The following is a 54518-nucleotide window of genomic DNA, read 5'->3' on the forward strand; positions in this document are numbered from 1 at the left end:
ACCAGGGTCTTCATCAATAACTCCATTTATCGAGATTTGGGGAAAGAGGCCGGGACAGCGGTGACCTTTTCGCGGGCAAGCCCGCTCCTACAGGTACTCCACAGTCTTCCGAGCCGCAGGGCCTGTAGGAGCGGGCTTGCCCGCGAAAAGGTCACCGCTGTCCCGGCCTCTTTCCCCAAATCTCGATAAATGGAGTTATTGATGAAGACCCTGGTAATCGGCGCCAGCAAAGGGCTGGGCAAGGCCCTGATGCAAGGCCTGGGCAACCCCGGTGACACCCTGATCGGCGTCGCCCGCGCCATCCCCCCGCATGTCCCCGTCATCGCTGGTATCGACACCCGCTGGATCGAAGCCGACCTCACTCAACCCGCAACTGCCGTCGCCACCATCACCAAGGCTGTGGCCGATCAAGGCATCGACACCCTGATCTACAACCTGGGCATCTGGGAGCCCCTGGCGTTCCACCCCGCCTACGATTTTCTCGACGATCAGGACGCCCAGATTGAAACCATGGTCGGTTGCAACATCACGGCGACCATCCTGCTGATCAAGCGTCTGCTGCCCCTGTTGCTGCAAAGCCAGCACCCACGCATCCTGCTGACCGGCTCAACCTCGGGCCTGCCGCGCAGCGGGCGCCCTGAGGTGACCTTCGGTGCCAGCAAGTTCGCCCTGCAAGGCATCGCCGACGCCCTGCGCGAGGGCTACCGCGATCGGCGTCTTGGCGTGACCTGCCTGAACCTTGGCTATCTCAATACCGAGGACGGCCTGGAGGTGCCGGTTGCTGAGGCTGCGCGGCGTGGGGAAGGGCAACTGATACCGGTGCACGATGTGGTGCAGGTGGTCAGGATGATCCTGTCACTGTCGCCGGCCAGCTTTGTCAGGGAGCTGAGCTTGCCGGCGATCCTGGATGAAAGATTCTGAGATTAGCGGTGAGTGCTTCGCGGGCTCGCCTGCGCAGCACTCACCCCAGACTCATCGCTCGATCGTCAACGCGACACCCTGGCCACCACCGATGCACAACGTCGCCAGGCCTTTCTTCGCATCACGCTTGATCATCTCGTGCAACAAGGTCACCAGCACCCGGCAACCCGAGGCGCCAATCGGGTGGCCCAGGGCGATGGCACCGCCGTTGACGTTGACCTTCGCCGCATCCCAGGCCAGCTCCTTGCCCACTGCCAGGGCCTGGGCCGCGAAGGCTTCGTTGGCCTCGATCAGGTCCAGGTCGGACAACTGCCAGCCCGCCTTCTGCAGGCAGCGCTGGGTCGCCGAGACCGGGCCGATGCCCATGATCGCCGGGTCTACACCGGCACTGGCGTAGCCGGTGATCCTGGCCAGCACCGGCAGGCCCAGGGCCTTGGCCTTGTCGACGCTCATCAGCAGCACGGCAGCGGCGCCATCGTTGAGGCTCGAGGCGTTGCCAGCGGTGACGCTGCCGTCTTTCTTGAAGGCTGCACGCAGCTTGCCCAGCGATTCGGCGCTGGTGCCTGGGCGAGGTTGTTCGTCGGTGTCGAACACCAGCGCATCGCCTTTTTTCTGCGGGATGTGGATGGGGGTGATCTCGTCCTTGAAACGACCGCCTTCGATAGCCGCCACGGCCTTGCGCTGAGACTCGGCGGCAAAGGCGTCCTGCTGTTCGCGGGAGATGGCGTACTTGTCCACCAGGTTCTCGGCGGTGATGCCCATGTGGTAGTCGTTGAAGGCGTCCCACAGGCCATCGGTGATCATGGTATCGACCAGTTGGCCATGGCCCATGCGCTGGCCGGTGCGGGCCGAGGGCAGCACGTACGGCGCCAGGCTCATGTTCTCCTGGCCGCCGGCGATCACCACCTCGGCGTCGCCGCAGCGGATCGCCTGGGCCGCCAGATGCAGGGCCTTGAGGCCCGAACCGCAGACCTTGTTCAGGGTCAGCGCCGGCACCGCGTGGGGCAGGCCGGCCTTGACCGCGGCCTGGCGGGCGGGGTTCTGGCCGGCGCCTGCGGTCAGCACCTGGCCGAGGATCACCTCGTCGACTTGCGCGGGGTCAAGGCCGGTCTGCTCCAACAGGCGCTTGATCACCGCAGCACCGAGGTCGATGGCCGAGACATTGGCCAGGGTGCCCTGGAAACTGCCGATGGCAGTACGGGTGGCGGCGACGATGGCGACTTCGTTCATTGTTGTTCTCCGGGAGGCGAAGTGGATCGCGACAGCATCACTGCCCGGGGCTCATTTGAGAAGTTTGTTTTTCTTTGTGATTGATCGGGTTTGCAAATGAATAGGGTGTCTGTGCCGGCCCTATCGCGGGGCAAGCCCGCTCCCACAGAACCTGAATGCATCGGGGTCTGTGGGATCGGGCTTGCCCCGCGATAGGGCCGGTACTCACACCGCTGGACAATGGCTGGTCACACAATGGATGCCGCCACCTCCCGCCGCGATGGCATCGATATCCAACTGCACCACGTCCCGATCCGGATACAACTCGGCCAACAACGCCCGGGCCTTTTCATCGGCCTCGCGGTCGCCGAACTGCGGGGCGATGACCGCACCGTTTATCACGAAATAATTGATATACCCCGCCGCGAAATCCGGGTTGCCCTTGTTGAATGCACTCTTGCGTGGTTTCAGCGGCGGCGACACGGTGTGCACCTGCAACGCCCGACCCTCGGCATCGGTGGCCTGCTTGAGTATCTCCAGATGCCGCAGCGTCACTGCGTGGTCATAGGAATCGGGGTCGGTGTCGAGGTTGGCCAGCACCACGCCGGGGCGCACGAAGCGCGCATAGAAGTCCACATGCGCGTCAGTGATGTCCTTGCCCTTGATGCCCGGCAGCCAGATGATCTTGCGCAGGCCCAGGCGCGCCTTGAGCTCCTGCTCGACTTCGGCCTTGCTCCAGCCGGGGTTGCGGTTGCCGTTGATCCAGCTGCTCTCGGTCATGATTCCGGTGCCATGGCCATCGACCTCGATACCGCCGCCTTCGCCGACCAGTTCGCTGCGCTGGTAGGCAGCGTTCGCCCGCGTGGCCACCTGCTTGGCCAGCTTCGCGTCGAAGCGGTGCCGTTGCTTGCCGCCCCAGCCGTTGAAGTTGAAATCCACCGCGCCCAGCTCGCCATCGTCGTCGACCACGAAGTTGGCGCCGATGTCGCGCATCCAGATGTCGTCCAGCTCAGTGATCACGAACGTGGTGTTGTGGCTGGCGCAGTGTTCCTCGGCCAGGTCGCGCTCGTCCTCGCGGCAGAACACCGTCACTGGCTGGTAGTTGGCGATGGCGCGGGCGATGCGGCCCAGCGCCGCCTGCACGTCTTCGGTGAAGTCTTCCCAGATCGCGTCCTGGGCGCCGAAGGCGAGGTAGGCGCACCGCTGCGGCTCGCCCTCGTCGGGCATGAACCAGCGGCCCGCCTCGCTGGCGCGGGCGCTGCCCAGCGGCAGGCCGATGCTTGCGGCGGCGCCGAGGCCGGCGGCGATCGACAGGTGCTGGAGGAAGGTACGACGGGTTGGCATGGGTCAGTCCTGGGCAGTCTTGAAACGGGTCCAGACGCGCATGCGCGCACGCATGTCGGCCTGGGGAATATCCTTGCCCGGAATCAGCCGGGCATAGGTGGCGGCATCGAGGTAGATGTCGGGGTTGTCGCGCATGCGCGCGTCCACCAGCGGACGGGCCTTGGCGCTGGCCGTGGGGTAGCCGGTGAAGTTGCTGATCGCGGCCATGTTTTCCGGGCGCATCACGAAGTTGATGAAACGATAGGCGTACTCCGGATGGCGTGCATCGGCGGGGATCGCCATGGTGTCCATCCATACCGTGGTGCCTTCGCGCGGCACGCGGTATTGGAAGTCGATGACCTTGCCTGCGGCCTCGGCAGTGCGCTGGGCCTGGATCACGTCGCCGCTGTAGCCCAGCGACAGGCAAGTGTTCTCGTTGACCAGCTCGGTCACCGGCTGCGACTGCAACTTGCGCACGTAGGGCCGGATCGACTTGAGCAGCTCGCTGGCGGCAGCCAGGTCTTCGCGCCTGGCGCTGCGGGGTTCACGCCCCAGATAGTGGAGCACCACGGCGAGCACTTCGTCGGGCGAGTCGATCATCGAGATGCCGCAATCGGCGAACCTGGCGGCCAGCTCCGGTTTGAACAGCAGGTCGAGGCTGTCCAGCGGTGCGTCGGGCATGCGCTCGCGGATCTTGGCGGCATTGAAGGTCAGGCCGATGGTGCCCCAGGTGTAGGGCACTGTCGCCTCGCTGGCCTTGGGATAGCGTGCGTGCAGGGCGCGCAGGCCGGGGTCGATGTCGTCCAGCGCGGTCAGTTGCTGGCGGTCGAGCGGCTGCAGGCTGCCGGCGCGCATCAGGCGCTCGGCCACGGTGTCGCCGGGAAACACCAGGTCGTAGCCGCTGGGCCCGGACATCAGCTTGGCCTCGAGCACTTCACTGCCGTCCATGACGTCGTAGATCACCGGGATGCCGGTTTCGGCGGTGAAGCGCTTGAGGGTGTCCTCGGCAAAGTAGTCGGCCCAGTTGTACAGGCGCAGGGCTTCCTGCTGTGCCTGGGCGACGGACGCGCAGCAGGCCAGGGCGAGGGCGGCGAACAGTTGTGATGGACGGCGTGGCATGGCTCAGGCCCTCGTCGGTTGTGGGGTGCGGCCGTCGAGGGTCATCAACGGTGCGTACAGCTCGGGACGGCGGTCGCGGTAGACGCCCCAGCTCAGGCGGTCTTCACGCATGCGCGCCAGATCCAGGTCGTGCAGCCATACGCCGCTGCTGTCGCGATCGGCTTCGGCGAGCATCGCGCCCTTGTGGTCGCAGATGAACGAGGAACCATAGAAACGCATCGACAGGTGCTCGTCGCTGCGCGCCACTTCCTGGCCGACGCGGTTGGCGGCCACCACCGGCAGCAGGTTGGCTGCGGCATGGCCACGCATCGCCATCTGCCAGTGGTCGCGTGAGTCCAGTTCGGCGGCACCGGGCTCCGAGCCGATGGCCGTCGGGAACAGCAGCACCTCGGCGCCGAGCAGCGCCAGGCAGCGCGCGGTTTCCGGGAACCATTGGTCCCAGCAGATGCCGATGCCCAGGCGGCCGAAGGCGGTGTCCCAGACCTTGAAACCGGTATCGCCGGGGCTGAAGTATTCCTTTTCCTGGTAGCCGATGGCGTTGGGGATGTGGGTCTTGCGGTAGATCCCCAGCAGGCGACCGTCGGCGTCGGCCACGGTCAGCGAATTGAAGAAGGCGTTGCCGGCGCGCTCGTACCAGCTCAGTGGCAGCACCACCCCCAGCTCTTTGGCCAGCGCGGCGAAGCGGCGCAGCAGGGGGCTGTCCTGATAGTCCTGGGCCAGCGCCTGGTGGCTGTGGCACTGCTCGATGCAGAAATACGGCGTAGCGAACAGCTCCTGCAACAGGATTACCTGTGCACCCCGGGCGGCGGCCTGGCGCACCACTTGCTCGGCGCGGTCGAGGTTGGCCGCAAGGTTCCAGTCGCAACTCATCTGCGTGGTGGCGATGCGCAGCAGGCTCATGGGCGGTCCTCCGTCACAGGCCAGGCCGGTTGTTGCTGGGTGATGCAGTGGATACCGCCGCCGCCGTGGGCGATGTGGTCGATACGCACCGGCACGATCTCGCGGTCGGGGAAGGCCAGGGCCAACTGACGGGCGGCGGCCTGGTCGGCGTCGATGCCATAGGCCGGCATGATCACTGCGCCGTTGGCCAGGTAGAAGTTGGTGTAGGAGGCGCAGAACACTTCGGCGTCCTTGTCCACTGCGGCGCTGGCCTCAAACAGGTCGAGCAGCTCGAAGCGCCGGCCCTGGGCGTCGCGAGCCAGCTCCAGGGCGCGGCGGTTTTCCCGGGCGACGTCGGCGTAGACCGAGCCTTGCTCGTGGGTGGCATCGACCAGCAGCACGCCGGGCCGGGCGAAGGCGCAGACCCCGTCGACGTGGCCATCGGTCATGTCGCCGGTGACATACTGCGGATCGCCGGGCAGCCAGATGGTCTTGCGGATGCCCAGCAGACGGGCGAAGCACTCCTCGAAGTCCGCCTTGCTCAGGCCGGGGTTGCGGTTGGGGTTGAGCAGCACCGACTCGGTGGTGATCAGGGTGCCTTCGCCGTCTACATGAATGGCGCCGCCTTCGTTGCACAGTGGCGTGCTGAAGCCTTCCAGGCCCAGGTGTTCGAGGATGCGCCGACCGAGGCTGCGGTCCAGGCCGTGCTCGGACTTGCCTCCCCAGGCGTTGAAGCGCCAGCTCAGGCCGGCCAGGCCGTGTTGCGGGTGAGCGATGAAGGTCGGCCCGCTGTCGCGGCACCAACTGTCGTCCACGGCCAGTTCGATCAGCTCGATACCGGCGCCGCACAGGGCGCGGGCGCTGGCCATGGCGGACGGCGCGACGACCATCTTCACCGGCTCGAAACGGGCGATGGCGCTGGCGACCCGGGCGTAGTCGCGCTGTACGTCGGCCAGGGTCACGCGCCAACCGGACTCCCACAAGGCTTGGTTGTGCGGCCAGATCATCCAGGTGGCGGCGTGGCGGGCCCATTCGGCGGGCATGCGCCAGCCGCTGGCGATGGACAGGTCCATGGTTAGCTCCAATGTATTAGTGATTTTTATCAACGAAGCCCGCCGTTGCGGGTGTTGGTGCCCATGATATGGCTATGAATGGGCGTGGACTAACGATAGATTTAGCGTATTTCTGATTAGAAAGGCTTATCGATCATGCTCAAGCACTGGCCGCCCCTGAATGCCCTGCGTGGCTTTGAAGCCGCTGCCCGCCTGGGCAGTTTTCACAAGGCCGCCGAGGCGCTGAACCTCACCCAGTCGGCGATCAGCCAGCAGATCCGCAGCCTGGAAAGCTACCTGGAGCAACCGTTGTTCCACCGGACCGGGCGCAGTGTCAGCCTCACCGACGCGGGCCATGACCTGCTCAGCACTACGCAGGTCATGCTGCAACAATTGGCGGTGGGCATCCGTCGGCTGGACCAGTACCGCAAGCCCAACCAACTGGTGGTCAACACCACCCCGGCCTTTGCCCGGCACTGGTTGTTGCCGCGCCTGGCGGACTTTCATGCGCGCTGCCCGGAGGTGGACCTGTGGCTGTTCACCAGTTTCGAGGTGCCGGACATGAGCAGCCAGACCATCGACCTGGCGATCCGCGATGATCTTGGCCCGCAGGCCGAGTGCAGTTTCAGCGTGTTGCACCAGGACCGCCTGTACCCCGCCTGCCATCCCGCCTTGCCCGAAACCGGGCGCACCACCTTGCACGGCGAACGGGAGATGGACTGGAGCCACTGGCAACTGGAGGGCGGCGAAGCGGTGGGGCAGCAGGGCAAGGGGCTGAATTTCTCCGACCCGGGGCTGCTCCTGGACGCGGCGGGAGAGGGCCTGGGGATTGCGCTGGTCAGCCAGTTGCTGGCCCAGCGGTTGGTGGACGACGGGCGTTTGCAGGCGTTGTCGGCGCAGCGGGTGCGAGGCCCGGCCTGGAGTTGCCTGGTGCACCGCGACAGCCAGGACGATCCGCTGGCGCGGCAGTTCCTGGCGTGGTTGCGCGCGGCTTTGGATTCCCACTGAGTAGCCAGTAGGAGCGGGCTTGTTGTGGGAGCGGGCTTGCCCGCGAAAAGCACACCGCGGTGCCTGGCACGGGCTACGCCCTTGTTCGCGGGCAAGTCGGGGCGCCGAACCGCCGCTCCCACAGGGATTGGGCTGGCCTTTAGATTTTGAACAAGACAGTTGCTCCTACAAGAAGCGAGTCGCTTTCGGATTCGGGTTTTGCTCGGGCCATTGACCCCGTAATATGTGTCGGATGACTTGCGGGGGTAGTCTCACCCTCTGATCAATCGGAATCGCCCCTGCGGCGCTTCCCCAGCATAAACCTGACGAGGTACAGACATTGGCCATCATTCATCCCAAGGTACGCGGATTCATCTGCACCACGACTCACCCCAAGGGCTGCGAGCTCAACGTCCGTGACCAGATCGAAGCCACCCGCAAACTGGGCGTGCGCGAAGATGGTCCGAAGAAAGTCCTGGTGATCGGCGCCTCCAGCGGCTACGGCCTGGCAGCACGCATCACCGCCGCCTTCGGCTTCAAGGCCGACACCCTGGGCGTGTTCTTCGAGAAGCCGGGCACCGAGACCAAGGCCGGCACCGCAGGCTGGTACAACGCCGCCGCCTTCGACAAGTTCGCCAAGGCCGAGGGTCTGTACAGCAAGTCGATCAACGGTGACGCCTTCTCCGACGAAGCTCGCGCCAAGGTCATCGAGCTGATCAAGAACGAGATGGGTGGCAAGGTCGACCTGGTCATCTACTCCCTGGCCTCGCCCGTGCGCAAGCTGCCGCAGACCGGCGAGCTGATCCGCTCGGCGCTCAAGCCGATCGGCCAGCCGTACAAGTCGACCGCCATCGACACCAACAAGGACACCATCATCGAGGCCAGCATCGAGCCGGCCACCGAGCAGGAAATCGCCGACACCGTCACCGTCATGGGTGGTCAGGACTGGCAGCTGTGGATCGACGCCCTGGCCGGCGCTGACGTGCTCGCCGAAGGCGCGCGCACCGTGGCCTTCAGCTACATCGGCACCGAAATCACCTGGCCGATCTACTGGCACGGCGCCCTGGGCCAGGCCAAGCAGGACCTGGACGAAACCGCCCTGCGCCTGGACAAGAAGCTGGCCGGTGAAGTGAAGGGCGGCGCCAACGTTGCCGTGCTCAAGTCGGTGGTCACCCAGGCCAGCTCGGCCATTCCGGTGATGCCGCTGTACCTGTCGATGGTCTTCAAGATCATGCAGGAGAAGGGCGTTCACGAAGGCACCCAGGACCAGCTGGACCGCATGTTCCGCGACCGCATGTACCGCGCCGACGGTGCTCCGGCCGAGGTGGACGAAAAGGCCCGCCTGCGCCTGGACGACTGGGAACTGCGCGACGACGTGCAGGACGCCTGCAAGGCCATGTGGCCGCAGGTCACCACCGAAAACCTGTTCGAGCTGACCGACTACGCCGGTTACAAGAAACAGTTCCTCAACCTGTTCGGTTTCGAGCGCGCTGACGTCAACTACGACGAAGACGTGGCCACCGACGTACGGTTCGACTGCATCGAGCTGTAAGCAAGCCCTTGACCGCGCAGCCGTTTGTTTCGGCTGCGCGGTTCCCTCCGGGGCCTTGTTAACATTCTGCAACAAATCCTCCGCTGGCCCTTTGCCATGGCCGCTTTCTCCCTGATCTATACAGCAGCTATTGGTCCGGCAATTTCGCCTGGGCCGGGGAGGCAGCATGCGCGTATTGCAAAAAATACAAGAACGGATCCGCCAGAAGGGGCTCAAGCGTACCTTCAAGACCCTTGTCGAACGCTACGTATTCTTCCACTGGGAATTGCTGTGGATGGAGCGCGACCTGGTCACCCCCGTGCCGCCCCACAAACTCAAGGAACATCCGCCGGTGACCCTGGTGGATATCACCACCGCCAATGCCGACGCCTTTGCGCGCTATTTCGGCGACCGTGTCGAAACCATGCGCGAACTCGCTGCCGAAGGCCATACCGGGCACATGTACCTGGATGAGCACGGCGATGCGGTGGCCTTCATCTGGGCGAGCGTGGTCGACTACCATGACAAGCACTATTACGGCTGTACCTTCCCGGTGAAGCCCGGCGAGTTCTTCGAGTTTGGCGGCGAGATGACCCGGCGCTACTTTGGCAGCGAGCTGTCGGTCACCGCTCAGGTCGAGTTGTGGAACACCATGCATGCCAAGGGCTGCCGCAAGGTGGTGGATGTGGTGGAGACGCATAACGTGCCGGCCATGAAGCTGCACCTGCGCATGGGCTATCACGAGCAAGGGCGGGTGATGCATGTGTATGGCCTGTTCGGGCGCTGGAAGTTGTTCCGCGAAACGCGTTATCACGGTTCGCGCCTGGAGGTGCTGCGCAAGCCTGGCGTGGCGCGGGCGTTGTCGACCACCTGAGGCAGGTACAGCCAGCGAAAAATTTGCTAGCGTGGGCGGATGACAAAAAACGCCGCCCGCCTCCCGGCGCGACGGCGCAGGGAGCCCGCCATGAGCAGCCTGACCCAACCTGCGACTGCCTTTCGCCATCAAGCCGCCGACGGCTACAGCCTCGGCGGTTTCCAGTGGCGCCACGCCGAACCCGACCCCCAGCGCCCGCTGGTGATCATCAATGCGGCCACCTCGGTGCGCTGCCGCTATTACGCTCGCTTTGCCGATTACCTGTTCGCCCACGGCTTCGACGTGCTGAGCTACGACTACCGTGGCATCGGCGAGTCTCGCCCGGCATCGTTGCGCGGTTTCCAGGCGTCGTGGAGCGACTGGGGCTGCCTGGACTTCGAAGCTATCCTGCAACGCGCCGCCAGCGAATTCCCCGGGCAGCCGGTGAATGTGGTGGGGCACAGCTTCGGTGGCTGGGCAACCGGCCTGGCGCCGTCGGCCGGGCAGGTGCGGCGGCTGGTGATGGTCGGCGCACAGTTTGCCTACTGGCGTGACTATGCGGCCGAAGGCCGCTGGCGGATGGTGGGCAAGTGGCATGTGGTGATGCCATTGCTGACCCGGCTACTGGGCTATTTCCCCGGCAAGCGCCTGGGCTGGATGGAGGACACGCCGGCCGGGGTGGTGCGTGACTGGAGCACGCCGGCGCCGCGCTACGAGCAGCGTCCCAGTGGACGGCTGCTGCAGGCGCGTCCTTTCGCCCAGGTCCAGGCTGCGGCCCTGGCGGTGAGCCTGAGCGACGATCCTTTCGGCACTGTGGCGGCGACGGATCGCTTGCTGGGCTACCTGGAGCACGCCCAACCTCGCCACCTGCGCGTGGCACCTGTGGATATCGGTGAGCAGGAGGTCGGACATTTCGCGTTCTTCCATGATCGCTTTCGGGCAAGCCTGTGGCCGATTGCGTTGGAGTGGTTGCGCGAGGGTGTGCTGTCGGAGCGGATACCGGGGCAGCGCATGAGGTGATGGGGGCTGTGTCGACCTCTCAGAGCACATGCCCATACAACACCACCAGTAATCCCGCCAGGGCGCAGGCGATCAACACTTCCAGCACACTGCGACGCAACACCAGCAGCCCCGCCGCCGCCAGCAGCGCGATCCCCAGTGCCAGCCCGTCGATCCCTTCGGCGAATCCGTGCGGCCAGAACACGTGATAGGCGAAGAACAACGCCAGATTCAGGATCACCCCCACCACTGCGGCGCTGATTGCCGTCAGCGGAGCGGTGAAGCGCAGTTGCCTGCGTGTGCGCTCCACCAAGGGCGCGCCGATCAGGATGAACAGGAACGATGGCAGGAAGGTGAACCAGGTGACCAGGCATGCCGCCAGGGCGCCAGCCACGAACGCCTGGTCGGCACCGAACTGGGCCTGCACATAGCCGCCGACGAAGCCGACGAACGCCACCAGCATGATCAGCGGCCCGGGTGTGCTTTCGCCCAATGCCAGGCCGTCGATCATCTGCGTGGGCGTCAGCCAGCCGTAATGATCGACAGCCCCCTGATACACGTAGGGCAGCACTGCGTAGGCACCGCCGAACGTGAGCAGCGCGGCTTTGGTGAAGAACCATGCCATCTGGGTGAAGGTGCCTTGCCAGCCGAACAGCAGCGTCAGTGCGGCCATCGGCAGACACCACAGCGCTGCACCGCCGGCCAGCAGGCCGAACAGGCGCGGCCAGTGCAGGCGGGTATGGGCGGCCTGGGCCAGGGGGGCTTCGGCGATGGAGTCTTCAGTGTTGGCGCGACCGGTCTGGAACAACTGCGGCCGCCGGCGCCCGCCCAAATAGCCGACCAGCCCCGCGCCCAGCACGATCAGCGGAAACGGCAGCCCCAGCCCGAACAGGGCGACGAAGGCTGCCAGAGCGATGCCCCACAATGCAGCGTTGTGCAGCACCCGGGAGCCGATGCGCCAGGTCGCCTGCACGACGATGGCGGTGATCGCAGGCTTGAGGCCGTAGAACAGGCCGGCGACCAGAGGTTGCTGCCCCTGGGTGATATAGACCCAGGACAGTCCGATCAGAATGAACAACGAGGGCAGGATGAACAGTGTCCCGGCGATGATCCCGCCCCAGGTGCGGTGCATCAGCCAGCCGAGGTAGGTGGCCAGTTGCTGGGCCTCGGGCCCAGGCAGCAACATGCAGTAGTTCAAGGCGTGGAGAAACCGCGACTCGCTGAGCCAGCGGCGGCGTTCGACGATTTCCCGGTGCATCAGGGCGATCTGCCCGGCCGGGCCGCCGAATCCGATGAAACCGAGCTTGAGCCAGAACAGCATGGCCTGACGGAAAGGGATACTGGGTTCTGGAGGCATTCGGGCGAGTCCTTCTGGCAGGAAAAGGGCAGTCGGCGACATCATGTCGGGCGCCGCTTTGCGGCCCATCGCGACACAAGGCCGCGCCTGCACCGAATACCTGCAGGAGCGGCCTTGGTGCCGCGAACAGCCTTGCCTCAGGCGTTGCGGGTCAGCGGCTGCTCGGCAAACTTCACGCCGGCCAGGCCGTGCTTGATCAGCGCGCGGATATTGCCATGGTCGCTGCCCTCGGGGGTGGCGAGCACGCTGCGGTAGTGTTCGCCAAAGGCCAGCAGCGCTTCCTGATCGCTCAGCCCTTCCAGCAGGGCCAGGCCCAGGGTCTTGCACGACCCCTCGTTCTGCCCGGCAGCGTTTTCCACGCCGCCGTTGTTGAAGGCCTGGGGCTGGTAGCTGTAGTTGGCGGCAATGAAGCCCAGGGTGTCGGCAAACACGTGTTCGCCGCTGGCGAGGCTGCTGCGCAGGGTGTTCAGGTCAGTCACGGGGTTTTCCTTGTTCGAACGCCGCTTGCTGTTCGGCGCTGGCTTCTTTCTGGTATTGGGCTTTCCACTCGGCGTAGGGCATGCCGTACACCGCTTCGCGGGCATCGTCCAGGCTCAGCTCGACCTGGCGCTCGTCGGCGGCGGCCTTGTACCACTTGGACAGGCAGTTGCGGCAGAAGCCGGAGAGGTTCATCAGGTCGATGTTCTGCACGTCGGTACGCTTTTGCAGGTGTTCGACCAGGCGCCGGAACGCGGCGGCTTCGAGTTCGAGCTGTTGTTGCTCAGTCATGGGCTTACCTCAGGTCATGCGGTTCTTCAGATGGCGGCCACCGTTGATGACCACCTGGCTGCCGGTGCTGTACTGGCTTTGCAGCAGGAACATCACCGCCTCGATCAGCGGCTGTGCACCCGGTTCGAATTCCAGCAGGGCCTTTTTCAGTGTCTGCCGGCGGTACTGTTCGTCGCCGCCTTCCTTAAGGATCAGCAGGCCCGGCAGGATACCGTTGACACGCACCTTGGGCGCGTATTTTTCGGCGAAAGACAGCACCATGTTCTGCAGCGCGGCCTTGGTTGCGGCGTAGCCGATATGGCTCTTGCTGCCGCGCGAGGAGGTTTCGTCGCAGATGTGGATGATGTCGGCCTTCTCGACCTTGGCCAGGTGCTCGCCCAGCGCCAGGTTGAGGTGGTAGGGCGCCTCGACGTGCAGGCGGAACATGGTGTCGAGGCTCTGCAGGTCGTCGTCCAGCCACAGCGAGGCGTTGTGGATGATTGCGCGCAGGCCGTCGTAGTTGTGCTGCAGGTGTTCGATCAGCGCCAGGCGGTCGGCCTCGCGGGTGAGGTCGGCCTGGAACTGGATGATGTTCGGGTGTGCGGCCTGCGCATGAAGGCTGCGGCTGGCGCTGACCACCTGATGGCCGGCCTTGGCCAGCGCCAGGGCCAGGGCCAGCCCGACGCGCTGGCTGGCTCCGGTGATGAGGATGGGGCTGTTCATGTTCGGGGCAGTCTGTTCGTCTGTTCGTTCGTGCCCCAGCATACCCGAACTGCGCAGGCTTGCGTGCCCGCTCCTCAGCGGCTGCGCAACCCTTCGCGGCGCTGTGACGCCGTGCGTGCCGAGGGATTGAGCCAGCCGGCCAGCAGGCGGGTGGACAACGGAATGAACAGGTAGACCATCAGCGGCGTCAGCACCAGGGTGCTCAGCAGTACCCGGGGCAGCAGGTCCAGCGGTGCCAGCCAGTGGCCGAACAACAGGTTGAACAGCAGCGACACCGGGAAGAACGCCAGCCAGATGGCGGTAGCCTGCTTCCAGCGCGGCGGTTTATGCACCGTTTCGGTGCCGAACCAGGCGTCGATGCCGCTGATGCGCCGCTCTTCGGGGCGCTCGAACAGGCCGTCGCCACGCTGCAACCAGGCGCGTCGCGAGGCTGAATGTTCCCAGGCGTGCAGGGTCGGTTCGTCGTTGAAACGGAAGATGATCTGGAAGGCGTCGCTGTCGGCCGGCGGCGCGAGGATGCCCGAGCCCAGGTAGCCGGGGAAGTCGGTGGCCAACTGCTCGCCTTCATGGAGCCAGGCCAGCAGGTCCTGGTAGCGTCCATTGGCGGCGCGGCGCGACACCATCAGGGTGACGGGTGCGGTAGACATCGTGTATCTCCTTACGACGGGGCTGGCGGGTAGCCGGCCCCTTGGCCTGTGCCCGGGGTGATGGGCGACGCAGGCGTGGATGCAAGAATCGGGCACGGATTATCGCGTAAAATTCGTGACCGGTCAGTGTCGTGATCGAGCCGTTGCGCTGACCCCTGGCCGATCCCGGCGTAGAATGGCCACCACGAATCTACGAGACAGAGTTGCCACTCTCATGAAAGAGCCACAAGCGAGTGCCCTGATCGAACATGGGCTGGTGCATCAGGAGCTGTTTCCGATCCGCGAAGTGTCGCGCCTGACTGGCGTCAATCCGGTGACCCTGCGCGCCTGGGAGCGCCGCTACGGGCTGATTCAGCCGACCCGCACCGAGAGTGGCCATCGTCTCTATTCGCAGGCCGACATCGACGCCATCGAGAGCATCCTGGGTTGGCTGCGCCGTGGTGTCGCGGTGAGCAAGGTCGGCAGTATCCTGGCGCGTAGCCAGGTGCCGGCGGAGGGGGCCTGGGCCGGAAGCACGGTTGGCGACCGCTCACGCTGGCAGGCCCAGGTGCGCGAGGCCGTGCGCCAGTTCGATGCTGCGCAGTTGGGGCGGTTGTTCGAACAGGTGTTTGCCAGCCATGCCCTGGAGCAGGTCTTCGGCGAGGTGTTCATGCCGGTATGGCAGGCCCTGCGCGCCGGCCAGGCGGGGTATGGGCAGGCCAGCGAGTGGCTGTTCCTCGATCAGTTCCTGCGCGCGCGGGTGCTGTTGCGCCTGCAACTGGCGCGCGAGCCCAAGAGCCGTCGGATCCTGCTGTCACCGTTGTCGGCACAGGGCCAGGAGCTCGAATTGCTGGTGGCGGGGCTGCTGCTGGGCAGTGACGAGGTAGCGGTCACGGTGCTGGCGCCAGGGCAGCCTGTCGAAGAGCTGGCGTTGGTCTGCGAGCGGTTGGCGCCGGATGCGCTGGTGCTGTACGACAACCATCGCCCGGCCAGCGACCTGGACAAGCGCCTGGCGCGTCTGGCGCAGCGGGTGAACTGCCCGCTGCTGCTGGCGGGCGAGGCTGCCGAAATGGCCCAGGACAGTCTCGAGGGCGGGCCGGTGGGCTGCCTGGGCGCCCAGGCCTTTTTGATGAAGCAGCGGTTGCGCCAGTTCCTCGCCGGTCAGATCGAGACCTGAGCGTGCAACTCTGGGTGCGCCTGGCGGTGGGCCTGGAGAATGTACTCACGCAGCCGGTCGATTTCCTCGTCCGGGCTGTGGCTGAGGTCGTAGGCCGCCAGGTCCGGGCCGATGCGGCGGCGCAGCGTGCCGTGCAGTTCGATCGGCTCGATGCCCGGTGGAGCGAAGAACAGCTCGAAGTGGCTGGGTGCCTGGTCCTGGCCGTTCACTTGCAGCAGTACCCCTTTGAACGAGATATCGCGCACCCACAGCTCGCTCTGCGTGCCGCGGGCGTCGACCAGTGCTGCCGGCTGGTCCAGCGACAGGCGCCAGGGCCGCAGCATCGGGCCGTCTTCGTAGATTTCCGGTGAACCCAGTTGCAGGTGCAGGGCGTGAAACTCGTCTTCGACCAGTTGCAGGGGAATGCTGATCTGCTGGTTGTTGAATTGCGCCTGCAGCGTGACCTGCTCGTTGGCCACCAGGCGGGTGAGCAATTGCTGCAGACGACGATCGCCATTGACCAGCAGGCTCGAGGTGGGATCGGCCAGGTTCAATTGGGGCGTATGCTGCATGTCCTGAATGAAATCCAGCTCATCCTGAGTAAGGAGGGCGTCTGCTTGCATGATCGGACTCGGGTCGGGCGTCGTCGGTTGGTTCTTCATTGCCATGGACTGTGCCCGGGGCGTTTGGTTCAGGTCATTGGACGGATGGTTGCCCGCCCAGTCGGGTGTGTGCGTCGGCCAGCTCGCGTTCGAGTTCGACCTGACGGCTGACATCCTTCTGGATGCCGATGAAATAGGTGCGTTGATCAGCCTCGTTGTACACCGGGGTGATCGACAGTTCGTTCCAGAACCCACTGCCGTCCTTGCGGTAGTTGCGCAGTACCTCGCGACACGGCCGACCTTCGGCCAGGGCCTTGCGGATACGGGCGCGACCCAACTGGTCGCGATCGTCGCCCTGGAGGAAGCGGCAGTCCTGGTAGAGGATCTCGTCGCGCGCGTAGCCGGTGAGGCGTTCGAAGGCCGCGTTCACGTAGATCAGGATGGTGTCGTCACCTTCCTGTTCGGCGACCACGATGCCGTCGTTCGACGCGTCGATCATGGCGTGCAGCAGTTGCGCGTTGATCATGTTCCTGGCCATGGGAGTCAAGTGGAGCGGCCTTTTGCCACTGTCGAATGGTAGTATCCTACGTTTTCACTCAGTTTCGGAATCCTCTCCTGATGAAAGTCGCCATTATTTCAGGCTCGGTCTATGGCACCGCCGAAGAAGTCGCCCGCCATGCCGAATCCTTGCTCAAGGCTGCCGGGTTCGAAGCCTGGCATGCGGCGCGTGCCACCCTCGACGATCTGCGCGGTTTTGCCCCCCAGGCGCTGCTGGCGGTGACCTCGACCACCGGGATGGGTGAGCTGCCCGACAACCTTATGCCGCTGTACAGCACGATTCGCGATACGCTGCCGGGCGAGTGGCGCGGTTTGCCGGGCGCGGTGCTGGCCCTGGGCGATTCGAGCTATGGCGACACCTACTGCGGCGGGGGCGAGCAGATGCGCGAGCTGTTTGCCGAACTGGGCGTGCAGGAAGTGCAGCCGATGCTGCGACTGGATGCCAGCGAGACCGTCACCCCGGAAACGGACGCCGAGCCCTGGCTGGCAGAGCTGGTGCAACGGCTCAAGGGGTAAGCCTCGGGTTCTGCGCGATCGTTTCGTGAGCGGCGATTCGCCGCTCACTCTCCCTTTCGCTCCCGCACCAACGCCAGCCACGCCTGTGCCGCTCGCGACAGGTACGCACCGCGCCGCCAGATGAAGGCGATGTCCCAGCGTAGATGATCCGGCTCCACCAGCGGCACCCTCACCACACCATCACGCTCCAGCCCACGTGCCACCACGCTGGGCAGCAGCACCACGCCCTGTCCGGCGGCCACCAGCGCGGTGAGGAAATCCGCCTGGCCGCTGCGCCCTCCTTCCTTCGGGGTGAAGCCGGCCTGTTCGCAGGCGCTGAGCAGTTTGTCGTTGAGCATGAAGCTGCGGTGATACAGCAGGAACGGCGTATCGGCCAGTTGGCGCAGGCGCACGCCGTCGCGTTCGGCCAACGGATGATTGTCTGGAAGCAACGCATCGAGCGGTTCGTTGCAGAACGGTTGGTAGTCGAAGGCCGGGTCGCTCGGGGTGACACTGCCACCAAGTTCGAGTTCGCCACTTCTGACGCCCTGTTCGACGATCCGGCTGCCGCCTTCAACCAGGTGAACGCTGATGTTCGGATAGCGCTGCCGATATTCGGCGAACAGGCTAGCGAACAGGGCCTCCCCGCCGACCACCGGCAAACCCAGGCGCAGTTCGCCACGGGCCATCTGGCTCAGGTCGTCGAGCTCGGCCAGCAACTCATGGCGCTGGCGCAGCAAGGCTTCGCCGCGTTCGAGCACGATGCGTCCGGCAGCAGTGAGGTGTAATTGCGAGCTCTGGCGCTCGAGCAGGAGCTGGCCGAGGTCTTCCTCGAGCTGGGCCACCTGCTTGCTTACCGCCGACTGGCTGATGTGCAGCGTCTGTGCGGCCTGGGTGAAACCGCCCCGGTGAACCACTTCGATAAAGCTGCGCAGCTGCTTGAATTCCATTGCGTGAATTCCAGATTGGAATGGATCACAGTCTAACAATTCGCTTTTGGCCTTGGCAGCGGCTTTTTAAAATGGGGCATCCCGAGGAAACCCATCATGAAAGCCACCGTATCGAATGCGTTGCCCCGCCTGCTCGCCGAGCTGTGCGCGCTGTTTGTCCTGTACTTCGTGGGCGGTCAACTCGTCGCCTGGCTGGGCTGGCCGATCCCGGCCGGAGTCATGGGCATGGCGCTGTTGCTGATGCTGTTTGCCGTGGGGGCCTTGAAGCCCGGAACCTTGCAACGTGGCGCCGGTTGGCTGATGGCGCAGATGCTGCTGTTTTTCATCCCGGCGCTGATGAGCCTGCTCGATTACGGCAGCCTGATGCGCAGCGAGGGGTGGCGCATCCTGCTGGTGATCGCCCTGAGCACCCTGGTGGTGATGGTGGTCACGGCGCTCACGGTCGAACTGGTCTGCCGCTGGAGCCTGCGCCATGAAGCTTGAACCCATGTCGCTGTTCTGGCTTGCGCTGACAGTGGCGGCCTACCTGTTCAGCCGCTGGCTGTATGGGCGCACTGGCCGTTATCTGCTGTCGCCGCTGGTGCTGGTCCCGGCGCTGCTGCTGGCGGTGGCGATTCCGCTGCACACCGCCTACGCCGAATATGCTCGCAACACACATTGGCTGATCGGTGTGCTGGGGCCGGTGACCGTGGCCTTCGCCGTGCCGATCTGGCAGCAGCGGGCGATGCTGGCACGACATTGGCCGGCGCTGTTGCTGGGGATGCTGGCGGGCAGTTTGGCGTCGATCAGCAGTTCCTGGGGGCTGGCGCACCTGCTGGCGCTGGATGAGTCGGTCAGCCTGTCACTGGTGCCGCGCTCGATCACCACGCCGTTCGCCATGCCGCTGGCCCACGACCTGGGCGGCGTGCCCGAGCTGACGGCGGTGTTCGTGATGTTCACCGGTGTGCTGGGGGCTGTGTTCGGCGGCCTGCTGTTGCGCGTGCTGCCGTTGCGTACGTCACTGGCGCGCGGCGCACTGTTTGGTGTCGGTGCCCATGGCGCCGGGGTCAGCCGCGCCCATGAAGTGGGCGGGGAGGAGGGCTCGGTGGCGGGGCTGGTGATGGTGCTGACCGGCCTGCTCAACCTGTTCGCCGCGCCATTGCTCGCCTGCCTGCTATGACCGTTCGTGCCAGTGTCCTGCAAGGTCATCAAGCTGGCTGCCAAGGTAAGTTCCGCCATTCAAGGCGCTGACTAGACTCAGCCTCGACACAGAGAGCACATGCAAGTGCCGAGGTGACATGCAATGAACGCAGCCTTGCCCTATACCGTCAACACCTGATCAGCGGGACGATTCCGATGCCTTTGGCCGAAATTCCATTGTGCGTCTGGCGTACCCGGGGACAGAGTTTTTCCTTCCGGGGCCAGAGCATCCGTTACTGGACAGCGGGGCAAGGAGAGCCCTTGCTGCTGTTACATGGCTTCCCAACCGCCAGCTGGGACTGGCACTACCTGTGGGCGCCCTTGGCGCAGCGCTTTCGCGTGGTGGCCTGCGACATGCTTGGCTTCGGCGACTCGGCCAAGCCTGCCGACCACGAGTACAGCCTGATGGAGCAGGCCGATCTGCAACAGGCGCTGCTCAAGCACCTGAGGATCGAACGGCCGGTGCACCTGCTGGCCCACGACTACGGTGGCAGCGTCGCTCAGGAGTTGCTCGCGCGTCATCACGAAGGACGCGCCGACATCGCCAGTTGTGTCTTTCTCAACAGTGCGCTGTTCCCCGAGCTGTGTCCGTTGCTGCTGGTGCAGAAACTGTTGCTCAGCCCGCTGGGCTGGCTGGTGGCGCGTTCGTTCGGGCGTGACGACCTGGTGCGCAATGTCAGCCAGGTCTATGGCCCTTGCACCCACCCCAGCGAAAGCGCGCTGGACGATTGCTGGAGCCTGATGGTGTCGAACCGCGGGACGCGCATCCTGCACAAGTTGATGGCCTATGTGCCGGAGCGGCAGGCACAGCGACAACGCTGGGTCGGTGCACTGCAGGCGCAGGGGGTGCCGTTGCGCCTGATCAATGGTGCGGTCGACCCGCTGTCGGGTGCGCACATGGTCGAGCGCTACCGGCAACTGGTGCCTGATCCCGATACCGTGGTGCTGCAGGGGATCGGCCACTATCCGCACACCGAAGCGCCGGTGCAGGTGCTGCGTCATTACCTGGCGTTTCGCGAGCAGCCCCTGCGCTATATACCTCAGCGGGTTGCCTGGTCCTGAGCGCGGCGATCATCGCCCTGTGTTATCGCCTGCCATTCAGCGTCACTGCGCTTGATTGTTCGCTGCCGATGGCTGTCGGACACTCCAGGTATCCCAACCCTTGCCTGGAGCCTTGAGCATGAGCGAGCCGGTAAATCTGCAAGACCGCGTAGTGATCGTCACGGGGGCCGGCGGTGGCCTGGGCCGGGCCCACGCGCTGCTGTTCGCGGCCCGTGGTGCACGTGTGGTGGTCAACGACCTGGGCGGCTCGACCCATGGCGAAGGCGCCAGCGCCTCGGCGGCCGACCGGGTGGTGGAGGAGATCCGCGCCGCTGGCGGCACGGCGGTGGCCAACCATGATTCGGTGGCCCAGGGGGCGCGTATCGTCGAGCAGGCGCTGGACAGTTTCGGGCGGGTCGATGTGCTGGTGAACAACGCCGGCATCCTGCGCGACAAGACCTTCCACAAGATGGAAGACGCCGATTGGGACCAGGTCTACCGGGTTCATGTCGAGGGTGCCTACAAGGTGACCCATGCCGCCTGGCCGCACCTGCGCGAGCAGAACTGGGGACGGGTGATCTTTACTGCCTCCACCTCCGGCATCTACGGCAATTTCGGCCAGGCCAACTATGGCATGGCCAAGCTCGGCCTCTACGGGCTGACCCGCACCCTGGCCATCGAAGGCCGCAAGCATGGGATTCTGGTCAACGCCATTGCGCCCACTGGGGGCACGCGCATGACCGAAGGCCTGATTCCGCCGCAGGTGTTCGAGCGTCTCAAGCCTGAACTGATCAGCCCGGTGGTGGTGTACCTGGGCAGCGATCAATGCGAGGACACGGGGCAGTTGTATGAAGTGGGTGGGGGCTGGGTTGGCAAGGTTCGCTGGGAAAGAAGCCTTGGTGTCGGATTTGATCCGATCACCGGCTTCACGCCTGAACAGGTTGCCGCGCAGTGGGGGCAGATCGGCGATTTCGAGGGGGCGATTCATCCACAGGATACGTTGCAGGCCTTGCAGCAGATGATGGCGAATCTGCGGCAATATCCGCAGGGGTAGCGTGCTTCGGGCGCAAAAAAAAGGCCGCTGCGCAGGCAGCGGCCAATCGAGACGTCAGATCAAGGAGCTTCAAAATCAACGTCGTTCACACGTGGCGGCCCGAACGACGGGGGAGTGCCTTTCGCGCCAGCCAGTGAAGACAGAATAAGCCTCTGATCCCACGGGAAAAATAGCCCTGGGTGACATTCACCTTTACGTTTCGGGTAAAAGTGCCCCAAAAGCAGTCAGGCCGCGTCACGACAGTGCGGGGCCTTGAAACCCCGGCCCGGCTCAGGCTTCGTAGCCCATCCGCCAACTGACAGTCTGCGCCGCGGTCAGCAACTGCCGCGCGGCCGGGCCATCTTCATCGGCATGGAAGATCGACGTCGGGCCAACGACCGTCATCACCGCTGCAATCTGGCCCATGGCGTTGAACACCGGCGCCGACAAGGCATCCACCCCCGGCATCAGCAAACCGTGAACATGGTGCAGGCCGCGTGTGCGGATCTGCGTCAACAGGTCCATGTAGTCCTCGACCCGTTGCCCCCGTGCGGCCAGTTCTCGGTCGCGCAACTCGTTGGTTTCCCGCTCTGGCAGATGGGCGGCGAATACCAGCCCGGTGGAGGAACTCAGCAGGGGCAGCACCGAGCCGATCTGGGTCACCACCGTCACGGCGCGCACCGCAGGCTCGATGTTCACCACGGTTGCACCCTGGTTACCCCACACGGCGATGAAGCAGCTCTCGTTGAGCGCGTCGCGCAATTGCGACAGCGGCAGGGCAGCGACCTTCAGCACATCGATGCTGCCCAGCGCCGCCATCCCCACGCGCAAGGCTTCGCGCCCGAGCCCGTAGTGATTGGTCGCCGCATCCTGCTCGGCGAAACCGCTGGCGATCAAGGCCTGCAGGTAGCGATGGACCTTGCTGGCGGGCATCTGCACATGTTCGGCCAGGCGCGACAGCGAGGTGGAGGGCGACAGTTCGGCCAGCGCCTTGAGGATGTCAGTGCCGACTTCAGCGGAACGGACCTTCTGTTTGCTGTTGTCAACTGCGGTTTTGTCTCTGGACATCGTAAGACGCTTCCGGGATTCATTCTGGCCGACTTTATAGCTTGACGCCCCTTACCGAGCAAATTACGTTATTCGTAATCGGATTACGATAAATATAAATTCAGATGCGCTGTGTATCCCCTGGCAGTGGTCGGTCCGTCCGCCGATTCGGGGCTGCAGCTCTCTGCCATCAACGGCTCCACCGAGCCCGGAGGCCCCGATGACCCGCGACACCTCCCCCGAACTCAGCTACCTGAGCGGCTTCGGCAACGAATTCGCCAGCGAAGCCTTGCCCGGCGCGCTGCCGGTCGGGCAGAACTCGCCACAGAAAGCACCCTATGGGCTGTACGCCGAGTTGCTGTCAGGCACCGCCTTCACCATGGCGCGCAGCGAACTGCGCCGTACCTGGCTGTACCGTATCCGCCCCTCCGCGTTGCACCCGCGCTTCGAGCGCCTGGCGCGTCAGCCACTGGTCGGCCCGCTCGCTGCGGCGAACCCCAATCGCCTGCGCTGGAACCCGCAGCCAATCCCGTCCGAACCGACCGACTTCATCGAGGGCTGGTTGCCCATGGTGGCCAATGCGGCCGCTGACAAACCGGCCGGGGTGAGCATCTATATCTACCGCGCCAATCGCTCCATGGAGCGGGTGTTCTTCAACGCCGACGGCGAGTTGCTGCTGGTGCCACAGCAGGGGCGGCTGCGCATTGCCACCGAACTGGGCGTGTTGCAGGTCGAGCCGCTGGAGATCGCGGTGATTCCACGTGGCATGAAGTTCCGTGTCGAGCTGCCTGACGGCCAGGCGCGCGGCTATATCGCCGAGAACCACGGCGCGCCATTGCGCCTCCCGGACCTGGGGCCGATCGGCAGCAACGGCCTGGCCAACCCGCGGGACTTCCTCACTCCCGTTGCGCATTACGAAGAAGCCCGTGGCCCGGTGCAGCTGGTGCAGAAGTTCCTCGGCGAGCACTGGGCCTGCCAACTGCAGCATTCGCCGCTGGATGTAGTGGCCTGGCACGGCAGCAACGTGCCGTACAAGTACGACCTGCGCCGCTTCAACACCCTCGGCACGGTCAGCTTCGACCACCCGGACCCGTCGATCTTCACCGTGCTGACCTCACCCACCAGCGTGCACGGCCTGGCCAACATGGACTTCGTGATCTTCCCGCCGCGCTGGATGGTGGCCGAGAACACCTTCCGCCCCCCATGGTTCCACCGCAACTTGATGAACGAGTTCATGGGTCTGATCGACGGCGCCTACGATGCCAAGGCCGAGGGCTTCCTGCCTGGTGGCGCGTCGCTGCACGGGGTGATGAGCGCCCACGGGCCGGACGCCGAAACCTGTGACAAGGCGATCACCGCCGAGCTGGCGCCACACAAGATCGACCACACCATGGCCTTCATGTTCGAGACCAGCCAGGTGCTGCGCCCGAGCGAGCAGGCCCTCGAGAGCCCGCAACTGCAGGCCGACTACGACAGTTGCTGGGCAACGCTGCCGAGCACCTTCAATCCGAACCGGAGATGACCGATGAACCAGACCGCCACTGCCCGTAGCTGGGTCGAACACGCCAACGGGCACCGCGATTTCCCGCTGCAGAACCTGCCGCTGGGCATCTTCAGTCGTCCGGGCCAGGCGCCGCGCTGCGGCGTGGCCATCGGCGACGCCATCCTCGACCTGGAAGCCGCGCTTGCCGCCGGTGTGTTCGAGGGGGCGGCCAAGGCTGCTGTCGAGGCCACTCGCGGCGGCGCCCTGAACGCCTTCTTCGCCCTCGGCCGTCCGGCCCGGGTGGCCCTGCGCGAGCGCTTGCTGGTTGTACTCGGCGAGCACAGCGAGCATCAGGCCGTGTTGCAAGCGGCACTGTATCCTGCTGGCGAATGCACCTTGCACCTGCCGGCCCGGGTCGGTGACTACACGGACTTCTACGTCGGTATCGAGCACGCCAAGAACGTCGGCAAGCTGTTCCGCCCTGACAATCCACTGCTGCCCAACTACAAGCACGTGCCGATCGGCTACCACGGCCGTGCCTCGACCTTGCGCCCGTCCGGCACCGACGTGCGCCGCCCCAAGGGCCAGACGCTCCCGGCCGGGCAGACCGAGCCGAGTTTCGGCCCATGCGCGCGGCTGGACTACGAACTCGAGTTGGGCATCTGGATCGGCCAGGGCAATGACATGGGGCAGCCGATCGCAATCGGTGATGCGGCCGAGCACGTGGCTGGCTTCTGCCTGCTCAACGACTGGTCGGCGCGCGATATCCAGGCCTGGGAGTACCAGCCGCTGGGGCCGTTCCTGTCCAAGAGCTTCATCACCAGCGTCTCGCCCTGGGTGGTGACCGCCGAGGCGCTGGAGCCGTTCCGCTGTGCGCAACCGGCACGTCCGGAAGGCGATCCGCAACCCCTGTCTTACCTGCTCGACCAGCGCGACCAGGCCGGCGGCGCCTTCGATATCGAACTGGAAGTGCTGTTGCTGACCGAGCGCATGCGTGACGAAGGCTTGCCGGCGCACCGCCTCACACTGAGCAACACCCGCAGCATGTACTGGACCGTGGCACAGATGGTCGCCCACCACAGTGTCAACGGCTGCCAGTTGCAAGCCGGTGACCTGTTCGGTTCGGGCACCTTGTCCGGGGCCGTGCCGGGCTCGTTCGGCAGCCTGCTGGAGATCACCGAAGGCGGCAAGCAACCGGTGCAACTGGCCAATGGTGAGGTGCGCAAGTTCCTCGAGGACGGCGACGAAATCATCCTGCGTGCGCGTTGCGTGCGCGATGGCGTGGCCAGCATCGGTTTCGGCGAATGCCGTGGCACGGTGGTCGGGGCCAACTGAGAGGGCAGGGCGATGGAGCTGTTCACCTACTTCCGTTCCACCTCTTCTTACCGGGTGCGCATCGCCTTGGCGCTCAAGGGCCTGGATTATCAGGCCCGGCCAGTCAACCTGCTCAAGGGCGAGCACCGTGCTGCGGATTACCTGGCGCTCAACCCCCAGGGGCGGGTACCGGCCCTGCGCACGGACAGCGGCGAATTGCTGGTGCAGTCACCAGCGATCATCGAATACCTGGAAGAGCGCTTCCCGGGCACGCCGCTGTTGCCCCAGGGCGAGCAGGCCCGCGCGCGGGTGCGCGGCGTTGCGGCGATCATCGGTTGCGACGTGCACCCATTGCACAACGTCAGCGTGCTCAACCAGTTGCGCCAACTGGGGCACGATGAAACCCAGGTCAATCAGTGGATCGCCCACTGGATCGGCCAGGGGCTGGCGGCGGTGGAGCAACTGATCGGCGATCAGGGCTTCTGCTTTGGCGATACGCCGGGGTTGGCGGATGTGTACCTGCTGCCGCAGGTGTACGCGGCCGAGCGGTTCAATGTGGACCTGGAGGGTTACCCGCGCATTCGCCGGGTCGCCGCCCTGGCTGGGGAGCATCCAGCCTTCGTCAAGGCACACCCGGCGAACCAGCCGGATACGCCCTGACCACCGGGCCGGCATTGCCCCCGCACCTCTACAACAAAAACAACCAGGTACCTTGCGATGCACAACCAGATAGCCAGCTTTCGCGCGGCCCTCGATGGGCGTCCTGTGTCCTCCTACCAGTGGCGCCTGCTGGCGCTGCTGATCCTGTTGCTGGTGACCGACGGCTATGACGCCCAGGTGCTGGGCTACGTGATTCCGGCCCTGGCCCAGGACTGGGGCCTGGAGAAGGCAGCGTTCGGGCCGGTGTTCAGCGCCAACCTGCTGGGGCTGACACTGGGCTCGCTGGCCGTCACCCCGTTGGCCGATCGCTTCGGCGTGCGCAGGGTGCTGCTCTGGTGCGTACTGCTGTACGCGAGCCTGACCCTGCTGATGGTGTTTTCCACATCGCTGAACAGCCTGATGCTGGCGCGCTTTCTGTGCGGGATCGGCATGGGCGGGGCGATGCCCAGTGCGATGGCGCTGATGGCCGATTATGCACCGCCGCGCCTGCGCACCTTGATGGTGACCCTCGCGGCCTGCGGCTTCTCCCTCGGCGGCGCGGCGGGGGGCTTCGTCGCGGCAGGCTTCATCGACAGGTTCGGCTGGGAGGCGGTGTTTCTTGCCGGTGGCGTGGCGCCGCTGCTGCTGTTCCCCTTCCTGATGATGTTCCTGCCCGAGTCCTTGCCGCGCCTGTTGCGCGATGCGCCTCCCTACGCCCGTCTGCAACGCCTGGCTGCGCGCATGCTACCCGGCTGGCAAGTACCTGCGGCACAGGGTGCGGTGGATGAACCGGCGGCAGACAAACTGACCGTGTTGGGCTTGTTCCGCGATGGCTTCGCCCGGCCGACGCTGCTCATCTGGGGCACCTTCTTCGTCAGCCTGATCCTGCTCTACTTCATGATCAGCTGGTTGCCGTCGCTGTTGCTGGAGAGCGGGCTGGCGCTCAAGCATGCCAACCTGGTGACCTCGCTGTTCCTGTTCGCCGGGACCTTCGGCGCGATATGCCTGGCCTGGTGCGCCGATCGCATGGTCAACAAGGTCAGGCTGCTGGCGGCGGTCCTGTTGGGCGCTGGGGTCTTCAGCGTGCTGGTCGGGCTGAACCACGCCGATCCGCGCTGGTTGGTGCCGAGCGTGTTCGCTGCAGGCTTCTGCATCATTGGCGGGCAACTGACGCTCAATGCCTTCGTCAGCAACTTCTACCCGGCTCAGGTTCGGGCGACCGGCACCGGCTGGGCGTTGGGCGTCGGGCGTTTCGGTTCGATCCTCGGGCCGTTGTTCGGCAGCCTGCTGCTGGCCATGCACATGCCGGTGGAGTGGATTTTCTTCTTCTGCGCGATTCCGGCAGTCATCGCGGCGCTGCTGATCAGCCAGGTGCGTGCGCCGGGCAAGCAGGCCGATACGCAGGCGGCCAAGGTCGATGCGCTAGTGGATTGAACGGTTTGTCGAAGGCAACTGGGCGAGGCGCTCGCCCAGCTTGAGGCGCTGCACCGGATCGTCGCTCAACAGCAATGCGTGCTCCAGGTCGAAGCGCTCGGCCTGGGGGCAGTCCAGGTGCTGGTAGAGGGTGGCGCGGGCCAGATAGTCGGCGACCTGCACTGGCCCTAGTTGCATCACCCGTTCAGCGTCGATCAGCGCAGCCAGGTCGTTGTCGTTGCTACTGTGCAGCTGGCGCAGGTTGCGCGACAGGCGCTGTAGCATCTGCATCGGGCTGGCGCTATGCAGGTGTTCGGCGGTCAGGGTCATGTGCGGGCCGTACTGGCGGTTGAGTAGTTCGCGGCAATCCGCGGGGTACAGGCGTCGACCGCCGCAGGGGTCGAGCAGATGATCGGCGCCGGGCACGCGCAACAGGAAATGGCCAGGAAAGTTCACCCCCTCCAGTGGGATAGACAGGCGCTGCGCCATCTCCAACGCCAGGATCGCCAGCAGCAACGGCTGGCCTCGACGGCGTTGCAGCACCTTGTCCATCAATGCTGCTTGCGGACGTAGCGGGTGGTATTCGTCCTGCTGGAAGCCCAGGGCATTGAGCTGGCGCAGCAATGGCTGGGCGAGTTCGCCGACGGGAAGCATCGGCAGGCGCGCGTTGATTTCTCGATGCAGGTCGTGCAACTGCGCAAGGTTGGCGGCGGGATCGACCTCGCGGTCATGCTCGGCGGCGATCCAGAGGGTGGCTTCCAGCAGGGCGACCGGGGTGCGGTCGAGGCAGGCCAGGCAGGCTTTACGTGGGTTCATCGGACTTCTCCACACACACTAGATTTTTAGCTCCGGTGCACCGATTCGTCCAGTGGTCCGCCCAGGCCCTGGACCGTCGCGGGCTGCCTATACTGATGGGAGCACCTTGTGGGGAGCCCGTCGATGTTCGCGCTCATGCAAAGCACCCGTACCCAGTCCCTGCACCTGTGGAACGACCCTGCCACCGGCTTGAAAGCCGTGGTGGCGATTCATAGCGAGCATCTGGGGCCAGCCATGGGGGGCTGTCGCTACCTGCCGTACGCCGACGATGAAAGTGCGATGACCGATGCCATCCACCTGGCCCAGGGCATGAGCTACAAGGCGGCCCTGGCCGGGCTGGCGCTGGGCGGCGGCAAGGCGGTGATCGTGCGCAACCCTCATGTGGAAAACCGCGCAGCGCTGTTCGAGGCGTTCGGGCGTTTCGTCGACAGCCTGCAAGGGCGCTTCATCACCGCCGTGGACAGCGGCACCTCGACGCTGGACATGGACTGCATCGCCCAGTCCACTCCTCATGTCACCAGCACCACGGCCTCGGGCGACCCTTCACCGCACGCGGCCATGGGCGTGTTCGCCGGCATTCGCGCCACCTCGATGGCACGGCTGGGCAGCGATAATCTCGAGGGGTTGCGCGTGGCGGTGCAAGGGCTGGGCAATGTGGGCTATGCACTGGCCGAGCAGTTGCGTGCGGCAGGGGCAGAGTTATTGGTCAGTGACCTCGACCCCGGGCGGGTGAGGCTGGCGGTGGAGCAGTTCGGGGCGCATCCGGTGACCAACGATGCGCTGATCAGCACGCCCTGCGATATCTTCGCGCCATGCGGGGTAGGGCCTGTGCTCAATGGCCAGAGCGTGATGACGTTGCGTTGCGCGGCGGTGGCCGGCGCCGCCAATCATCAGTTGACCACCTTGCAGGTGGCCGACCAGCTCGAGAGCCGCGGGATTCTGTACGCCCCGGACTACGTGATCAATGCCGGTGGGCTGATCTATGTGGCGCTGACCCACCGAGGCGCTGACCTGAGCACCATTACCGCGCATCTGGCGCGCATCCCCACGCGCTTGACCGAGGTGTTCGCCCATGCCCAGGCCGAGAAACGCTCGCCTGCGCGCGTGGCGCAGATGCTGGCGGAGCGGCTGTTGTACGGTTGAGCGGACAGCGCCAGCATCCACGCCGCCGTGTACAGTCGGCGCAGATGCTGCTGCAGGAGCCTTACTCGGCTGCCTCGCCTTCGAGCAGCTCGGCCAGCGCATCGGGCTGGCTCTTGAATGCCCGGGCGAACACGTCGCGGTTCTTGGCCATGTAGATGCCCGCTTCCTCGACCTGCTGCTCGCTCAGCGACGGCACGGCCTTGTGCAGTACTTCGGCCAGCCGTTCGGCCAGCTCGAGCATCTTGTCGTGACGGTCTGCTTCGGCCTTATCCATGAACAAGCGCTCCGGGTCGCGGCTGCTGCGGTACACCACTTCGACGGCCATTCATCACCTCTGTGCCTTTTGTGTATGTGAGTTGGATAACAACTGTATCTTTATACAGTGTCGAGCATAGCGGATTCTTTGGCAATCGGATAGTGGCGTTCTGATTTACCCGGATGCACGCGGCGAAGCATAGTTCATAGGTGCCTTGCGGCAATCGGTCACCTTCCAAGTACGGGGCCTGGCCCTTTAACTGCATGTCAAAAGCGTCACATCGGTGGCGCATCATCCTTCATGTCGTATCGAGGAATCCTGCATCGTGAAATCCAAATGGCCAGAAAAGCTGCGCAAGGGCCTGCATGCGCCCGCCGACGCACTGGGAAATCTGTTCGTCGAATCGTTCCACTACCTGGCCCTGTTCGGCATCGGTGCGATCACGGCCTATGCCGCCGTGGCGACCTTCATCGAGATGCTCGAGAAGGGCGGCATCAGTGTCGATGACATTCTGCTGCTGTTCATCTACCTCGAGCTGGGGGCCATGGTGGGGATCTACTTCAAGACCAACCACATGCCCATCCGCTTCCTGCTGTATGTGGCGATCACCGCACTCACACGCCTGCTGATCGGCGATGTCTCGCACCACAAGGCGCCGGACGTGGGGTTGCTGTACGTGTGTGGCGGCATCCTGCTGCTGGCCTTCGCGATCCTGGTGGTGCGTTTTGCCTCGTACCGCTATCCGTCGACGCGGGTGATCGATGCCAGCGGCAAGGATATGGATGACGGCAAGGTCTGATCCATCCGGCAGCGACTTGGGCAAGCTGGACGGCTGGGTGATGGGAAATACTTACTGCGCGGGCGCCTTGCTCAATGGCAGCGCCTACACTCTGGCGCCCGCACTCTGAAGTGCTGACGTCGTGGTTGCAGCATCGCTACGACCTGCCGATTCGCTCTATCGAGCGACCCCCGCACCCCGCCAGACCTGATCCCGTCCTGCACTGTCGGTCATCCCCGCCAGCACTTGCAGGGCATCTTCCCCTTGTTCGATGGCCAGCCCCAGGCGAATGCTGTCCACCACCCGGCGCAGGCGCGTCGGGTCATTGCGTTGGGCGGCGCTGATCAGTCGCTTGGCGACCACGCCGGTATCGTTGGAGAGGGTCAGCATGATGCTGCCGTCGAGCCGCTCGATGCTCAGGTTGACCCGATAGTACGGGGCGAAGGCGTCGCTGATGAGGTCGAAGGGATTAGTCATGGGCTGGCATCTGCAAAGAATGTTCACCGATTGACCGGGAGACAGTAGGGATGGTTCAGCGACGTTGATCAATTGATGCCGTGTGTGGCTGGTGCCGGCCTGGAACCCTGGAAACGAAAACGCCCGGTGCCAGGCACCGGGCGTCTGTGTGTCACCGATCACTCTTCTTCGGTTTGCTGCACCACGCTGCGCTTGCTGCGCAACTTGCCGTAGAAATGTTCCAGCGCGTTGTTCAGCTTGCTGGCCGCACCGTCGATCGCGTGGTCCAGCGAGGTGGCGGTATGGCTGACGGAAATCGGTTGATGACCTTTGGGGCGAGCCTCCATCTGGCAGCGTTTGTCATGCGGGCCGGGCTTGTCGCCGTTCTCGTCACGCAAGTGGACCTCGATGCGGGTAAGGTCGTCCTCGTAGCGCTGCAGCGTGCTTTCCAGCGTACTGCGGACCCATTCGTTCAGACGGCTGCTGCTGTCGATATGGTTGCTGCTGTTGACCTGGATTTGCATGATTCAATCCTTATTCAGCTTGCTCGCATGGAGGCGTGCCTAGGCCCTTGAGGCCCTTGGGGAAAGCATCGCCTCTTGACTCTAAGGTCAGGGATTGGCGCGCCGAATTCAAGCCCCTTTTCCGATAAATTTTTTGTAGCAATTCGCAGGGTTAACACTGTTGATGCAGGAGCGACTGTCTGGTTCAAAATCTAAAGGCCAGCCCAATCTCCCTGTGGCAGCGGCGGTTCGCCGCTGCGACTTGCCCGCGAACACGGGCGTAGCCCGTGCCTGACAGCGCGGTGTCTTTTTCGCGGGCAAGCCCGCTCCTACACAGGTACCGCACTGGTACTGAGGACCGTGCCATCGTCAGAACGCGACCGAAGTCTGCACATATAGCGTGCGCGGCTCGCCCACGTACTTGCCCTTGTTGTTGTCGTCGAACGAACGGGTGTAGTACTCGCGGTTGAACAGGTTCTTCACCCCCACCGCCACCTTCAGGTTCGACAACTGCGGCCCGAAGTCGTACCCGGCGCGAGTGCTGACCAGCATGTAGCCCGGTATCCGTCCGGTGCTGCCATCGGCGCTTTCGCTGGCGGTGTTGGCGTTGTCGGCGTACTGGCTGCTCTGGAAGCTGCCATCCAGGTTCAACTGCCATGGCCCCTCGGTGTAGCCGAGCCCCAGCGTGCCCTTGTGGCGCGAGGAGAACGGCACCTGATTGCCCTTGTTCGGGCCGTCCTCGCGGATGGTGGCGTCGACGAAGGCGTAGCTGGCGTGCACATCGAAGCCGGCCAGCGCCGGGCTCAGTCCGTCGAGGGCATAGCGCACGCTGGTCTCAATGCCCTGGTGGCGGGTTTCGCCGCGGGCGATCACCGAGTCGTTGGTCTGGTTGCTCTCGTATTGGTTGTCGAAGTTGATCAGGAAGGCGCCGATCTCTGCCTGCAAGTCGCCGCTGTCGTAGCGGGTGCCGACTTCCCAGGTGCGCGCCTTTTCCGGCTTCACTTCGCCGCTGCTGACACGGTTGGGCATCTGGCTGTACTGCACGCTGCCGAACGAGCCTTCGGTGTTGGCGTAGAGGTTCCAGGTGTCGGTCAGGTGGTACATCACGTTCAGTGCCGGCAATGCGGTGTTGTAGCTGCCCTGGTAACGCTGGTTGCTGAGCTTGTTGCTCTGCTCGGAGTCGATCATCTCGTAGCGGATGCCGGGGGTGATGGTCCAGCGGCCGATGTCGATGCGGTCGTCCAGGTAGATCGCGTGGGCTTCGGTGGCGCCACGGGTGTCGCGGTCGTTGCGGCTGGCGGTGGTCGGCAGGTTGCCGGTCACAGGTTCACGGAAGCGCAGTTCGTGGCCGGCTTCGTTGATGTAGCGGTAGCCCACGCCCAGTTCGTGCCAGCTGTCGCCCAGTGCAACACCTTGCGAGAAGCGGGTCTCGATGCCACGTACCCAGTACTCGCGTGGCGACAGCGAGACGAAGCTGCCCTGGTCGAGGTAGCCGCTGCGCAAGGTCTTGGTGAAGAAGCTGTTGACGCTGAACTGGCGGTCGTCCTGCTTGTAGTCGTAGCCGAAGTTGACCAGGGTGCGACGGCCCCAGAACTTGTCCTTCAGGCGGGTCGACTGGTACGGGTCTTCATCGAACGCCGCCTTGCTCAGGCCGCCGGGCATGTCGGCCTCGCCCTCGTAGTACTGAGCCATGGCGTGCAGGCTGTTGGCCTCGTCCAGTTGCAGCTTGCCTTTGAGAATGAGGTCGTCGATCTGTGTGTCGCTGTGTTCGCGCCAGTCGCCGCCGCGGGTGCCGGAGTAGAGCAGGGCGCCACCCAGGCCGTTGTCGTTGGTGCCACCGACCAGCAGGTTGGCGCTGTTCTTGACGCCGTCGTGGCTGGACGAGGGGCTGATCTGGTTCTGCATGGCGGCCTTGAAGGTCGCCTCTTCGGGGATGGCACGGGTGACGAAGTTGACGATACCGCCGACGTTCTGCGGGCCGTAACGCACTGCGCCGCCGCCGCGCACCACATCGACCGCATCCATGTTGCCCAGGCTCAGCGGGGCCAGCGACAGCTGTGGCTGGCCGTAGGGGGCGAAGGGGACCGGGATGCCGTCCATCAGCACCGTGGAACGCGAGGCCAGGCGCGGGTTGAGGCCACGGATGCCGAAGTTCAGTGCCAGGTCGTGGCTGCCGGTGCCGTTGTTTTCCGGGGCATTGACGCCGGGGATGCGGTTGAGCACCTCACGGGCGTTGTTGGCGCCACTGCGCTCGAACGCTTCGCGGCGGACCACGTCACGTGCGCCGGGGTGTTCGAAGACGTTGTCCTGGCGTGCCTCGGCCAGCCAGTCGCCAACCACGGTCGAGGCACCCAGCTCGATTGCCGCATCGCTGCCGGACGTGGCGAGCGGTTGCAGGCTGTAGGCATTGTCGGCCTCCTGGCGCGCCTGCAGGCCGCTGCCATGCAGCAATGCCTCCAACCCTTGCTGCACGCCGTACTGGCCTTCCAGGCCGGGGCTGCGCAAGCCTTGGGTGACACTGGAGCCGAACGAAATCAGCGCACCGCTTTCGCGGCCAAACTGGTTGAGGGCGTCTTCCAGGGTGCCGGGCGCGATGTGATAGGCGCGCGGTTCGGCAGCCTGGGCGAAGTTCAGGCTGGTGGCGAGCAGCAGGGCGATGGCGAGAGGCGTGGGGCGCAGGGGCATGGGGTTGGGTCCTGTCAGGAGGGTTCTGCCTGCTCTGTCACGCGAGGGAAGCGAAATGGCTCAGGTTGGAAGAAAAATAGTTGTCGGCACAGGCTCAAACCGCCTCGACCTTGACCCAGTACCGGGTGAACCGCCGCACCCGCACCGGCAGCGCCACCTCCAGCATCTCCAGGATCCGTTCGCTGTCATCCAGCGGGTACGACCCGGAAATCCGCAGCCCTGCGACCTGCTCGCTGCAGCCCAGCTGTCCGTGGCGATAACGTGACAGCTCGGCGAGAAACTCGCCCAGGCGCATCTGCGAGACCACCAGCATCCCATCGACCCAGGCGCCGATGTTGCGATCCAGCGCGCCGATACCTTCCCAGTGGCCCGCTGCCAGGCGGGCTTGCTGCCCCGCGAGCAGCACCTGGCCCTGTAGCCGAGCCATCCCGCTGAACACCGAGACCTGGCTGAACCCCTCGAACTGGCGCACGTTGAAGCGGCCGCTGTCGAGTTGCAGGCTGCCATCGTCGGTGCGCAACAGCAGCGGGCGGGTATCGCGGGCGACGTCTAGCGACAACTCACCGTCGAGCAGGTGCACGTAACGTTGCTGCCCATCGAACCGTACATCGGCGGCGCTGCGGGTGTTCAGTCGCAACAGGCTGCCGTCGTCCAGCGGCAGGCGTCGGCGCTGGCCCACTGGGCTGCGGTAGTCGGCCATCAGCCCCGGCAACGGATTGTGCGATTGCAATCCCAGCCCGGTGGCACTGGCCACGCCCGCCAGCAGCAACGCCTTGAGCGCGCGACGCCGGGCCGGGGAGGGTGGTGCCTGCAAGGTGGCGTGCACCACGGGCGAGCTCGCGCCACGCAGACGCTGGTTGACCTGCTGGATATGCGCCCAGGCGCGCTGGTGTTCGCCGTCCGCCTGCAACCAGTGTTCGAGTGCCTGCTGCTGGGCCGGATCGAAATCGGCCCCCTGGGATTCGATCAGCCAGTGCACCGCCTGCTCGGCGACCTGGGGCGAGATGCCTGCGCTCACAGGGCGAAATAACAGCGCAGGGCTGCCTTGTGCAGGTAGCGTTTGACCGTTGCCAGGGAAATACCCAGTTCACGGCCGATCTCGGCCTGGCCCAGGCCATCGACCTGGGCCAGCAGGAAGGCGCGTTTGACCAGCGGCGGCAGGCCATCGAGCAGGCGGTCGAGTTGGAGCAGGGTTTCGAAGATCAGCGCCTTTTCTTCCTCGCTTGGCGCCAGGCGCTCGGGCACCTGGGCCAGGGCTTCGAGGTAGGCGCGCTCCAGCTCCTGACGGCGGAAATGGTTGCACAGCACGCGCTTGGCGACGGTGGCGAGAAAGGCCCGGGGCTCGATCAACTGTGGGGTGTCGCGAGCCTGGAGCAGGCGCACGTAGGTGTCCTGGGCCAGGTCGGCGGCGCTCTGCGGGCAGCCCAGGCGACGGCGCAGCCAACCGGTCAGCCAGTTGTGGTGGGCGTGGTAGAGGCCTTCGACGGTGGAGGAGAGGGCACTGGACACCGAGGTGACTCCGGCGTCCGATGACGCGATTGGGAGTAAGAATTGTTCGCATTATATTCAGGGTGGTGTGGTGTCGCAATCCTGTTGGGCCGGGCACAGCTCATCCCCAATCTTTGCTTATGAGAATTGAAATCATTACTATTGCACCCCTCTCAACCTGTCCCCGGACCGTCGCCCCATGAAAAGCAAAGCCGCCGGCCTGCCCCTGAGCTACCGCCTGGCCGTGACCTCGCGCAGCCTGGCTGCCTTGCTGGGGGGCTACCTGCTGGCCTCGGCGGCCAGCGTCTGCGTCAGCCTGCTGATGCCCGGCGCCCAGGTCGATGCGGCACTGACCGGGATGATGCTGTCGTTCGTGTTCTATCTGCTCGCCTTCATCTGGTGCTTCGCCTGCCGCAGCGCATGGCGCGCCTGGCTGGGCGTCTTGCTGCCAAGCCTCGTGCTGGGCGCGATCGGCGGGCTGGCTTATTGGATGAAGAACCCATGAAAGAGGGCTTCCGCCAGGCCATGGCCTGGCTGCACACCTGGACCGGCCTGATCTTCGGCTGGCTGTTGTTCGCCATCTTCCTCACCGGCACGCTTGCCTACTTCAAGGAAGAGATCAACCACTGGAGCAAACCGGAGATCCACAGCCATCCGCTGAACCCGGCGGCCAGCCTGGAGATGGCGCAGCGCTACCTGCAAGCCAACGCCGCTGATTCCAGCACCTGGTTCATCCGCCTGCCCAGCGAGCGCGAGGCGGCGCTGAGCGTCGGCTATCGCGACCCCAACGCCGGTGGGCGACGCGGCTTCACCAGCAAGGAGCTGGACGCGGCCAGCGGCGAGATGGTCGAGGGCCGCGACAGCCGTGGCGGCGACTTTTTCTACCGTTTCCACTTCCAACTGGAGATGCCGCACCCCTGGGGGCGCTGGCTGTCGACCTTCTGTGCCTTCATCATGCTGCTGGGGCTGGTGACCGGGATCATCACCCACAAGAAGATCTTCAAGGAGTTCTTCACCTTCCGCCCCGGCAAGGGCCAGCGCTCCTGGCTCGATGGCCACAACGCCATCGGCGTGCTGGTGCTGCCCTTCCACCTGATGATCAGCTACAGCAGTCTGGTGATCTTCATGTACATGGTCATGCCTGCCGGGATCATGGCCAGCTATGGCAGCGCCAACGGTTACTTCAACGACCTGTTCGGCCGCGACGAAGTGCCGAAGGTGGCTGGTGTGGCCGCGCCGCTGGTCCCCCTGTCGAGCCTGTACGCCAAGGTCCAGGAGCAGGCGCCAGGCGCGCGCATGGGCTTCATCCAGGTACAGAACCCTGGCGACCAGAATGCCCGCGTCACCTTGAGCCGTGCCTCGGCCGACAGTGTCGCGTACAAGCGCAGCGCCAACTGGACCTTCGACGGTGCCACCGGTGCACTGCTCACCCAGGGTGCGCCGGAAAGCGCGGCGATGATGACCTCCTTCACCTTCGTCGGCCTGCACATGGGCAACTTCGCCGGGCCCTGGCTGCGCTGGTTGTACTTCGTCTTCGGGGTCGCCGGCACGGCGGTGATCGGCACTGGCCTTGTGATGTGGCTGGGCAAGCGTCAGCTCAAGCATGCCAAGAGCGAGCGCATGCCCGCGGAGCTGCGCCTGGTCGAGGTGCTCAACATCGCCAGCATGAGCGGCCTGCTGCTGGGCGTGGCGGCGTTCTTCTGGGCCAATCGCCTGCTGCCGGTCGGGCTGCAAGGGCGGGCCGACTGGGAGGTCAATGCGTTCTTTCTGGTCTGGGCACTGTCGCTGCTGCACGCCATGCTGCGTCCCGGGCGTCGCGCCTGGGGCGAGCAGTTGGCGCTGGGTGCCCTGGTGTTCGCTGCGTTGCCGTTGCTCAATGCCGTGACCACAGGCCAAGGCCTGGATCATTCGCTGATCGTCGGTGACTGGGCGATGGCTGGGTTCGATCTCACGGCCCTGGCCACCGGCCTGTTCCTCGGCTGGGCGGCCGGCAAGATGCTGCGCGCGCCCAAGCCGGTCGCCAAGCGCTCGGCCAAGGTCAAGGCCCGCACCGAAACCGTGGAGGCGAATTGATGCTGAGCCTGGCGCTGTTCACCTTCGCCGGCCTGGCTGCCCTGTGCCTGGCCATGGAAAAACACTTCACCGACCTGCTGGGCCGCAAGCCGCGGCAGGCCCAGTTGCGTGCCTTGCGCATCCTCGGCTGGCTGCTGCTGGTGCTGTCGGCGGTACTGGCCGTGCACTTGCGTGGCTGGGCGCTGGGGCTGGTGGAGTGGACGGCCGTGTTGATGGCCGGGCTGACCCTCTGGGTGTTCGGCCTGCCGTACCAGCCACGCCTGCTGCTGAGCCTGGCGGCGGCGAGCCTGGTGCTGGCGCCGGTCGTGGCGGTGTTTGGCGCGTGAGCGAGCCTGACCTCGACGAGGCCGGTGGCCGGGCGCGCTTCCTGCAGGTGTTCCTGGCCCAGCGCGGACGCATGGAGGCGCTGGTCAGCCGGCGCGTCGGCTGTCGTGCCACCGCCTCGGACCTGGTCCAGGAACTGTTCCTGCGCTTCTGGCGTCGGCCTGCGGTCAAGGTCGAGGCGCTCGACACCTACCTCTTGCGCTGCGCCGGCAACCTGGCGATCGATCACCTGCGCAGCGAGGGCAGTCGCGGTCGTGTCACCGAAGGGCTGTCGATCAGCGACGAGGCGCTGTCGGTCCAGGCGCCAGAGCAGGCGCTGGAGGTCGATCACGATCTACGGCGCATCGAGCAGGCGCTGCGCGCCTTGCCGGAACGTACGCGACAGATCTTCCTGCTCAACCGCATCCATGGCTGCAAGTACGGCGAGATCGCCAAGGCCATGCAGGTGTCCCAGAGTGCGGTGGAAAAGCATATGATGCGCGCCCTCGAAGCGTGCAAGGCGAGTGTCGCCGAGCCCGCTACCCCATTGCGCAGGCCAGGGAGCGACCGTCGATGAGCCAGCCCTATCCGATCACCGCCGAACAGTCGCGCATGGCCCTGGGCTGGCTGAGCCGCATCAACGAGCATCCTCCGGCAGCCGAAGGCGCCGAGTTCAAGCGCTGGTTGCTGGCCGATCCTGCGCACCGCGCCGCCTATGCCGAGGCCCAGGCCCTGTGGCAACTGAGCGAAGCGCCCGCCGCGCGGCTGGCCGAAGAGGAACACAAGGGCCTCGAGCACTACCTGCAGGCCATGCGTCGGCCGAAGGCCCGCTGGGGACGGCGTGGCGGGGCACTGGCGGCAGCGGCCTGCCTGGTGCTGACACTGGGCAGCCTGGCCGGTTGGCAGCCGCAATACTGGCTGCAGGACCTGCGTGCCGACTATCGCAGTGATGAGCATGTGCGCCAGGTCACCCTGGCCGACCAGTCACGCCTGACCCTGGATGCCAACAGCGCCGTGGTGGTGGATTTCGACCATGGCGAGCGGCGCGTACACCTGCTGCGTGGCGCGGCGTTCTTCGAGGTGACCCACACCGGTGCGCCGTTCCTGGTCGATGCGGCGGGCGGCGAAGTGCGGGTGCTGGGCACTCAGTTCGAGGTACGCGGGCAGGGCGACGGCGCCCAGATTACCGTGCGCAGTGGACGGGTGGCGGTGACACCGATTGCCGGTGCCGTGGCGCGTGAGCTGACCGCCAACCAGCAACTGACCTACGCCGAGGGCGTGGCGGGGGCGATCAGTGCCGTGGACAGTGACAGTCGCCTGGCCTGGCGCCAGGGCTGGCTGAACTATTACCAGGTGCCGCTGGCGCAGGTGGTCAAGGACCTGGAGCGGTATTACCCGGGGCGCATCCTGCTGCTCGACGATGCCTTGGCGCAGCGCAAGGTCAGCGGCAGTTTCCCGGTGGAGGAGCCCTTGCTGGCGCTGGCGTCGCTGGGCAAGGTCATGGGCTTCGTGCCGCAGACGCTGTTCGGGCGGGTGACGGTGGTGCGTTGAAGCCGACCCCATAACGGCAAAACCCCACCGGCACCCTGGTGCCTGTGGGGTTTTTCGCATATGCGAGGGCTTCAGTTCCCCGCTTTGATGCTGGTCCAGATCCGCGTGCGGATGCGGTCGATCTTCGCTGGCATCGCTTCCAGGGCAAACAGCTTGCCCATCACGTCCGGGCTCGGGTAGATCATGGTGTTCTGCTTGAGTGCCGGATCGACCAGGGCGTCTGCCTTGGCATTGCCGTTGGCGTACTGCACCGAATTGCTGATGTTGGCCATCACCTCAGGCTGCAGCAGGTAGTTCATGTAGGCGTAGCCGGCTTTCTCGTCCGGTGCATCGGCTGGCATGGCGACCATGTCGAACCACAGCGGCGCACCTTCCTTGGGAATCGAATAGCCCACCTTCACCCCGTTCTTCGCATCTTCGGCGCTGTTCTTGGCCTGCAGCACGTCGCCGGAGAAGCCGACCACCACGCAGATGTTGCCGTTGGCCAGGTCACCGGTGTACTTCGAAGAGTGGAAGTAGTTGATGTACGGACGCACCTTCATCAACAGTTCCTTGGCTTTCTCGTAATCCTCAGGCTTCTGGCTGTGCGGCGGCAGGCCCAGGTAGTTCAGGGCGATCGGCAGCAATTCCGGGCCGTTGTCGAGCATGGCCACGCCACAGCTCTTGAGCTTTTCCATGTTCTCGGGCTTGAACACCAGGTCCCAGGAATCGACCGGTGCCTTGTCGCCGAGCACGGCCTTGACCTTGTCGATGTTGTAGCCGATGCCGGTGCTGCCCCACAGGTACGGGAAGCCGTACTGGTTGCCCGGGTCGTTCACTTCCAGCGCCTTGAGCAGCACCGGGTTGAGGTTCTGCCAGTTCGGCAGCTGGCTCTTGTCGAGCTTCTTCAGGGCCTTGCCCTGGATCTGCCGGGCCATGAAGTGGTTGGAGGGGAAGACCACGTCGTAACCGGAGTTGCCGGTCATCAGCTTGCCGTCGAGGGTCTCGTTGCTGTCGTAGACATCGTAGGTGGGCACGATGCCGGTGGCTTTCTGGAAGTTCTGCAGCGTGTCCGGGGCGACGTAGCTGGACCAGTTGTAGATCTTCACCGAGTCGGCGGCGCTGACGACGCCAGCAGCCAGCATCAGGGGGGCGAGGAGGAGTTTGCGCATGTCCGGTTTACCTTGCTTTGTCTGTTGTTATCGAAGAACGGCAGGCGATCAGCGGATCAGAAAATCAGTACGTAGGTCTTGCGCACGGTTTCCTGGATATCCCAGATCCCGGTGCTGTTGGCCGGTAGCATCAGTGCGTCTCCGGCTTCTATGACCAGGGGCTCGCCACCGTCGGGGGTGAAGGTGCAGCGGCCCTTGATGAAATGGCAGAACTCCTGTTGCACGATCTGCCGGCGCCAGCGCCCGGGGGTGCATTCCCAGATACCGGTTTCGACGCCATCGTTGCGTTCGACGCAGGTGACCGAGGTCACTGCGACGGGTTCTCCGAGGGGGACGGCGACCGGGTTGGAGGTTTCCAGCGCGGCGCTGTCGGTGTGCTTGAACTGGGTGATGCTCATGACTGCAGGATCTCTTGTGGTAGTGGGTGCAACTCAGTGCATGAAACCTTCCATGAACCCGGCCAGGCCGCTGGCCAGGCGTCGCCGCCAGGCCGGGCTGGCCGGGTTGGCGAGGGTGCGGTCCTCGTGGACGAAACTCTGGATGATCGCGTTGTAGCCTAGCCAGCGGCAGGGCTCGGGCGGCCAACTGGCGAGGCTCGACAGCGGGCGGTTGTCGTGGACCCAAGGCTGGGCGGTCAGCTCGTTGTGCTGGCCGAGAATCAGTGCCGCGAGCGTGCGCCCGCCCAGGTTGGTGGCGCCGACACCTTCGCCGCCATAGCCACCCGAGAGCGCCAGGCCGCGTTGGCGGTCGCACAGCATGTGCGGGCGGAAGCGCCGCGCCATGCCCAGGTTGCCACCCCAGGAGTGGGTGATGCGCACGTTCTTCAGGTGCGGGAACAGTTCGCCGAACAGATAGCGGCGCAGCTCGATCTCGGCGTCGCTGAGGCTGAAGTCCTCGCGCAGGCGGCCACCGAAGCGATACCCGCCGCGGGCGCCGAACACCAGGCGGTTGTCGGTGGTGCGCTGACCATAGGTGACCTGGCGGCTGCCTTCGCTGAAGGCCTGGCCCTGGCTCAGGCCGATCTGCTCCCAGGCCGATTCCGGCAGCGGCTCGGTCGCCACCAGCAGGCTCTGCACGGGCAGTTGATGGCGATCCAGCGGCGGCAGGCTGGCGGCGTAGCCTTCGACCGCCGGCACGACCCATTGGCAACGGACCTTGGCCTGGGCAGTGCGCACCTCACCGGTCTGCCAGTCGCTGGCCGGGGTGTTTTCGTAGATGGGTACGCCCATGCCCTCGACCACCCGTGCCAGGCCGCGCACCAGCTTGGCAGGCTGGATGGTGGCGACGTGGGGGCTGAAGATCGCGCCGTAGGCATTGCTGACCCGCAGTTGGCCGGCCAGTTGTTCGGGCTTGAGCCAGCGATAGTCGTCCTCGTTCATGCCCTGGCGGTACAGGTCGTCGAGGTAGGCGCGCAGGCTGCGCTCCTGCTCGGGGTAGCGGGCGGCGCAGTAGATGACGCCACCCTTGCGGTAGTCGCAGTCGATGCCTTCGCGCTGCAGCACGCCGTGCACTTCGTCGGGGATGGCGTGCAGCAGGTCGACGCTGGCGCGGCGCTGCTGTGGGGAAAGGGCGGCCAGCAGGCGGTCTTCGCCCAGCAGGTTGCCCATCAGCCAGCCGCCATTGCGCCCGGAGGCACCGAAGCCTGCGGTGTTGGCCTCGAGGATGGCGATGCGCAGGTGCGGGGCCTGGCGCTTGAGGTAGTAGGCCGTCCACAGGCCGGTGTAGCCGGCACCGATGATGCACACGTCGACATCCAGGTCCTGCTGCAGCGACGGGCGGGCGTCGAGCGGCTCGTCGAGCTGGTCCATCCAGAGGCTGATCGTGCGCCAGGCTTGCATCAGGTACTGCTCCCACTTCCGTTCAAGGTTCTGGGAGCGATGCTAGTAGGGCGGGCGCTTCGCTGTCTTACGTGCGTGCACGCAGAGAAATCTGCTTCACGTAGGCCTTGGGCGAGAGCCCGGTGTGTTCGCGAAAGCACTTGTAGAAGGCCGACAGCGAATTGAAGCCGGCGGCAAAGGCCAGTTCGTCGATCGGCGCCCTGCAGCCCGCGTCATCGAGCCCGGCGAGCAGGTGCTGCAGGCGGGCCTGGTTGACGTAGCGGTAGAAGCTCTGGCCGAGCACCTGGTTGAGCAGGTAGGAGATCTGGTTGCGGCTGTAGCCGCTCTCCTGTGCGACCTGTTGCAGGTCCAGCTCAGGGTCCAGGTAGGGGCGCTGGGCCTGGAAGTAATGTTCCAGGTCCTGGGCCATGGTGCTCAGTTGCCGTGGCGACAGGCCCAGGCGGCTGGTCGCGGGACGCGGCCCGGAGGCGCTTGCGCCCTTGCCGTCGCGGCGGATCAGCGTGCCGTATTCGTTGACCCGCCAGATCAGGTTGTCCTTGACCGTGATCGCCTCGCTGGACTGGAAGGCCACCAGGCCTTCACCGCCCTGGACCGTCACCTGGTACTGGATGAAGGCTGTGCAACCGTCGACCCGGATGCGGTCGCTGTGGACGATGTCTTCCCCGGCTTCGTGCGGCAACGAGACGCGCACGTATTCGCGCAGCTCGTCGAAGCCGAGTACGCGGTTCTGGAAAAAGTCGTGGTACTGGATCTCTGGGTGATACAGCGCCATGACCCCATCCAGGTCGCGATGCTTCCAGCACAAGTGGTAGCGCATGACGACTTCCGCAGTGAGCGGTGTCTGGGCGGGGCCGTCTGGAAGGAGAGTGGCGGTCATGGGCCGATAATGCATCGGGCCGCTCCGGGCGACAAGGGCGCACGGCCTGGCCTGAGAAGCCACAGGGCTGCGGGGACTGCATAACGCCCAGTTCGAATGGGTGGGTTCGGGCGATTCGCACGATCCTAGGAAGTGGTTTTCAGCTAAGTGATTGATTTAGTTGGATGTCATTTTTTGTCACAACTGGCACGCGCGCTGCACTGATCCAGTGGCAAACAAAAAGGAAGTTTTGCTCACCCTCATAAGGCGCGAATCATGATTACCACTGCCGATCTGCCAACCGTTGTTTCCGAGGCCCCGAACCGCTCGGGCGTATCCTGGGCCGCCATCTTCGCCGGTGCCGCTGCTGCGGCGGCGTTGTCGTTGATCCTCGTGATACTGGGCGCGGGCCTGGGCTTTGCCGCCTCATCTCCCTGGGCCAACGAAGGCGCCAGCGCCAAGGCACTGGGGATATCCACCATCGTCTGGCTGCTGATTACCCAGATCCTCGCCTCCGGGCTGGGCGGGTACATGGCGGGTCGGCTGCGGGTGAAGTGGGCCAACCTGCATGGTGACGAGGTGTATTTCCGCGATACCGCCCATGGCTTCCTGTCCTGGGCCATCGCGACCCTGGTCACTGCGTTGCTGGTCGTGTCCTCGGCTGGCGGACTCGCCAGTGCCGGTGCCTCGGCAGGCGCTGCTGCCGCGTCGGGCGCTGTCGCCAGCGTTTCCATGGCGGATGACAAGAGCAAGCCGTCAGGCGCCGCCGACCCCATGGGTTACTACGTCGATCGTCTGTTCCGTGGCGATGGTCCGGTCGCGGTGAGCGAGGATGCGGCCAATGGCGTGGCCAGCCGAATCCTGGTCCGTGGCCTGGCTGCTGACGGCGGGATGGCTGCCGAGGATCGCACCTACCTGGCCCAGTTGGTGGCCCAGCGTACCCGACTGACTCAAACCGAAGCCCAGGCGCGGGTCGAGCAAGTCTATGAAGAGGCGCGTCAGGATGCTGCGCAAGCCAAGCAGGCGGCCCAGGAAGCTGCCGACACTGCGGCGAAGGTCGCGGCCTGGACCGCCATCTGGACCTTCATCGCCTTGCTGTGCGGCGCGTTCTTCGCCAGCTTCGCAGCCCTGTTCGGTGGCCGCCTGCGTGACGGTGCCCGGTGGATCGAGCAAGACCATCGTGCGCTGCATGCTTCGACCACTGTTGTCCGCTAATTCGAATTCACGACTGGAGGAACCATCATGCGCTCGATACTGCTCTGGATGCTTGGGGTGCCAATCCCGGTGATCATTCTGATCGCGATCTTCATGCACTGATAAAAAAAGGGCCGCTAATGCGGCCCTTCTTGCAACTGCTGTCCTACGGTAGCGGCTTCATGCCGCTTACAGGAACTGCTCCGCATAGTGGCAGGCCACCTGCCGCGTTCCGACCTGCCTGAACGCTGGAATCTCCTTGCCGCAACGCTCCGTGGCATAGGGGCAGCGCTTGTGGAAGGCGCAGCCGTCTGGCGGGTTCAGCGGGTTGGGCAGCTCGCCGGCGATACGGATCTTCGGTTTGAGCGGATCCGGGTGAATGGCCGGAGTCGCCGAGAGCAGTGCCTGGGTGTAGGGATGCAGGGGCTTCTCGTAGATATCTTCCTTGGGCCCCATTTCCGCCGGACGGCCCAGGTACATCACCAGCACCTGGTCAGCGACATGCCGCACCACCGCGAGGTTGTGCGAGATGAACACGTAGGCGGTGTTGAACTCTTTCTGCAGGTCCATGAACAGGTTCAGCACCTGGGCCTGGATCGACACATCGAGCGCCGAGGTGGGTTCGTCCGCGACCAGCACCTTGGGCTGCAGCATCATCGCCCGAGCCAGGGCGATACGCTGGCGCTGACCGCCGGAGAACATGTGCGGGTAGCGCTGGTAGTGCTCAGGGCGCAGGCCGACCTGCTGCATCATCTTCTGCACCTTGTCGCGGCGCTCGGTCTTGCTCAGCGACGTGTTGATCAACAAGGGCTCGGCCAACTGATCGCCGATCTTCTGCCGCGGATTGAGCGAGGCATAGGGGCTCTGGAAGACCATCTGCACGTCACGGCGCAACTGCTTGCGCTGGGCTTTGTCGGCGCCTTTGACCTCGGTGCCGGCAATCTGCAGCGAGCCCGAAGAGGGCTCTTCGATCAAGGTCAGGGCACGGGCCAGGGTGGACTTGCCACAGCCGGATTCGCCGACCACGGCCAGGGTCTTGCCGGCCTCCAGTTCGAACGACACGCCATTGAGCGCGCGCACCAGTGCATGGCCCTTGAACAGGCCGCGGGAGACTTCGTAGTGACGGGTCAGTTCACGGGCGGACAGAACGACAGTCATCACGCCACCTCCTGGTTCAACGGGTAGAAGCAGCGCACCAGGCTGTGGGCCTGGGGATCGAGGGCCGGACGCTGTGCCCGGCAGTTGTCACGTACATAAGGGCAGCGAGGTGACAGCAGGCAACCCTGGGGGCGGTCATAGCGCCCGGGCACGATGCCAGGCAGGGTGGCCAGCCGTTCGGCGCCGATGCTGTGCTCGGGGATCGCTGCCAGCAGCGCTTCGCTGTAAGGGTGTGCGGGGATGTCGAACAGCTCCGGCACCTGGCCCACTTCCACTGCCTGCCCTGCATACATCACGCACACACGCCTGGCGGTTTCGGCAACCACGGCCAGGTCGTGGGTGATCAGGATGAGCGCCATGTTGCGCTCCTTCTGCAGGTTGACCAGCAGTTCCATGATCTGTGCCTGGATGGTCACATCGAGGGCGGTGGTCGGTTCGTCGGCGATCAGCAGCTTGGGTTCGCCAGCAATCGCCATGGCGATCGCGACGCGCTGGCTCATGCCGCCGGAGAGCTGGTGCGGGTAGGCGTCCAGGCGGCTTTCGGCGGCCGGGATCTCGACTTTCTTGAGCAGCTCCAACGCGCGCTGGCGTGCAGCCTTGCCCTTCAGACCGAGGTGTTGGCGCAGCACTTCCTCGATCTGGTAGCCCACGGTGTAGCTGGGATTGAGTGCGGTCATCGGGTCCTGGAAGACCATGGCGATGTCCTTGCCCACCACCTTGCGGCGCTGACGACCGCTGAGCTTGAGCATGTCGATGCCGTCGAAGGTGAGGCTGTCGGCGGTGATGCGCCCAGGGGCGTCGATCAGCCCCATCAGGGCCATCATGGTCACCGACTTGCCGGAGCCGGACTCGCCGACGATGGCGAGGATCTCGCCGGCGTCCACCGACAGGTCGAGGCCGTCCACCACGGGGACGGCGTTGGCGTCGCCGAAGCGCACGTTCAGGTTGTTGATCTGCAACAGTGACATGGCGCTCTCCTCAGGCGGCGTTCTTGAGTTTCGGGTCCAGCGCATCGCGCAGGCCGTCGCCCATCAGGTTGATTGCCAGCACGCTGAGCAGGATCGTCAGGCCAGGCAGGCTCACCACCCACCAGGCGCGCTCGATGTAGTCGCGGGCAGAGGCCAGCATGGTGCCCCATTCGGGGGTGGGCGGCTGGACACCGAGGCCGAGGAAGCCCAGGGCGGCGGCGTCGAGGATCGCCGAGGAGAAACTCAAGGTAGCCTGCACGATCAGTGGTGCCATGCAGTTGGGCAGCACGGTGACGAACATCAGGCGCGGCAGGCTGGCACCGGCCAGGCGTGCGGCGGTGACGTAGTCGCGGTTCAGCTCGCCCATCACCGCGGCGCGGGTCAGGCGCACGTAGGAAGGCAGCGAGACCACGGCGATGGCGATCACTGTGTTGATCAGGCCAGGGCCGAGGATGGCGACGATGGCCACGGCCAGCAGCAGCGAGGGCAGGGCCAGCATCACGTCCATCAGGCGCATGATCGACGGGCCTAGCAAGCGTGGGAAGAACCCGGCGAACAGGCCCAGCAGGATGCCGGGGATCAGCGACATCACCACCGACGACAGGCCGATCAGCAGCGACAGCCGTGCGCCCTGGATCAGGCGCGAAAGCAGGTCGCGGCCCAGTTCGTCGGTGCCGAGGATGAATTGCCAGGTGCCGCCCTCGAGCCAGACTGGTGGGGTCAGCAGGAAGTCGCGGTATTGCTCGCTGGGGTTGTGTGGTGCGACCCATGGGGCGAACAGCGCACAGAACACGATCAGGCACATGAAGGCCAGGCCTGCCACTGCGCCCTTGTTGCGCGAGAAGGCCTGCCAGAACTCCTTGTACGGGGAGGGGTAGAGCTGGCTGTGGTCGGCGGTTGCAGCCTGGGTCACAGCGTTGGAAGTCGGATTAGTCATGGCGGGGACCTCAGCGCTGATGACGGATGCGTGGGTTGGCCAGGCCGTAGAGGATGTCCACGACGAAGTTGACCAGGATCACCAGGCAGGCGATCAACAGGATGCCGTTCTGGACCACGGGGTAGTCACGGGCGCCAATGGCTTCGATCAGCCATTTGCCGATGCCCGGCCAGGAGAAGATGGTTTCGGTGAGCACGGCACCTGCGAGCAAGGTGCCGACCTGCAGACCGAACACCGTCAGCACCGGGATCAGCGCATTGCGCAGGCCGTGCACGAAGACCACGCGGGCCGGCGACAGGCCCTTGGCGCGGGCGGTACGAATGTAGTCTTCGCGCAGCACTTCGAGCATCGAGGAGCGGGTCATGCGGGCGATCACCGCCAGCGGGATGGTGCCGAGCACGATGGTCGGCAGGATCAGGTGCATGAAGGCATCCTTGAACGAGCCTTCATCGCCCACCAGCAAGGTGTCGATCAGCATGAAACCGGTCACCGGCTCGACGTCGTACAGCGGGTCGATGCGCCCGGACACGGGTGTCCAGCCCATGCTCACCGACGAGAACATGATGAGGATCAGGCCCCACCAGAAAATGGGCATGGAGTAGCCGGCGAGCGAGACGCCCATCACCCCATGGTCGAACAAGGATCCGCGCTTGAGCGCCGCGATCACCCCGGCCAGCAGGCCGAAGACGCCGGCGAAGATCAACGCGCAGAACGCCAGCTCCAGGGTGGCGGGGAACAGCGTGGTGAACTCTTTCCACACGCTCTCGCGCGAGCGCAGCGATTCGCCGAGATCGCCTTGGGCAAGCTTGCCGATGTAGTCCATGTACTGGGCCGGCAGGGGTTTGTTCAGGCCAAGGCGTTCCATGGCCTGGGCGTGCATTTCAGGGTCGACCCTGCGCTCGCCCATCATCACTTCCACCGGGTCGCCGGGGATCAGGCGTATGAGCGCGAAGGTCAGCAGGGTGATACCGAAGAAGGTCGGTATCAGCAGGCCCAGGCGCCGGGCAATAAAACTCAACATCGTCGGAGGTACCTCATCGGCCGGTCAAGGCAGCCGCCGGCCCTTGCAGAGGCCGGCGGTCATGTTTTTCTTCTACTTCACCTTGGTGGTGGCGAAGTTGTTATTGGTCAGAGGGTTGATGACATATCCCTCTACGTTGTCGCGCATGGCCGTGAACATCTTCGGGTGGGCCATGCTGATCCACGGTTGATCCTCATCGTACACCGCCAGCGCCTCGCTATAGAGCTTGGCGCGTTCATCGTTGTCGATGATCTCGCGGGCACGGGTGATCAGTTCCTGGAACTTAGGGTTGCACCAGCGCGCATAGTTCTCGCCGGTCTTGGCGGCATCGCAACTGAGCATCGGGGTCAGGAAGTTGTCCGGGTCACCGTTGTCGCCGGCCCAGCCGGCGGAGACCAGGTCTGCTTCACCCTTCTTGGCGCGGCGCAGCATCTCGGCCCATTCCATCACGCGGATGTCGAGCTTGAGCCCGATCTTGGCAAGGTCAGCCTGCAGCATCTCTGCCGAAAGGCGTGGATTGGGGTTGGTCGGGCCGCCACCGTTGCGGGTGAACAGGGTGATGACGGTGCCTTCGGGAACGCCGGCTTCCTTGAGCAGGGCGCGGGCCTTGTCGAGGTCGCGCGGCGGATTCTTGTTGGCGGTGTTGTAGCCGATCATGGTCGGCGGGTAGGGGTTGACCCCGACCAGCGCGTTGCCCTTGCCGAACAACTGGTCGACGTGGGTCTGGCGGTCGAAGGCGATGTTGATCGCCTTGCGCACGCGCACGTCGCTAAGGTACTTGTGCTCGGTGTTCATGGCGATGTAGCCGGTCACCAGGGCTTCGATCTCGGCGACCTTGAGCTTGGGATCGGTCTTGATCGCCGGGACGTCGTCGGGCTTGGGGTACAGGGCGATCTGGCATTCGTTGGCCCGTAGCTTCTGCAGGCGCACGTTGTTGTCGGTGGCGATGGCGAACACCAGCGTGTCGCTGGGCGGCTTGCCGCGGAAGTAGTCGGGGTTGGCCTTGAAGCGGACCTGGGCGTCCTTGTTGTAGCGCTGGAACACGAACGGACCGGTGCCGATCGGCTTGCTGTTCAGGTCGCCGGTCTTGCCGGCCTTGAGCAACTGGTCGCCGTACTCGGCGGAGTAGATCGAGGTGAAGGCCATGGCCAGGTCGCGAAGGAACGGCGCTTCGGGGCGGGTCAGGGTGATCACCACGGTGTGGTCGTCGGTCTTGCTCACCGACTTGAGCAGTTGCCCGAAGGCCATGCTCTCGAAATAGGGGTAGCCGACGCTGGTCTTGTCGTGCCATGGGTGCTTGGCATCGAACTGGCGGTTCAGGCTCCACAGCACGTCGTCGGCATTGAAGTCACGGGTGGGAGTGAAGTAGTCGGTGGTGTGGAACTTCACGCCCTTGCGCAGGTGGAAGGTGTAGGTCAGGCCGTCGGCGCTGACGTCCCAGCTATCGGCCAGCGCCGGCTGGATATCGGTGGTGCCGGGCTTGAAGTCGACCAGGCGGTTGAACACGGTTTCGGCCGAGGCGTCGGCGGTGACCGCGGTGGTGTACTGGACGATATCGAAACCTTCGGGGCTGGCTTCGGTGCACACCACCAGGGGCTTGGCCGCGAGGTTGCCGGCGGCGCCCAGGATGATCGCTGCCAGGGCAGCGCGTAGCGGTAGCGATTTCATGGAACCTCCCTGCGAATGACTCCAGCGTAGACGTCACGGCCCGGAAAGCCCGGGCCGTGACCGTGGCGGTCAGAGAATGTTGAACGGAATGGTGGTCACGATGCGCAGCTCGTCCAGGCTGCCGTCGGCCTGGGCCTTGCTCGCGCGGTGGGCGGTATAGGTGGCGCGGATGCTGGTGTCCTTCAGCATGCCGCTCTGCACCGCATAGCTGGTGCCGATGCCCCACTCGTAGTGGGTCTCGCCATCCATGCCACGCACGTCGTAGGCGGTACCGCGGTAGTGGGTACCGTCGATGCCCCAGCCGCGGGCGTTGTACAGGTTGAACTTCAGGCCTGGCACGCCGTACTGGGCCATGTTCAGCACGTAGGAAATCTGCAGGGATTTCTCGTTCGGGCCGTTGAAGTCCGACAGCAGGGAGTTGGCCAGGTAGATACCGTTGGTTTCGTGCAGGTAGTCGAAGTACTCGTTGCCGTTGACCTGCTGCCAGGAGGCGGTGAGCGTGTGCGCCTGGTGGGTGAGGCCGAACGACAGGCTGTAGGTGTCATTGTCGATCTCGCCCATCTTCTTGCTGCCGGCATCGACCGTCTTGTAGTAGTTCAGGCCGGTGGTCAGGCTCAGCACCGCGCTGTCACCCAGCACGTGGTTGGCACCGAAGTAGTACTGGTTCCAGAAGTCGTCGACCTTGGTGGCGTACAGGCTGGTGGTCAGGCTCTTGAACGGCTGGTAGTTGATACCGGCGGTGCTGGCACGGTCGGTTTCCACGCCGGTGGCGCTGTATTCGGAGCGGAACTTGCTCAGGCTCTGTTCGGTACGCGGCGAGACGCGGTCGAAGGTGCCGATGTCGAACGACAGGTTGTCGAATTCGGCGCTGTGCAACGCCACGCCCTGGAAGCTCGAAGGCAGGGCACGGTTGCCGATGTAGGCGATCATCGGCGTGTCCAGGGACTGACGGCCGACGGTGAGGGTGGTGTTGGAGATGCGCGCCTTGACGTTGGCCAGGCCCGCCTTGCTCCATTGGCCGACAGGGTCGCCATCGCTATGGGTCAGGGTGCGGTTGTTCGGCCCGGCAATCGCTGCGCGACCACGCTCGAGGGCGATGGCGTTGTAGGCGGCGACTTCGGTGGCGAAGCCCACGGTGCCCTGAGTAAAGCCCGAACTGTAGTTGAGGATGGTGCCCTGTACCCAGTTGTCACGGCTGTGGGTGTCGTGGCGGGTGCCGTCGCTCTTGTAGTACTTCCACAGCGGCGCACGGGTGGCGCGTTCGCGGGCGTACCAGTTGCGGGTGCTGCCGCTCAGGCTCTGGCCTTCGAAGAAGCCTGAAGCATCGGCCTGCTCACTGCCTGACTTGAGGCTCAGCGGGTAGAAGTCCTGGCTGACAGGTTCTGCCTGGGCGGCGGCGCAGAAGGCGCCGATGGATAGGGCCAGCGCGGTTTTGGTGGTTCGTTTCAAGGTTAAAGCTCCCTTTCTATTCTTATATCTGTGGCCCGATCTTGTGGGTCGGGCTTGGCTCGGTGACGCGGTACTGCGGGTGTTCACCTGGGATTGCCAGGCAAATCCGGGCTGCACGCGGTCGCGGGAGTGGGGGGTACTCCCGGTCTGGCGATACAGGGTCAATCGATGCTGACGCCGGAGAAAACGTTGCGTCCGAAGGGGCTGACCTTGAAGTCTTTCACACTGATGCTGAGGGGTTGGTTGACCGTCGAATGGGCCACCGGGGTAATCGGTACCTGCTGCTTGAGGCGTTGCTGGGCCTGCTGGTAGAGGTGGGTGCGCTGTTCGCGGTCGGTGACCTGCTTGGCCTTCTTGACCAGTTCGTCGTACTGGCTGTCGCACCACTGCGAGTAGTTGTTGCTGCCAATGGCATCGCAACTGAACAGGGTGCCGAGCCAGTTGTCCGGGTCACCGTTGTCGCCGGTCCAACCGATCAGGGCGATGTCGTGTTCGCCATTTTTCATGCGCTTGAGGTATTCGCCCCATTCGTAGCTGACGATACGGACCTTGAAGCCGAGCTTGCTCCAGTCGGCCTGGAGCATTTCAGCCATGAGCTTGGCGTTGGGGTTGTAGGGGCGTTGCACCGGCATGGCCCAGAGGGTGATTTCCGTGCCTGGCTTGACCCCGGCCTGCTCCAGCAACTGCTTGGCTTTTTGCGGATCGAACGGCGCGTCCTTGAGCGTATCGTCGTAGGACCATTGGGTGGGCGGCATGGCGTTGACTGCCACTTGCCCGGCGTCCTGGTAGACCGCCTGGATGATCGCCTGCTTGTTGACCGCCATGTCCATCGCCTGGCGCACTTCAAGTCGATCGAACGGTGGATGCTGGGTGTTGTAGGCGATGTAGCCGAGGTTGAAGCCGGGCTGCGTCATGATCTGCAGCTTGCCGTCCTGCTTGAGCGCAGGGAGATCGGCCGGGCGTGGATGAAGGGTGACCTGGCACTCGTTGCGGCGCAGTTTCTGGATACGCACCGAAGGGTCGATGTTGATAGAGAACACCAGGTTGTCGATCTTCACCCGGTCAGGGGCCCAGTAGTCCTTGTTGCCCTTGAAGCGGATCTGCGAGTCCTTCTGGTAGCGCTGGAACACGAACGGGCCGGTGCCGATCGGCTTCTGGTTGATATCGCTGGGCCTGCCGGTCGCCAACAGGTGCTCGGCGTATTCGGCGGAGAGGATGGACGCGAAGGCCATGGCGATGTTCTGGATGAACGCGGCATCGACCTTGTTGAGGGTGAAAACCACCGTGAGCGGGTCGGTTTTCTCGACCTTGGCGATGTTCTTGTCCAGGCCCATGCTGATGAAGTAGGGGAACTCGGTGGGGTAGGCCTTACGGAACGGATGCTCTTTGTCGAGCATGCGATTGAAGGTGAACAGCACGTCGTCGGCGTTGAAGTCGCGGGTGGGCTTGAAGTCCTTGTTGTGGTGGAACTTCACCCCAGGCCGCAGGTGGAAGGTGTAGCGCAGGCCGTCCTCGGACGCCTGCCAGTCGGTGGCCAGGCCTGGCTGCACAGCGGTGCCGCCACGCTCGAATTCGACCAGGCGGTTGTAAAGGGGCTCGGCGGCGTCGTTGTCGGTGGCCGAGGTGTATTGGGCGGTGTCGAAGCCAGCCGGGCTGCCTTCGGAGCAGAACACGAGGTTGTTGGCCTGGGCAGCGATGGCCTGGCCGAGCAGGCCCAGGCCCAGCATGGTGCCAAGTAGTGTGGTACGGCGCATGGCGATCCTTTCCTCATCTGTTTGCGCTGCCGCGTACTGAACAGGCGGCAACAGAAGCCCGTTCCTGACGTTAGCGGCATCAGGAAGGGCGAGACAGGTAATGAATATGTCTAGTGGCGTAAGAAACTTCTGAATGTTGCCGAGAAATTTCGACAATTCGCCGAACCCATGCCAGCCCCGTCACATGGCGGGGCTGGCTGGGCGCTATTTCTCCACGCTTACGCCATAGAAGGAGTTCAGTCCGAACGGACTGATCTTGAAGTCCTTCACTTTCGCACTCATCGGCTGATAGACCGTGGAGTGGGCGATGGGGGTCATCGGCACCTGCTCCTTGATGATGTGCTGCGCCTGCTTGTACAGCTCGGTGCGCTTGGCCTGGTCGGAGGTGGCCTTGGCCTGCTTGATGATGTCGTCGTAGGGCTTGTAGCACCACTTGGAGAAGTTGTTGCCCTCCAGTGCGTCGCAGCCGAACAGGGTGCCGAGCCAGTTGTCCGGGTCACCGTTGTCGCCGCTCCAGCCAATCAGCATGGCGCCGTTTTCGCCGCCCTTGGAACGCTTGATGTATTCGCCCCATTCGTAGCTGACGATCTTGGCCTTGATGCCGATCTTGGACCAGTCCGATTGCAGCATCTCGGCCATCAGCTTGGCGTTGGGGTTGTAGGGGCGTTGCACCGGCATGGCCCACAGGGTGATCTCGGTACCTTCCTTGACGCCGGCTTCCTTGAGCAACTGCCTGGCTTTTTCCGGATCGTACTTGGCGTCCTTGATGGTGGTGTCGTAGGACCACTGGGTCGGTGGCATGGCATTGACTGCCAGCTGGCCGGCGCCCTGGTACACCGAATCGATGATCTGCTGCTTGTTCACCGCCATGTCCAGCGCCTGGCGCACCTTGAGCTGGGCCATGGGGTTGGGCTCGTTGCTGCCCTTGATCTTGTCCATCACGTTGTAGGCGATGTAGCCGAGGTTGAAGCCGGCCTGTTCAGGCATCTGCAGCTTCGGATCCTTCTTCAGTGGCTCGATGTCGGCCGGGCGCGGGAACAGGGTGACCTGGCACTCGTCACGCTTGAGCTTCTGCATGCGCACCGAGGCGTCGGTGCTGATGGCGAAGACCAGGTTGTCGATCTTCACGTCGTCCGGCTTCCAGTAGTCCTTGTTGCCCTTGTAGCGGATCAGCGCGTCCTTCTGGTACCTGTTGAACACGAACGGCCCGGTGCCGATCGGCTTCTGGTTGATGTC

At 64.7% G+C, this 54518-nt stretch carries 56 protein-coding genes (1 of these 56 running past the window's edge); 23 read left to right on the forward strand and 33 right to left on the reverse strand.

The genetic code is table 11. The annotated features are described in order from the left end of the window. Window positions 1-201 precede the first annotated feature (201 nt). A complete protein-coding gene (locus ACPZMI_RS16285) occupies window positions 202-921 on the forward strand; it encodes an SDR family oxidoreductase (protein ID WP_426352658.1) in 720 nt (239 codons plus the stop codon). Window positions 922-972: 51 nt separating this feature from the next. Here the strand turns inward: ACPZMI_RS16285 and ACPZMI_RS16290 are convergent, their stop codons facing one another. The 5 genes from ACPZMI_RS16290 to ACPZMI_RS16310 all read right to left on the reverse strand — a co-directional run bounded on the left by ACPZMI_RS16290 (window position 973) and on the right by ACPZMI_RS16310 (window position 6524). Beyond that, the gene (locus ACPZMI_RS16290; RefSeq protein WP_186667700.1) at window positions 973-2151 is read right to left on the reverse strand and encodes an acetyl-CoA C-acetyltransferase; all 1179 of its coding nucleotides are present in this window, start codon (window positions 2149-2151) and stop codon (window positions 973-975) included. A gap of 204 nt (window positions 2152-2355) precedes the next feature. Beyond that, window positions 2356-3474 carry an agmatine deiminase family protein gene (locus ACPZMI_RS16295; RefSeq protein ID WP_426352659.1) on the reverse strand — a complete coding sequence of 373 codons (1119 nt, stop codon included), beginning with the start codon at window positions 3472-3474 and terminating at the stop codon, window positions 2356-2358. A 3-nt stretch (window positions 3475-3477) separates the two neighbouring features. Then, window positions 3478-4572 carry an extracellular solute-binding protein gene (locus ACPZMI_RS16300; RefSeq protein WP_426352660.1) on the reverse strand — a complete coding sequence of 365 codons (1095 nt, stop codon included), beginning with the start codon at window positions 4570-4572 and terminating at the stop codon, window positions 3478-3480. A gap of 3 nt (window positions 4573-4575) precedes the next feature. Beyond that, complete coding sequence (gene aguB, locus ACPZMI_RS16305) at window positions 4576-5472, reverse strand: N-carbamoylputrescine amidase (RefSeq protein ID WP_426352661.1); 897 nt, start codon at window positions 5470-5472, stop codon at window positions 4576-4578. After that, entirely contained in the window at window positions 5469-6524 is a 1056-nt protein-coding gene (locus ACPZMI_RS16310; protein WP_426352662.1) for an agmatine deiminase family protein, read from the reverse strand. The genes aguB and ACPZMI_RS16310 overlap by 4 nt, the downstream gene beginning before the upstream one ends. A gap of 135 nt (window positions 6525-6659) precedes the next feature. On the opposite strand from ACPZMI_RS16310, the gene ACPZMI_RS16315 reads away from it, so the two are divergent. The 4 genes from ACPZMI_RS16315 (at window position 6660) to ACPZMI_RS16330 (ending at window position 10894) form a co-directional block, all read left to right on the forward strand. After that, the gene (locus ACPZMI_RS16315) at window positions 6660-7511 is read left to right on the forward strand and encodes a LysR substrate-binding domain-containing protein (protein ID WP_426352663.1); all 852 of its coding nucleotides are present in this window, start codon (window positions 6660-6662) and stop codon (window positions 7509-7511) included. A 319-nt stretch (window positions 7512-7830) separates the two neighbouring features. After that, on the forward strand, window positions 7831-9042 hold the full coding sequence (fabV, locus tag ACPZMI_RS16320; RefSeq protein WP_186667709.1) for an enoyl-ACP reductase FabV: 1212 nt from the start codon (window positions 7831-7833) through the stop codon (window positions 9040-9042). A 166-nt stretch (window positions 9043-9208) separates the two neighbouring features. Next, window positions 9209-9895 carry a GNAT family N-acetyltransferase gene (locus ACPZMI_RS16325; protein WP_426352664.1) on the forward strand — a complete coding sequence of 229 codons (687 nt, stop codon included), beginning with the start codon at window positions 9209-9211 and terminating at the stop codon, window positions 9893-9895. A gap of 90 nt (window positions 9896-9985) precedes the next feature. Then, the gene (locus ACPZMI_RS16330; RefSeq protein ID WP_186667713.1) at window positions 9986-10894 is read left to right on the forward strand and encodes an alpha/beta hydrolase family protein; all 909 of its coding nucleotides are present in this window, start codon (window positions 9986-9988) and stop codon (window positions 10892-10894) included. A gap of 19 nt (window positions 10895-10913) precedes the next feature. On the opposite strand, the gene chrA is transcribed toward ACPZMI_RS16330, so the two are convergent. From chrA to ACPZMI_RS16355, 5 genes are all read right to left on the reverse strand, one after another. Then, window positions 10914-12230 (reverse strand): chromate efflux transporter, encoded by a 1317-nt coding sequence (gene chrA, locus ACPZMI_RS16335; RefSeq protein ID WP_426352665.1) that lies wholly within the window; start codon window positions 12228-12230, stop codon window positions 10914-10916. A 137-nt stretch (window positions 12231-12367) separates the two neighbouring features. Beyond that, window positions 12368-12709, reverse strand: coding sequence for a HopJ type III effector protein (locus ACPZMI_RS16340; protein ID WP_186667715.1), 342 nt, complete (start codon window positions 12707-12709; stop codon window positions 12368-12370). Then, entirely contained in the window at window positions 12702-12998 is a 297-nt protein-coding gene (locus tag ACPZMI_RS16345; RefSeq protein WP_186667717.1) for a DUF1244 domain-containing protein, read from the reverse strand. Before ACPZMI_RS16345 ends, ACPZMI_RS16340 begins: the two co-directional genes overlap by 8 nt. A gap of 9 nt (window positions 12999-13007) precedes the next feature. Further along, entirely contained in the window at window positions 13008-13700 is a 693-nt protein-coding gene (gene folM / locus ACPZMI_RS16350) for a dihydromonapterin reductase (RefSeq protein WP_371105600.1), read from the reverse strand. A 74-nt stretch (window positions 13701-13774) separates the two neighbouring features. After that, complete coding sequence (locus ACPZMI_RS16355) at window positions 13775-14347, reverse strand: putative antibiotic biosynthesis monooxygenase (protein ID WP_426352666.1); 573 nt, start codon at window positions 14345-14347, stop codon at window positions 13775-13777. A 214-nt stretch (window positions 14348-14561) separates the two neighbouring features. Here ACPZMI_RS16355 and ACPZMI_RS16360 point away from each other — a divergent pair, with 214 nt between their 5' ends. Next, window positions 14562-15503, forward strand: coding sequence for a MerR family transcriptional regulator (locus tag ACPZMI_RS16360; protein ID WP_426352667.1), 942 nt, complete (start codon window positions 14562-14564; stop codon window positions 15501-15503). Here ACPZMI_RS16360 and ACPZMI_RS16365 read toward each other — a convergent pair. Continuing rightward, window positions 15488-16105 (reverse strand): hypothetical protein, encoded by a 618-nt coding sequence (locus ACPZMI_RS16365; RefSeq protein ID WP_411383830.1) that lies wholly within the window; start codon window positions 16103-16105, stop codon window positions 15488-15490. The two genes, ACPZMI_RS16360 and ACPZMI_RS16365, sit on opposite strands and share 16 nt — an antisense overlap. 73 nt (window positions 16106-16178) lie before the next feature. Next, window positions 16179-16610, reverse strand: coding sequence for a PAS domain S-box protein (locus tag ACPZMI_RS16370; RefSeq protein WP_411383831.1), 432 nt, complete (start codon window positions 16608-16610; stop codon window positions 16179-16181). A gap of 92 nt (window positions 16611-16702) precedes the next feature. Between ACPZMI_RS16370 and ACPZMI_RS16375 the strand changes: the two genes are divergently transcribed. Continuing rightward, window positions 16703-17158, forward strand: coding sequence for a flavodoxin (locus ACPZMI_RS16375; RefSeq protein WP_186667728.1), 456 nt, complete (start codon window positions 16703-16705; stop codon window positions 17156-17158). 44 nt (window positions 17159-17202) lie between these two features. Here ACPZMI_RS16375 and ACPZMI_RS16380 read toward each other — a convergent pair whose 3' ends face one another. Further along, complete coding sequence (locus ACPZMI_RS16380; protein WP_426352668.1) at window positions 17203-18087, reverse strand: LysR family transcriptional regulator; 885 nt, start codon at window positions 18085-18087, stop codon at window positions 17203-17205. Window positions 18088-18183: 96 nt separating this feature from the next. On the opposite strand from ACPZMI_RS16380, the gene ACPZMI_RS16385 reads away from it, so the two are divergent. The 4 genes from ACPZMI_RS16385 to ACPZMI_RS16400 all read left to right on the forward strand — a co-directional run bounded on the left by ACPZMI_RS16385 (window position 18184) and on the right by ACPZMI_RS16400 (window position 21361). Continuing rightward, window positions 18184-18570: a CidA/LrgA family protein gene (locus tag ACPZMI_RS16385; RefSeq protein WP_186667732.1), complete on the forward strand. Its 387-nt coding sequence runs from the start codon at window positions 18184-18186 to the stop codon at window positions 18568-18570. Continuing rightward, window positions 18560-19246, forward strand: a complete 687-nt coding sequence (locus tag ACPZMI_RS16390) for an LrgB family protein (protein ID WP_186667734.1) — start codon at window positions 18560-18562, stop codon at window positions 19244-19246. Before ACPZMI_RS16385 ends, ACPZMI_RS16390 begins: the two co-directional genes overlap by 11 nt. A gap of 176 nt (window positions 19247-19422) precedes the next feature. Further along, on the forward strand, window positions 19423-20328 hold the full coding sequence (locus ACPZMI_RS16395; protein WP_426352669.1) for an alpha/beta fold hydrolase: 906 nt from the start codon (window positions 19423-19425) through the stop codon (window positions 20326-20328). 118 nt (window positions 20329-20446) lie between these two features. Next, window positions 20447-21361 carry an SDR family oxidoreductase gene (locus ACPZMI_RS16400; protein ID WP_426352670.1) on the forward strand — a complete coding sequence of 305 codons (915 nt, stop codon included), beginning with the start codon at window positions 20447-20449 and terminating at the stop codon, window positions 21359-21361. 270 nt (window positions 21362-21631) lie between these two features. Here ACPZMI_RS16400 and ACPZMI_RS16405 read toward each other — a convergent pair whose 3' ends face one another. After that, window positions 21632-22408, reverse strand: a complete 777-nt coding sequence (locus ACPZMI_RS16405; RefSeq protein ID WP_288374291.1) for an IclR family transcriptional regulator — start codon at window positions 22406-22408, stop codon at window positions 21632-21634. 199 nt (window positions 22409-22607) lie between these two features. On the opposite strand from ACPZMI_RS16405, the gene hmgA reads away from it, so the two are divergent. From hmgA to ACPZMI_RS16425, 4 genes are read left to right on the forward strand one after another with little or no spacing between them, the layout of a single operon-like run. Then, window positions 22608-23909 (forward strand): homogentisate 1,2-dioxygenase, encoded by a 1302-nt coding sequence (gene hmgA / locus ACPZMI_RS16410; protein ID WP_426352671.1) that lies wholly within the window; start codon window positions 22608-22610, stop codon window positions 23907-23909. A gap of 3 nt (window positions 23910-23912) precedes the next feature. Continuing rightward, window positions 23913-25205 (forward strand): fumarylacetoacetase, encoded by a 1293-nt coding sequence (gene fahA / locus ACPZMI_RS16415; RefSeq protein WP_186667744.1) that lies wholly within the window; start codon window positions 23913-23915, stop codon window positions 25203-25205. A gap of 12 nt (window positions 25206-25217) precedes the next feature. Then, entirely contained in the window at window positions 25218-25844 is a 627-nt protein-coding gene (gene maiA, locus ACPZMI_RS16420) for a maleylacetoacetate isomerase (protein ID WP_186667746.1), read from the forward strand. A 57-nt stretch (window positions 25845-25901) separates the two neighbouring features. Further along, complete coding sequence (locus ACPZMI_RS16425) at window positions 25902-27257, forward strand: MFS transporter (RefSeq protein ID WP_426352672.1); 1356 nt, start codon at window positions 25902-25904, stop codon at window positions 27255-27257. On the opposite strand, the gene ACPZMI_RS16430 is transcribed toward ACPZMI_RS16425, so the two are convergent. Further along, complete coding sequence (locus tag ACPZMI_RS16430) at window positions 27246-28052, reverse strand: SirB1 family protein (RefSeq protein WP_186710692.1); 807 nt, start codon at window positions 28050-28052, stop codon at window positions 27246-27248. The genes ACPZMI_RS16425 and ACPZMI_RS16430 overlap by 12 nt on opposite strands. 123 nt (window positions 28053-28175) lie before the next feature. Between ACPZMI_RS16430 and ACPZMI_RS16435 the strand changes: the two genes are divergently transcribed. Continuing rightward, window positions 28176-29195 (forward strand): Glu/Leu/Phe/Val dehydrogenase family protein, encoded by a 1020-nt coding sequence (locus tag ACPZMI_RS16435; RefSeq protein ID WP_186667752.1) that lies wholly within the window; start codon window positions 28176-28178, stop codon window positions 29193-29195. 61 nt (window positions 29196-29256) lie between these two features. On the opposite strand, the gene ACPZMI_RS16440 is transcribed toward ACPZMI_RS16435, so the two are convergent. Next, a complete protein-coding gene (locus tag ACPZMI_RS16440) occupies window positions 29257-29520 on the reverse strand; it encodes a YebG family protein (RefSeq protein WP_186667754.1) in 264 nt (87 codons plus the stop codon). A 256-nt stretch (window positions 29521-29776) separates the two neighbouring features. Here ACPZMI_RS16440 and ACPZMI_RS16445 point away from each other — a divergent pair, with 256 nt between their 5' ends. Further along, window positions 29777-30250 carry a phosphate-starvation-inducible protein PsiE gene (locus ACPZMI_RS16445; RefSeq protein WP_186667756.1) on the forward strand — a complete coding sequence of 158 codons (474 nt, stop codon included), beginning with the start codon at window positions 29777-29779 and terminating at the stop codon, window positions 30248-30250. Window positions 30251-30406: 156 nt separating this feature from the next. Here ACPZMI_RS16445 and ACPZMI_RS16450 read toward each other — a convergent pair whose 3' ends face one another. The 5 genes from ACPZMI_RS16450 to ACPZMI_RS16470 all read right to left on the reverse strand — a co-directional run bounded on the left by ACPZMI_RS16450 (window position 30407) and on the right by ACPZMI_RS16470 (window position 35382). Then, window positions 30407-30706 (reverse strand): DUF3509 domain-containing protein, encoded by a 300-nt coding sequence (locus ACPZMI_RS16450; RefSeq protein ID WP_186667758.1) that lies wholly within the window; start codon window positions 30704-30706, stop codon window positions 30407-30409. 158 nt (window positions 30707-30864) lie between these two features. After that, window positions 30865-31209 carry an HPF/RaiA family ribosome-associated protein gene (locus ACPZMI_RS16455; RefSeq protein ID WP_186667761.1) on the reverse strand — a complete coding sequence of 115 codons (345 nt, stop codon included), beginning with the start codon at window positions 31207-31209 and terminating at the stop codon, window positions 30865-30867. A gap of 348 nt (window positions 31210-31557) precedes the next feature. Continuing rightward, window positions 31558-33873: a TonB-dependent Fe(3+) dicitrate receptor FecA gene (gene fecA, locus ACPZMI_RS16460; RefSeq protein ID WP_186667763.1), complete on the reverse strand. Its 2316-nt coding sequence runs from the start codon at window positions 33871-33873 to the stop codon at window positions 31558-31560. Window positions 33874-33967: 94 nt separating this feature from the next. Continuing rightward, the gene (locus ACPZMI_RS16465) at window positions 33968-34891 is read right to left on the reverse strand and encodes a FecR domain-containing protein (RefSeq protein ID WP_426352673.1); all 924 of its coding nucleotides are present in this window, start codon (window positions 34889-34891) and stop codon (window positions 33968-33970) included. Further along, entirely contained in the window at window positions 34888-35382 is a 495-nt protein-coding gene (locus ACPZMI_RS16470) for a sigma-70 family RNA polymerase sigma factor (RefSeq protein ID WP_186721645.1), read from the reverse strand. Before ACPZMI_RS16470 ends, ACPZMI_RS16465 begins: the two co-directional genes overlap by 4 nt. Window positions 35383-35560: 178 nt before the next feature. On the opposite strand from ACPZMI_RS16470, the gene ACPZMI_RS16475 reads away from it, so the two are divergent. Genes ACPZMI_RS16475 through ACPZMI_RS16495 form a run of 5 tightly spaced genes read left to right on the forward strand, consistent with a single transcriptional unit; the run spans window position 35561 to window position 39288 of the window. Continuing rightward, on the forward strand, window positions 35561-35866 hold the full coding sequence (locus tag ACPZMI_RS16475) for a DUF3649 domain-containing protein (protein WP_186667768.1): 306 nt from the start codon (window positions 35561-35563) through the stop codon (window positions 35864-35866). After that, the gene (locus tag ACPZMI_RS16480; protein WP_426352674.1) at window positions 35863-37434 is read left to right on the forward strand and encodes a PepSY-associated TM helix domain-containing protein; all 1572 of its coding nucleotides are present in this window, start codon (window positions 35863-35865) and stop codon (window positions 37432-37434) included. Before ACPZMI_RS16475 ends, ACPZMI_RS16480 begins: the two co-directional genes overlap by 4 nt. Next, window positions 37434-37760 (forward strand): DUF3325 domain-containing protein, encoded by a 327-nt coding sequence (locus ACPZMI_RS16485; RefSeq protein ID WP_426352675.1) that lies wholly within the window; start codon window positions 37434-37436, stop codon window positions 37758-37760. The genes ACPZMI_RS16480 and ACPZMI_RS16485 overlap by 1 nt, the downstream gene beginning before the upstream one ends. Then, complete coding sequence (locus tag ACPZMI_RS16490) at window positions 37757-38314, forward strand: sigma-70 family RNA polymerase sigma factor (RefSeq protein ID WP_186710706.1); 558 nt, start codon at window positions 37757-37759, stop codon at window positions 38312-38314. Before ACPZMI_RS16485 ends, ACPZMI_RS16490 begins: the two co-directional genes overlap by 4 nt. After that, window positions 38311-39288, forward strand: a complete 978-nt coding sequence (locus tag ACPZMI_RS16495) for a FecR family protein (protein WP_426352676.1) — start codon at window positions 38311-38313, stop codon at window positions 39286-39288. The genes ACPZMI_RS16490 and ACPZMI_RS16495 overlap by 4 nt, the downstream gene beginning before the upstream one ends. Window positions 39289-39359: 71 nt before the next feature. Here the strand turns inward: ACPZMI_RS16495 and ACPZMI_RS16500 are convergent, their stop codons facing one another. The 4 genes from ACPZMI_RS16500 to ACPZMI_RS16515 all read right to left on the reverse strand — a co-directional run bounded on the left by ACPZMI_RS16500 (window position 39360) and on the right by ACPZMI_RS16515 (window position 43169). Continuing rightward, window positions 39360-40439: a polyamine ABC transporter substrate-binding protein gene (locus ACPZMI_RS16500; RefSeq protein WP_426352677.1), complete on the reverse strand. Its 1080-nt coding sequence runs from the start codon at window positions 40437-40439 to the stop codon at window positions 39360-39362. Window positions 40440-40495: 56 nt separating this feature from the next. Next, window positions 40496-40837, reverse strand: a complete 342-nt coding sequence (locus tag ACPZMI_RS16505; protein ID WP_054893487.1) for a cupin domain-containing protein — start codon at window positions 40835-40837, stop codon at window positions 40496-40498. Window positions 40838-40870: 33 nt separating this feature from the next. Continuing rightward, window positions 40871-42277, reverse strand: coding sequence for an NAD(P)/FAD-dependent oxidoreductase (locus tag ACPZMI_RS16510; RefSeq protein WP_186667780.1), 1407 nt, complete (start codon window positions 42275-42277; stop codon window positions 40871-40873). A 67-nt stretch (window positions 42278-42344) separates the two neighbouring features. Further along, window positions 42345-43169, reverse strand: a complete 825-nt coding sequence (locus ACPZMI_RS16515; protein ID WP_186667782.1) for an AraC family transcriptional regulator — start codon at window positions 43167-43169, stop codon at window positions 42345-42347. A 240-nt stretch (window positions 43170-43409) separates the two neighbouring features. On the opposite strand from ACPZMI_RS16515, the gene ACPZMI_RS16520 reads away from it, so the two are divergent. Beyond that, window positions 43410-44348, forward strand: a complete 939-nt coding sequence (locus tag ACPZMI_RS16520) for a hypothetical protein (protein ID WP_186667784.1) — start codon at window positions 43410-43412, stop codon at window positions 44346-44348. 168 nt (window positions 44349-44516) lie between these two features. Here the strand turns inward: ACPZMI_RS16520 and ACPZMI_RS16525 are convergent, their stop codons facing one another. The 8 genes from ACPZMI_RS16525 to ACPZMI_RS16560 all read right to left on the reverse strand — a co-directional run. Then, window positions 44517-45485 (reverse strand): peptide ABC transporter ATP-binding protein, encoded by a 969-nt coding sequence (locus ACPZMI_RS16525; protein WP_426352678.1) that lies wholly within the window; start codon window positions 45483-45485, stop codon window positions 44517-44519. After that, on the reverse strand, window positions 45485-46453 hold the full coding sequence (locus ACPZMI_RS16530; RefSeq protein WP_186667788.1) for an ABC transporter ATP-binding protein: 969 nt from the start codon (window positions 46451-46453) through the stop codon (window positions 45485-45487). The genes ACPZMI_RS16525 and ACPZMI_RS16530 overlap by 1 nt, the downstream gene beginning before the upstream one ends. A 10-nt stretch (window positions 46454-46463) precedes the next feature. Further along, entirely contained in the window at window positions 46464-47390 is a 927-nt protein-coding gene (locus tag ACPZMI_RS16535; RefSeq protein ID WP_186667790.1) for an ABC transporter permease subunit, read from the reverse strand. Window positions 47391-47400: 10 nt separating this feature from the next. After that, window positions 47401-48411, reverse strand: coding sequence for an ABC transporter permease subunit (locus ACPZMI_RS16540; protein WP_186667792.1), 1011 nt, complete (start codon window positions 48409-48411; stop codon window positions 47401-47403). A 72-nt stretch (window positions 48412-48483) separates the two neighbouring features. After that, window positions 48484-50079: an ABC transporter substrate-binding protein gene (locus ACPZMI_RS16545; protein ID WP_186711247.1), complete on the reverse strand. Its 1596-nt coding sequence runs from the start codon at window positions 50077-50079 to the stop codon at window positions 48484-48486. A gap of 69 nt (window positions 50080-50148) precedes the next feature. After that, window positions 50149-51528 carry an OprD family porin gene (locus ACPZMI_RS16550; RefSeq protein ID WP_186667796.1) on the reverse strand — a complete coding sequence of 460 codons (1380 nt, stop codon included), beginning with the start codon at window positions 51526-51528 and terminating at the stop codon, window positions 50149-50151. Between the two features lie 161 nt (window positions 51529-51689). Then, window positions 51690-53282: an ABC transporter substrate-binding protein gene (locus ACPZMI_RS16555; protein WP_186711246.1), complete on the reverse strand. Its 1593-nt coding sequence runs from the start codon at window positions 53280-53282 to the stop codon at window positions 51690-51692. 204 nt (window positions 53283-53486) lie between these two features. Beyond that, window positions 53487-54518 carry the 3' portion of an ABC transporter substrate-binding protein gene (locus ACPZMI_RS16560; protein WP_186667800.1) on the reverse strand. It continues 594 nt past the right edge of the window, so 1032 of the gene's 1626 nt are visible here — the last part of the coding sequence; its start codon lies beyond the right edge, outside the window; the stop codon is at window positions 53487-53489.

The sequence above is a fragment of the Pseudomonas wayambapalatensis genome (assembly GCF_049942315.1).
Classification (GTDB): domain Bacteria; phylum Pseudomonadota; class Gammaproteobacteria; order Pseudomonadales; family Pseudomonadaceae; genus Aquipseudomonas; species Aquipseudomonas wayambapalatensis.

Bases quoted from the DNA above. Each gene is read 5' to 3' on its own strand.
- ACPZMI_RS16355 (WP_426352666.1), bottom strand. From the start codon at position 14,347: ATGTCTACCGCACCCGTCACCCTGATGGTGTCGCGCCGCGCCGCCAAT.
- ACPZMI_RS16395 (WP_426352669.1), top strand. From the start codon at position 19,423: ATGCCTTTGGCCGAAATTCCATTGTGCGTCTGGCGTACCCGGGGACAG.
- ACPZMI_RS16325 (WP_426352664.1), top strand. From the start codon at position 9,209: ATGCGCGTATTGCAAAAAATACAAGAACGGATCCGCCAGAAGGGGCTC.
- folM (WP_371105600.1), bottom strand. From the start codon at position 13,700: ATGAACAGCCCCATCCTCATCACCGGAGCCAGCCAGCGCGTCGGGCTG.
- ACPZMI_RS16495 (WP_426352676.1), top strand. From the start codon at position 38,311: ATGAGCCAGCCCTATCCGATCACCGCCGAACAGTCGCGCATGGCCCTG.
- fahA (WP_186667744.1), top strand. From the start codon at position 23,913: ATGAACCAGACCGCCACTGCCCGTAGCTGGGTCGAACACGCCAACGGG.
- ACPZMI_RS16440 (WP_186667754.1), bottom strand. From the start codon at position 29,520: ATGGCCGTCGAAGTGGTGTACCGCAGCAGCCGCGACCCGGAGCGCTTG.
- ACPZMI_RS16500 (WP_426352677.1), bottom strand. From the start codon at position 40,439: ATGCGCAAACTCCTCCTCGCCCCCCTGATGCTGGCTGCTGGCGTCGTC.
- ACPZMI_RS16360 (WP_426352667.1), top strand. From the start codon at position 14,562: ATGAAAGAGCCACAAGCGAGTGCCCTGATCGAACATGGGCTGGTGCAT.
- ACPZMI_RS16515 (WP_186667782.1), bottom strand. From the start codon at position 43,169: ATGCATTATCGGCCCATGACCGCCACTCTCCTTCCAGACGGCCCCGCC.
- ACPZMI_RS16535 (WP_186667790.1), bottom strand. From the start codon at position 47,390: ATGACTAATCCGACTTCCAACGCTGTGACCCAGGCTGCAACCGCCGAC.
- ACPZMI_RS16300 (WP_426352660.1), bottom strand. From the start codon at position 4,572: ATGCCACGCCGTCCATCACAACTGTTCGCCGCCCTCGCCCTGGCCTGC.
- ACPZMI_RS16540 (WP_186667792.1), bottom strand. From the start codon at position 48,411: ATGTTGAGTTTTATTGCCCGGCGCCTGGGCCTGCTGATACCGACCTTC.
- ACPZMI_RS16510 (WP_186667780.1), bottom strand. From the start codon at position 42,277: ATGCAAGCCTGGCGCACGATCAGCCTCTGGATGGACCAGCTCGACGAG.
- ACPZMI_RS16370 (WP_411383831.1), bottom strand. From the start codon at position 16,610: ATGATCAACGCGCAACTGCTGCACGCCATGATCGACGCGTCGAACGAC.
- ACPZMI_RS16345 (WP_186667717.1), bottom strand. From the start codon at position 12,998: ATGACTGAGCAACAACAGCTCGAACTCGAAGCCGCCGCGTTCCGGCGC.
- ACPZMI_RS16525 (WP_426352678.1), bottom strand. From the start codon at position 45,485: ATGACTGTCGTTCTGTCCGCCCGTGAACTGACCCGTCACTACGAAGTC.
- ACPZMI_RS16520 (WP_186667784.1), top strand. From the start codon at position 43,410: ATGATTACCACTGCCGATCTGCCAACCGTTGTTTCCGAGGCCCCGAAC.
- ACPZMI_RS16450 (WP_186667758.1), bottom strand. From the start codon at position 30,706: ATGACTAATCCCTTCGACCTCATCAGCGACGCCTTCGCCCCGTACTAT.
- ACPZMI_RS16390 (WP_186667734.1), top strand. From the start codon at position 18,560: ATGAAGCTTGAACCCATGTCGCTGTTCTGGCTTGCGCTGACAGTGGCG.
- ACPZMI_RS16435 (WP_186667752.1), top strand. From the start codon at position 28,176: ATGTTCGCGCTCATGCAAAGCACCCGTACCCAGTCCCTGCACCTGTGG.
- fecA (WP_186667763.1), bottom strand. From the start codon at position 33,873: ATGCCCCTGCGCCCCACGCCTCTCGCCATCGCCCTGCTGCTCGCCACC.
- ACPZMI_RS16475 (WP_186667768.1), top strand. From the start codon at position 35,561: ATGAAAAGCAAAGCCGCCGGCCTGCCCCTGAGCTACCGCCTGGCCGTG.
- ACPZMI_RS16315 (WP_426352663.1), top strand. From the start codon at position 6,660: ATGCTCAAGCACTGGCCGCCCCTGAATGCCCTGCGTGGCTTTGAAGCC.
- ACPZMI_RS16485 (WP_426352675.1), top strand. From the start codon at position 37,434: ATGCTGAGCCTGGCGCTGTTCACCTTCGCCGGCCTGGCTGCCCTGTGC.
- ACPZMI_RS16385 (WP_186667732.1), top strand. From the start codon at position 18,184: ATGAAAGCCACCGTATCGAATGCGTTGCCCCGCCTGCTCGCCGAGCTG.
- ACPZMI_RS16455 (WP_186667761.1), bottom strand. From the start codon at position 31,209: ATGCAAATCCAGGTCAACAGCAGCAACCATATCGACAGCAGCAGCCGT.
- ACPZMI_RS16375 (WP_186667728.1), top strand. From the start codon at position 16,703: ATGAAAGTCGCCATTATTTCAGGCTCGGTCTATGGCACCGCCGAAGAA.
- ACPZMI_RS16400 (WP_426352670.1), top strand. From the start codon at position 20,447: ATGAGCGAGCCGGTAAATCTGCAAGACCGCGTAGTGATCGTCACGGGG.
- ACPZMI_RS16530 (WP_186667788.1), bottom strand. From the start codon at position 46,453: ATGTCACTGTTGCAGATCAACAACCTGAACGTGCGCTTCGGCGACGCC.
- ACPZMI_RS16380 (WP_426352668.1), bottom strand. From the start codon at position 18,087: ATGGAATTCAAGCAGCTGCGCAGCTTTATCGAAGTGGTTCACCGGGGC.
- ACPZMI_RS16480 (WP_426352674.1), top strand. From the start codon at position 35,863: ATGAAAGAGGGCTTCCGCCAGGCCATGGCCTGGCTGCACACCTGGACC.
- ACPZMI_RS16545 (WP_186711247.1), bottom strand. From the start codon at position 50,079: ATGAAATCGCTACCGCTACGCGCTGCCCTGGCAGCGATCATCCTGGGC.
- ACPZMI_RS16405 (WP_288374291.1), bottom strand. From the start codon at position 22,408: ATGTCCAGAGACAAAACCGCAGTTGACAACAGCAAACAGAAGGTCCGT.
- ACPZMI_RS16425 (WP_426352672.1), top strand. From the start codon at position 25,902: ATGCACAACCAGATAGCCAGCTTTCGCGCGGCCCTCGATGGGCGTCCT.
- chrA (WP_426352665.1), bottom strand. From the start codon at position 12,230: ATGCCTCCAGAACCCAGTATCCCTTTCCGTCAGGCCATGCTGTTCTGG.
- hmgA (WP_426352671.1), top strand. From the start codon at position 22,608: ATGACCCGCGACACCTCCCCCGAACTCAGCTACCTGAGCGGCTTCGGC.
- ACPZMI_RS16430 (WP_186710692.1), bottom strand. From the start codon at position 28,052: ATGAACCCACGTAAAGCCTGCCTGGCCTGCCTCGACCGCACCCCGGTC.
- ACPZMI_RS16290 (WP_186667700.1), bottom strand. From the start codon at position 2,151: ATGAACGAAGTCGCCATCGTCGCCGCCACCCGTACTGCCATCGGCAGT.
- ACPZMI_RS16365 (WP_411383830.1), bottom strand. From the start codon at position 16,105: ATGCAAGCAGACGCCCTCCTTACTCAGGATGAGCTGGATTTCATTCAG.
- ACPZMI_RS16505 (WP_054893487.1), bottom strand. From the start codon at position 40,837: ATGAGCATCACCCAGTTCAAGCACACCGACAGCGCCGCGCTGGAAACC.
- ACPZMI_RS16295 (WP_426352659.1), bottom strand. From the start codon at position 3,474: ATGCCAACCCGTCGTACCTTCCTCCAGCACCTGTCGATCGCCGCCGGC.
- ACPZMI_RS16310 (WP_426352662.1), bottom strand. From the start codon at position 6,524: ATGGACCTGTCCATCGCCAGCGGCTGGCGCATGCCCGCCGAATGGGCC.
- ACPZMI_RS16285 (WP_426352658.1), top strand. From the start codon at position 202: ATGAAGACCCTGGTAATCGGCGCCAGCAAAGGGCTGGGCAAGGCCCTG.
- ACPZMI_RS16555 (WP_186711246.1), bottom strand. From the start codon at position 53,282: ATGCGCCGTACCACACTACTTGGCACCATGCTGGGCCTGGGCCTGCTC.
- maiA (WP_186667746.1), top strand. From the start codon at position 25,218: ATGGAGCTGTTCACCTACTTCCGTTCCACCTCTTCTTACCGGGTGCGC.
- ACPZMI_RS16330 (WP_186667713.1), top strand. From the start codon at position 9,986: ATGAGCAGCCTGACCCAACCTGCGACTGCCTTTCGCCATCAAGCCGCC.
- aguB (WP_426352661.1), bottom strand. From the start codon at position 5,472: ATGAGCCTGCTGCGCATCGCCACCACGCAGATGAGTTGCGACTGGAAC.